The 55,653-nt window shown below is 59.0% G+C and carries 57 protein-coding genes, 1 tRNA gene and 1 pseudogene (1 of these 59 only partly in view); 19 read left to right on the plus strand and 40 right to left on the minus strand.

Translation table 11 applies throughout. The features are described from left to right. Window positions 1–418: the 3' portion of a glycerol-3-phosphate 1-O-acyltransferase PlsY gene (gene plsY, locus ACNQ62_RS11650; RefSeq protein WP_005849669.1), read on the plus strand. The gene continues 194 nt to the left of window position 1, outside the view; 418 of the gene's 612 nt are visible here — the last part of the coding sequence; its start codon lies off the left edge, out of view; its stop codon occupies window positions 416–418. A gap of 4 nt (window positions 419–422) precedes the next feature. After that, window positions 423–698 (plus strand): hypothetical protein, encoded by a 276-nt coding sequence (locus ACNQ62_RS11655; protein WP_037944810.1) that lies wholly within the window; start codon window positions 423–425, stop codon window positions 696–698. On the opposite strand, the gene ACNQ62_RS11660 is transcribed toward ACNQ62_RS11655, so the two are convergent. The 3 genes from ACNQ62_RS11660 to ACNQ62_RS11670 form a co-directional block, all read right to left on the minus strand. Next, window positions 692–2,062: a glutamate--cysteine ligase gene (locus ACNQ62_RS11660; RefSeq protein ID WP_418094926.1), complete on the minus strand. Its 1,371-nt coding sequence runs from the start codon at window positions 2,060–2,062 to the stop codon at window positions 692–694. The genes ACNQ62_RS11655 and ACNQ62_RS11660 overlap by 7 nt on opposite strands. A gap of 60 nt (window positions 2,063–2,122) precedes the next feature. Further along, entirely contained in the window at window positions 2,123–2,650 is a 528-nt protein-coding gene (locus tag ACNQ62_RS11665) for a hypothetical protein (RefSeq protein WP_005849675.1), read from the minus strand. A gap of 97 nt (window positions 2,651–2,747) precedes the next feature. After that, on the minus strand, window positions 2,748–3,470 hold the full coding sequence (locus tag ACNQ62_RS11670; protein ID WP_418094927.1) for a 16S rRNA (uracil(1498)-N(3))-methyltransferase: 723 nt from the start codon (window positions 3,468–3,470) through the stop codon (window positions 2,748–2,750). 12 nt (window positions 3,471–3,482) lie between these two features. Here ACNQ62_RS11670 and ubiA point away from each other — a divergent pair, with 12 nt between their 5' ends. From ubiA to ACNQ62_RS11685, 3 genes are all read left to right on the plus strand, one after another. After that, the gene (gene ubiA, locus ACNQ62_RS11675) at window positions 3,483–4,457 is read left to right on the plus strand and encodes a 4-hydroxybenzoate octaprenyltransferase (RefSeq protein WP_418094928.1); all 975 of its coding nucleotides are present in this window, start codon (window positions 3,483–3,485) and stop codon (window positions 4,455–4,457) included. Window positions 4,458–4,520: 63 nt separating this feature from the next. Continuing rightward, entirely contained in the window at window positions 4,521–6,419 is a 1,899-nt protein-coding gene (locus ACNQ62_RS11680) for an OmpA family protein (RefSeq protein ID WP_037944817.1), read from the plus strand. A gap of 1 nt (window position 6,420) precedes the next feature. Next, window positions 6,421–6,747: a hypothetical protein gene (locus tag ACNQ62_RS11685; protein WP_005849689.1), complete on the plus strand. Its 327-nt coding sequence runs from the start codon at window positions 6,421–6,423 to the stop codon at window positions 6,745–6,747. Window positions 6,748–6,763: 16 nt separating this feature from the next. Here ACNQ62_RS11685 and ACNQ62_RS11690 read toward each other — a convergent pair whose 3' ends face one another. From ACNQ62_RS11690 to ACNQ62_RS11765, 16 genes are all read right to left on the minus strand, one after another. Then, on the minus strand, window positions 6,764–7,207 hold the full coding sequence (locus ACNQ62_RS11690; RefSeq protein ID WP_009825254.1) for a molybdenum cofactor biosynthesis protein MoaE: 444 nt from the start codon (window positions 7,205–7,207) through the stop codon (window positions 6,764–6,766). A 1-nt stretch (window position 7,208) separates the two neighbouring features. Continuing rightward, window positions 7,209–7,454 (minus strand): molybdopterin converting factor subunit 1, encoded by a 246-nt coding sequence (moaD, locus tag ACNQ62_RS11695; protein WP_064215838.1) that lies wholly within the window; start codon window positions 7,452–7,454, stop codon window positions 7,209–7,211. Beyond that, window positions 7,454–8,119, minus strand: coding sequence for a CDP-diacylglycerol--glycerol-3-phosphate 3-phosphatidyltransferase (gene pgsA, locus ACNQ62_RS11700; protein WP_005849692.1), 666 nt, complete (start codon window positions 8,117–8,119; stop codon window positions 7,454–7,456). Before pgsA ends, moaD begins: the two co-directional genes overlap by 1 nt. Before the next feature lie 122 nt (window positions 8,120–8,241). Then, window positions 8,242–10,107, minus strand: a complete 1,866-nt coding sequence (gene uvrC, locus ACNQ62_RS11705; RefSeq protein WP_064215836.1) for an excinuclease ABC subunit UvrC — start codon at window positions 10,105–10,107, stop codon at window positions 8,242–8,244. 284 nt (window positions 10,108–10,391) lie between these two features. Next, window positions 10,392–11,171, minus strand: coding sequence for an SDR family oxidoreductase (locus ACNQ62_RS11710; RefSeq protein ID WP_064215835.1), 780 nt, complete (start codon window positions 11,169–11,171; stop codon window positions 10,392–10,394). A gap of 12 nt (window positions 11,172–11,183) precedes the next feature. Further along, the gene (locus ACNQ62_RS11715; protein WP_005849697.1) at window positions 11,184–12,137 is read right to left on the minus strand and encodes a calcium/sodium antiporter; all 954 of its coding nucleotides are present in this window, start codon (window positions 12,135–12,137) and stop codon (window positions 11,184–11,186) included. Between the two features lie 173 nt (window positions 12,138–12,310). Further along, window positions 12,311–13,108 (minus strand): S49 family peptidase, encoded by a 798-nt coding sequence (locus ACNQ62_RS11720; RefSeq protein WP_286759866.1) that lies wholly within the window; start codon window positions 13,106–13,108, stop codon window positions 12,311–12,313. 52 nt (window positions 13,109–13,160) lie between these two features. Beyond that, complete coding sequence (locus ACNQ62_RS11725; RefSeq protein ID WP_418094929.1) at window positions 13,161–13,922, minus strand: ABC transporter permease; 762 nt, start codon at window positions 13,920–13,922, stop codon at window positions 13,161–13,163. Further along, window positions 13,919–14,848: an ABC transporter ATP-binding protein gene (locus ACNQ62_RS11730; protein WP_418094930.1), complete on the minus strand. Its 930-nt coding sequence runs from the start codon at window positions 14,846–14,848 to the stop codon at window positions 13,919–13,921. The genes ACNQ62_RS11725 and ACNQ62_RS11730 overlap by 4 nt, the downstream gene beginning before the upstream one ends. 65 nt (window positions 14,849–14,913) lie before the next feature. Then, on the minus strand, window positions 14,914–15,438 hold the full coding sequence (locus ACNQ62_RS11735; protein WP_064215833.1) for a CoxG family protein: 525 nt from the start codon (window positions 15,436–15,438) through the stop codon (window positions 14,914–14,916). Between the two features lie 139 nt (window positions 15,439–15,577). After that, complete coding sequence (locus ACNQ62_RS11740; RefSeq protein WP_009825263.1) at window positions 15,578–16,540, minus strand: NADPH:quinone oxidoreductase family protein; 963 nt, start codon at window positions 16,538–16,540, stop codon at window positions 15,578–15,580. A 119-nt stretch (window positions 16,541–16,659) separates the two neighbouring features. Next, window positions 16,660–16,770 (minus strand): DUF2474 family protein, encoded by a 111-nt coding sequence (locus ACNQ62_RS11745; protein ID WP_005849709.1) that lies wholly within the window; start codon window positions 16,768–16,770, stop codon window positions 16,660–16,662. Next, entirely contained in the window at window positions 16,770–17,777 is a 1,008-nt protein-coding gene (gene cydB, locus ACNQ62_RS11750) for a cytochrome d ubiquinol oxidase subunit II (RefSeq protein ID WP_005849712.1), read from the minus strand. The genes ACNQ62_RS11745 and cydB overlap by 1 nt, the downstream gene beginning before the upstream one ends. A 10-nt stretch (window positions 17,778–17,787) precedes the next feature. Further along, on the minus strand, window positions 17,788–19,203 hold the full coding sequence (locus ACNQ62_RS11755; RefSeq protein WP_260003697.1) for a cytochrome ubiquinol oxidase subunit I: 1,416 nt from the start codon (window positions 19,201–19,203) through the stop codon (window positions 17,788–17,790). Window positions 19,204–19,314: 111 nt separating this feature from the next. Further along, on the minus strand, window positions 19,315–20,658 hold the full coding sequence (locus tag ACNQ62_RS11760; RefSeq protein WP_418094931.1) for a sensor histidine kinase: 1,344 nt from the start codon (window positions 20,656–20,658) through the stop codon (window positions 19,315–19,317). Next, entirely contained in the window at window positions 20,655–21,326 is a 672-nt protein-coding gene (locus ACNQ62_RS11765) for a response regulator transcription factor (RefSeq protein WP_005849717.1), read from the minus strand. Before ACNQ62_RS11765 ends, ACNQ62_RS11760 begins: the two co-directional genes overlap by 4 nt. 157 nt (window positions 21,327–21,483) lie before the next feature. Here ACNQ62_RS11765 and ACNQ62_RS11770 point away from each other — a divergent pair, with 157 nt between their 5' ends. Beyond that, window positions 21,484–22,602, plus strand: coding sequence for a Do family serine endopeptidase (locus ACNQ62_RS11770; RefSeq protein WP_005849719.1), 1,119 nt, complete (start codon window positions 21,484–21,486; stop codon window positions 22,600–22,602). A 152-nt stretch (window positions 22,603–22,754) separates the two neighbouring features. Here the strand turns inward: ACNQ62_RS11770 and ACNQ62_RS11775 are convergent, their stop codons facing one another. The 7 genes from ACNQ62_RS11775 to ACNQ62_RS11805 all read right to left on the minus strand — a co-directional run bounded on the left by ACNQ62_RS11775 (window position 22,755) and on the right by ACNQ62_RS11805 (window position 30,426). Then, window positions 22,755–23,900 carry an iron-containing alcohol dehydrogenase gene (locus ACNQ62_RS11775; protein ID WP_037944829.1) on the minus strand — a complete coding sequence of 382 codons (1,146 nt, stop codon included), beginning with the start codon at window positions 23,898–23,900 and terminating at the stop codon, window positions 22,755–22,757. Between the two features lie 5 nt (window positions 23,901–23,905). Then, window positions 23,906–25,282 carry an aldehyde dehydrogenase family protein gene (locus ACNQ62_RS11780; RefSeq protein ID WP_340244299.1) on the minus strand — a complete coding sequence of 459 codons (1,377 nt, stop codon included), beginning with the start codon at window positions 25,280–25,282 and terminating at the stop codon, window positions 23,906–23,908. Window positions 25,283–25,285: 3 nt separating this feature from the next. After that, window positions 25,286–26,647, minus strand: coding sequence for a glutamine synthetase family protein (locus ACNQ62_RS11785; protein WP_005849725.1), 1,362 nt, complete (start codon window positions 26,645–26,647; stop codon window positions 25,286–25,288). A gap of 73 nt (window positions 26,648–26,720) precedes the next feature. Continuing rightward, window positions 26,721–27,758 (minus strand): TRAP transporter substrate-binding protein, encoded by a 1,038-nt coding sequence (locus ACNQ62_RS11790; protein WP_418094932.1) that lies wholly within the window; start codon window positions 27,756–27,758, stop codon window positions 26,721–26,723. 67 nt (window positions 27,759–27,825) lie between these two features. After that, a complete protein-coding gene (locus ACNQ62_RS11795; protein ID WP_005849728.1) occupies window positions 27,826–29,151 on the minus strand; it encodes a TRAP transporter large permease in 1,326 nt (441 codons plus the stop codon). Continuing rightward, the gene (locus tag ACNQ62_RS11800) at window positions 29,141–29,662 is read right to left on the minus strand and encodes a TRAP transporter small permease subunit (protein WP_418094933.1); all 522 of its coding nucleotides are present in this window, start codon (window positions 29,660–29,662) and stop codon (window positions 29,141–29,143) included. The genes ACNQ62_RS11795 and ACNQ62_RS11800 overlap by 11 nt, the downstream gene beginning before the upstream one ends. Next, window positions 29,659–30,426 carry an N-formylglutamate amidohydrolase gene (locus ACNQ62_RS11805; protein WP_418094934.1) on the minus strand — a complete coding sequence of 256 codons (768 nt, stop codon included), beginning with the start codon at window positions 30,424–30,426 and terminating at the stop codon, window positions 29,659–29,661. Before ACNQ62_RS11805 ends, ACNQ62_RS11800 begins: the two co-directional genes overlap by 4 nt. 114 nt (window positions 30,427–30,540) lie before the next feature. Here ACNQ62_RS11805 and ACNQ62_RS11810 point away from each other — a divergent pair, with 114 nt between their 5' ends. The 3 genes from ACNQ62_RS11810 to ACNQ62_RS11820 all read left to right on the plus strand — a co-directional run bounded on the left by ACNQ62_RS11810 (window position 30,541) and on the right by ACNQ62_RS11820 (window position 33,902). Next, window positions 30,541–31,401: a MurR/RpiR family transcriptional regulator gene (locus tag ACNQ62_RS11810; RefSeq protein ID WP_005849734.1), complete on the plus strand. Its 861-nt coding sequence runs from the start codon at window positions 30,541–30,543 to the stop codon at window positions 31,399–31,401. 128 nt (window positions 31,402–31,529) lie between these two features. Continuing rightward, the gene (locus tag ACNQ62_RS11815; RefSeq protein WP_418094935.1) at window positions 31,530–32,624 is read left to right on the plus strand and encodes a carboxynorspermidine decarboxylase; all 1,095 of its coding nucleotides are present in this window, start codon (window positions 31,530–31,532) and stop codon (window positions 32,622–32,624) included. Window positions 32,625–32,654: 30 nt separating this feature from the next. Then, the gene (locus ACNQ62_RS11820) at window positions 32,655–33,902 is read left to right on the plus strand and encodes a saccharopine dehydrogenase family protein (RefSeq protein WP_289080395.1); all 1,248 of its coding nucleotides are present in this window, start codon (window positions 32,655–32,657) and stop codon (window positions 33,900–33,902) included. A 206-nt stretch (window positions 33,903–34,108) separates the two neighbouring features. Here ACNQ62_RS11820 and ACNQ62_RS11825 read toward each other — a convergent pair. The 4 genes from ACNQ62_RS11825 to ACNQ62_RS11840 all read right to left on the minus strand — a co-directional run bounded on the left by ACNQ62_RS11825 (window position 34,109) and on the right by ACNQ62_RS11840 (window position 37,809). Beyond that, a tRNA-Arg gene (locus tag ACNQ62_RS11825) sits at window positions 34,109–34,185 on the minus strand. 77 nt (window positions 34,186–34,262) lie between these two features. Continuing rightward, window positions 34,263–35,648: a sensor histidine kinase gene (locus ACNQ62_RS11830; RefSeq protein WP_418094936.1), complete on the minus strand. Its 1,386-nt coding sequence runs from the start codon at window positions 35,646–35,648 to the stop codon at window positions 34,263–34,265. A gap of 11 nt (window positions 35,649–35,659) precedes the next feature. Next, window positions 35,660–37,078 carry a dihydrolipoyl dehydrogenase family protein gene (locus ACNQ62_RS11835; protein ID WP_418094937.1) on the minus strand — a complete coding sequence of 473 codons (1,419 nt, stop codon included), beginning with the start codon at window positions 37,076–37,078 and terminating at the stop codon, window positions 35,660–35,662. After that, on the minus strand, window positions 37,075–37,809 hold the full coding sequence (locus ACNQ62_RS11840) for a TVP38/TMEM64 family protein (RefSeq protein WP_064215823.1): 735 nt from the start codon (window positions 37,807–37,809) through the stop codon (window positions 37,075–37,077). Before ACNQ62_RS11840 ends, ACNQ62_RS11835 begins: the two co-directional genes overlap by 4 nt. A gap of 298 nt (window positions 37,810–38,107) precedes the next feature. On the opposite strand from ACNQ62_RS11840, the gene rpmH reads away from it, so the two are divergent. The 10 genes and pseudogenes from rpmH to ACNQ62_RS11890 all read left to right on the plus strand — a co-directional run bounded on the left by rpmH (window position 38,108) and on the right by ACNQ62_RS11890 (window position 45,515). After that, entirely contained in the window at window positions 38,108–38,242 is a 135-nt protein-coding gene (gene rpmH / locus ACNQ62_RS11845; RefSeq protein WP_005849748.1) for a 50S ribosomal protein L34, read from the plus strand. Between the two features lie 46 nt (window positions 38,243–38,288). Next, entirely contained in the window at window positions 38,289–38,699 is a 411-nt protein-coding gene (gene rnpA, locus ACNQ62_RS11850) for a ribonuclease P protein component (protein ID WP_005849750.1), read from the plus strand. After that, window positions 38,696–38,917 carry a membrane protein insertion efficiency factor YidD gene (yidD, locus tag ACNQ62_RS11855; protein ID WP_386175622.1) on the plus strand — a complete coding sequence of 74 codons (222 nt, stop codon included), beginning with the start codon at window positions 38,696–38,698 and terminating at the stop codon, window positions 38,915–38,917. The genes rnpA and yidD overlap by 4 nt, the downstream gene beginning before the upstream one ends. 95 nt (window positions 38,918–39,012) lie before the next feature. After that, entirely contained in the window at window positions 39,013–39,840 is an 828-nt protein-coding gene (ttcA, locus tag ACNQ62_RS11860) for a tRNA 2-thiocytidine(32) synthetase TtcA (RefSeq protein WP_037965964.1), read from the plus strand. A 390-nt stretch (window positions 39,841–40,230) separates the two neighbouring features. Further along, window positions 40,231–41,001, plus strand: a complete 771-nt coding sequence (locus ACNQ62_RS11865) for an EAL domain-containing protein (RefSeq protein ID WP_418094938.1) — start codon at window positions 40,231–40,233, stop codon at window positions 40,999–41,001. Window positions 41,002–41,116: 115 nt separating this feature from the next. Continuing rightward, on the plus strand, window positions 41,117–42,931 hold the full coding sequence (gene yidC, locus ACNQ62_RS11870; RefSeq protein WP_064215822.1) for a membrane protein insertase YidC: 1,815 nt from the start codon (window positions 41,117–41,119) through the stop codon (window positions 42,929–42,931). Between the two features lie 216 nt (window positions 42,932–43,147). Next, window positions 43,148–43,375, plus strand: a pseudogene (locus ACNQ62_RS11875) (MOSC domain-containing protein); the annotation flags it as partial. Window positions 43,376–43,378: 3 nt separating this feature from the next. Further along, a complete protein-coding gene (gene yihA, locus ACNQ62_RS11880; protein WP_418094939.1) occupies window positions 43,379–44,029 on the plus strand; it encodes a ribosome biogenesis GTP-binding protein YihA/YsxC in 651 nt (216 codons plus the stop codon). A 30-nt stretch (window positions 44,030–44,059) separates the two neighbouring features. Continuing rightward, window positions 44,060–44,923 carry an acetylglutamate kinase gene (gene argB, locus ACNQ62_RS11885; RefSeq protein ID WP_174226614.1) on the plus strand — a complete coding sequence of 288 codons (864 nt, stop codon included), beginning with the start codon at window positions 44,060–44,062 and terminating at the stop codon, window positions 44,921–44,923. A gap of 94 nt (window positions 44,924–45,017) precedes the next feature. Further along, window positions 45,018–45,515, plus strand: coding sequence for a SixA phosphatase family protein (locus ACNQ62_RS11890; protein WP_168592995.1), 498 nt, complete (start codon window positions 45,018–45,020; stop codon window positions 45,513–45,515). Between the two features lie 31 nt (window positions 45,516–45,546). Here the strand turns inward: ACNQ62_RS11890 and ACNQ62_RS11895 are convergent, their stop codons facing one another. The 10 genes from ACNQ62_RS11895 to rplQ form a co-directional block, all read right to left on the minus strand. Further along, a complete protein-coding gene (locus ACNQ62_RS11895) occupies window positions 45,547–46,317 on the minus strand; it encodes an amino acid ABC transporter ATP-binding protein (RefSeq protein ID WP_005849767.1) in 771 nt (256 codons plus the stop codon). 15 nt (window positions 46,318–46,332) lie between these two features. Continuing rightward, window positions 46,333–47,628, minus strand: coding sequence for an amino acid ABC transporter permease (locus ACNQ62_RS11900; protein WP_348000926.1), 1,296 nt, complete (start codon window positions 47,626–47,628; stop codon window positions 46,333–46,335). A 1-nt stretch (window position 47,629) separates the two neighbouring features. Beyond that, the gene (locus ACNQ62_RS11905; RefSeq protein WP_037944857.1) at window positions 47,630–48,844 is read right to left on the minus strand and encodes an amino acid ABC transporter permease; all 1,215 of its coding nucleotides are present in this window, start codon (window positions 48,842–48,844) and stop codon (window positions 47,630–47,632) included. A gap of 124 nt (window positions 48,845–48,968) precedes the next feature. Further along, window positions 48,969–49,985: an amino acid ABC transporter substrate-binding protein gene (locus ACNQ62_RS11910; RefSeq protein ID WP_418094940.1), complete on the minus strand. Its 1,017-nt coding sequence runs from the start codon at window positions 49,983–49,985 to the stop codon at window positions 48,969–48,971. Window positions 49,986–50,170: 185 nt separating this feature from the next. After that, window positions 50,171–50,884 carry an ATP12 family chaperone protein gene (locus tag ACNQ62_RS11915; protein ID WP_418094941.1) on the minus strand — a complete coding sequence of 238 codons (714 nt, stop codon included), beginning with the start codon at window positions 50,882–50,884 and terminating at the stop codon, window positions 50,171–50,173. Beyond that, on the minus strand, window positions 50,881–51,930 hold the full coding sequence (locus ACNQ62_RS11920; protein ID WP_005849777.1) for an RluA family pseudouridine synthase: 1,050 nt from the start codon (window positions 51,928–51,930) through the stop codon (window positions 50,881–50,883). Before ACNQ62_RS11920 ends, ACNQ62_RS11915 begins: the two co-directional genes overlap by 4 nt. Then, on the minus strand, window positions 51,927–52,307 hold the full coding sequence (crcB, locus tag ACNQ62_RS11925; protein ID WP_418094942.1) for a fluoride efflux transporter CrcB: 381 nt from the start codon (window positions 52,305–52,307) through the stop codon (window positions 51,927–51,929). The genes ACNQ62_RS11920 and crcB overlap by 4 nt, the downstream gene beginning before the upstream one ends. 31 nt (window positions 52,308–52,338) lie before the next feature. Continuing rightward, window positions 52,339–53,646, minus strand: a complete 1,308-nt coding sequence (locus ACNQ62_RS11930) for a replication-associated recombination protein A (RefSeq protein ID WP_418094943.1) — start codon at window positions 53,644–53,646, stop codon at window positions 52,339–52,341. A 4-nt stretch (window positions 53,647–53,650) separates the two neighbouring features. Further along, on the minus strand, window positions 53,651–55,021 hold the full coding sequence (locus tag ACNQ62_RS11935; RefSeq protein WP_418094944.1) for a trypsin-like peptidase domain-containing protein: 1,371 nt from the start codon (window positions 55,019–55,021) through the stop codon (window positions 53,651–53,653). A 138-nt stretch (window positions 55,022–55,159) separates the two neighbouring features. Then, complete coding sequence (gene rplQ / locus ACNQ62_RS11940; protein ID WP_005849785.1) at window positions 55,160–55,579, minus strand: 50S ribosomal protein L17; 420 nt, start codon at window positions 55,577–55,579, stop codon at window positions 55,160–55,162. Between the last annotated feature and the right edge of the window lie 74 nt (window positions 55,580–55,653).

The raw sequence follows: 55,653 nt of genomic DNA on the forward strand, positions 1-55,653 counted from the left end.
GATCCTGGATGGGGGCAAAGGGGCCGTTGCAGTGCTGCTGGCACGGCTCTTCGCGGGCGAGGACGCGGCCCAAATTGCCGCATTGGCCGCGATGCTGGGTCATTGCTATCCGGTCTGGCTGGGGTTCAAGGGCGGCAAGGGTGTCGCGACATTCCTTGGTGTGTTGCTGGCCCTTGCATGGCCCGTCGGCCTGGCCTGCTGTCTGGCGTGGCTGATCGCCATGGCCGTCACCCGCACCTCGTCCATCGGGGGGCTGGCATCCGCCGCAGCATCAACTTTCTTTATGATCTTCCTGGGCTACGGCAGCGCCCTGTTTCTGGGCATTCTGCTGACCCTGCTGGTGTTCTGGCGCCACCGCGAGAACATCAAACGCATCCGCGCGGGCACCGAACCCAAGATCGGCGCCAAGAAAGACTGACCCTGTGACGGCTACCGTAGACGCGCGCTTTTTGGACGCGTTCCACGCGCTGCCTGACGGCACTCACACCGGCAGATATCAAACCCGCCGCTATGTTTGGTCAAAAAGCACCTTTAATTCAGGTAAAAGCTGGAAACTGGTTGCCGAGGAATTAGGCGGTCCGGACTATATCAGCCTGAACCTCTATGCGCTCGCCAGCGGAGCACGTCTTTATCCCTGCGAAATGCCCGCGGCCAAGGTCATCGCCTTTGTCCGCGGGCTGATCATCGAGGATCAGTAAGAATAATCGGCGTAGATCCGGCTGAGGTCGCCCTTCCACTTACCGTCATAATCCTCCAGCAGTTCGTCCGCGGGGACCTTGCCGGTCTCGATGCTCTCCTTCAGCGCGTTCAGGAAATGCGTCTCGTCTGGAACCATCCCCCCGGCACCGCTGCGCGCCCGTGCTTTCAGCCCTTGTTCGGACAGGGCCACGGCCTCGCGCGCGATGTCGTGCATGCGCACGCCGCCCACCTTGGCCTGCAACCCGTCGACAGAGGCCGCGACCCGCAGCGCCTCGCGCGTTTCGGCATCCCAGTCTTTAACCAGATCCCACGCACCATCCAGCGCCTGTTGGTCATAGGTCAACCCGACCCAAAACGCGGGCAAGGCACATAGACGACGCCACGGCCCGCCATCAGCACCGCGCATTTCGATGAATTTCTTGATCCGCGCCTCGGGGAAGGCGGTGGTCAGATGGTCCGCCCAATCGCTCAGCGTCGGCATTTCCCCGGGCAGCGCAGGCAGCTTGCCTTTCAGGAAGTCGCGGAAAGACTGCCCCAGGGCATCGATATATTTTCCATCGCGGTAGACAAAATACATCGGCACATCGAGCGCATATTCCACCCAACGTTCAAAGCCCATGCCGTCTTCAAACACCCAGGGCAACATGCCCGTACGCGCCGCATCCAGATCACGCCACACGCGGCTGCGCCATGATTTATGGCCATTGGGCTTGCCTTCGAAAAACGGCGAATTCGCAAACAGCGCCGTCGCGACAGGTTGCAAGGCCAGTGCCACGCGCAGCTTTTGCACCATGTCCGCTTCGGACCCGAAATCAAGGTTCACCTGCACCGTGCAGGTCCGGCGCATCATGACCCGACCCATCGTGCCGACCTTGGTCATATATTCGTTCATCAGCTTGTACCGGCCCTTGGGCATCAGATCCATCTGGTCGTGGGACCATTCCGGTGCCGCGCCCAAGCCAATGAACCCCGCGCCGATCCGGTCCGCCACATCGCGCACTTCGCGCAGATGGGTATTCACCTCGTCGCAGGTCTCGTGGATGGTTTCGACAGGCGCGCCCGACAGCTCCAACTGACCGCCCGGCTCGAGCGAGATATTGGCCCCGTCCTTGACCAACCCGATCAGCTTGCCGCCCTCTTCCACAGGATCCCAGCCGTGGCCGTCGCGCAGCCCTTCCAACACGGCGCGGATCGAACAATCGCCCTCGTAGGGCAAAGGCAGCAGCGTCTCTTTGTTGTAGCCGAATTTCTCGTGCTCGGTGCCAATGCGCCAATCTTCCTTGGGCTTGCACCCGTCCGCGAGATAGTTGACCAGCTGGTCGTAACTTTCGATCGGGCCGCCGCCGGATTGAGGGATAGACATGTGGGGTGGCTCCGAGTTCAATTTCTGTGGTCTAAGGGATGGTGCGATTTGGACGGGGTGTCAATGCAACAGGGTCGAGGCCGGCCGCATCGAACGCCGCTCCCAAATCACGACGGACAGGGTCTTGTCATCGGCCAATTCGGCCAACATTCTTTCGGTACGCAGCCCCGGAAGTGCGGCAAAAGCGTCAAAAAGCGCGTCCGCCCCCGCGGCATCCACGGGGATCATCACGGGATTTTGTCCAGGCTGTTCCAGTTTCCAATGCGCCGGATAGGCCCCGCGCTCAAGGCTCAGGCGCTCCATCTCCCGTAGGGCGATGACGCCGCCGGTCAGGGGACCGAAATAGGCGATCTGCCCCTCATCCACCTGCACCGCTCCGGCCCCGAGTCCGGTCTTGCGAAACCGCACCCGCTGTCCGCCGATCCAGACAAAGATCACCCCCGCAAGGATCAGCGCATAGCCCGGTATCGCCAAAAGCAACCCCGGCCCCGCCACCAGCCAAAGCCCGATCAAAGCGACCGCGATTCCGCCCAGAACCTCGCGCCAACGCCACAGTTCAGCTTTCGCCTCAGGTCGCAGAAAACTCATCGTGCTCTCCTACTGTAGGCTTCATTTTGCCAGATAAACTCCACGGGGGCGTGGGGGTGTGAAACCCCCACTCCGACGCACGTGCCGGAAACCGCACTCACGCCCAATCTCCCAATGTCTTTTGCCACAGGGTCATGGCCGCCACTGCTGCCGTATCCGCCCGCAAGATGCGCGGCCCCAAGGCGACGGGGCGCGACCAGTCCAACCCGCGCAAACGCACGCGTTCACTGTCGGAAAACCCGCCCTCTGGTCCAATCAGGATAGCCCAAGGACCAGGCCGCGCAGACGCGAGCCCCTCTTCCTCGCCCGCCAGCGCCTCGTCGCAGAACATCAAGGACCGCTCGGGCTCCCAACGATCGATCAGACGGTCCAGCCGGACCATATCGGCCACCTCCGGAACGAAAGTCCCGCCGCATTGCTCCGCTGCCTCGACCGCGTGGGCTTGCAGACGATCGCGCTGCACGCGGCCGGCGTTGGTAAATTCACTTTGCACCGGCACAATGCGCCGCGCCCCCATTTCGGCAGCTTTCTCGACAATGAAATCCGTGCGCGCCTTTTTGATCGGCGCAAAGATCAGCCACAGGTCGGGCGGCATCTGCAGCGGTTTCGTATGCTCGGCGCAGGCCAACACACCGCCGCGTTTGCCCGCCTCGGCGACCTCGGCGCGCCACTCGCCATCAATGCCATTAAACAAAAGAACCGACGCGCCCACCGATTGGCGCATCACGCCAAAGAGATAATGCGCCTGTGCCTTATCCAAAGGAACGGATTGCCCCTGCCCCAACGGATGATCTACATAAAGTCTGATTTTCGCGTTCATGGGCACAGATATATGTACGACACCTCGCCGACACCAGATGGGAATGATGCGACACGCGTGGTCGATGCTCCTGCGGACAATTGGGTGGACCGTTTTGCGCCGCGTTTCACCCGCCCCTACCTGCGGCTCAGCCGCGCCGACCGCCCTATTGGCACTTGGCTTTTGCTGCTGCCCTGCTGGTGGGGGCTGACGCTGGCGATGCTGTTTGACCAGCAACCGCGCTGGCTTGACCTGTGGATCTTGATCGGCTGCGGTGCCGGTGCCTGGCTGATGCGCGGCGCGGGGTGCACGTGGAACGACATCACCGACCGGCATATCGATGGCAAGGTCGCCCGCACGCGGTCACGCCCCATCCCCTCGGGTCAGGTCAGCGTCAAAGGTGCGCTTGCGTGGATGATCGCCCAGATGCTGATCGCGCTTGGCATTTTGCTGACCTTCAACGGGGCTGCCATCGCCCTTGGTGTACTGGCCCTGCTGCCTGTCGCCGTTTACCCTTTTGCCAAACGTTTCACGTGGTGGCCGCAGGTTTTTCTTGGCATCGCCTTTAACTGGGGCGCGCTGCTGGCCTGGACCGCCCATACCGGCAGCCTCGGCGCGCCTGCGGTGGTGCTCTATGCTGCTGGCATCGCGTGGACGCTTTTTTATGACACGATCTATGCCCATCAGGACAAGGAAGATGACGCCCTGATCGGGGTCAAATCCACAGCCCGCCTGTTCGGAGACAATACCGGCCATTGGCTGCGGCGCTTCCTGATCGCCGCCGTGGGCCTGATGGGGCTGGCGGTGATCTTTGCCCTGCGCGATTCCGCATCCTTTCTGGCGATGGTCATCGCCCTTGGCGGTCCTTGGGCAATGGGGTGGCATATGGCGTGGCAGCTGCGTGGTATCGACATCAACGACAACGACAAGCTTTTGCGCCTGTTTCGTGTGAACCGCGATACCGGCATGATCCCGCTGGTGTTTTTTGCCGCAGCCCTGCTGGCGTGATTGCACCCCTGTCCCCTCGGGCGTATCAAAGGCTCCAACGTTAACGGTTTCAGAAACGAGCTTATGCGCCTATCTGCACTCCTGATCATCGCGATGACCTTTACCGCTGCTGCGACCGTCTCATTGGTGGCTGCGAACTTTTCGGTAACCCTGATCGAGGAAAACTCCGAAATCGGCGTGCGTGATGCGCTTGATGCAAAAGAGATGACATGGGCCGAAGTGCAGGCAGACGGGTTGCAGGTCACCCTGTCGGGCACCGCGCCGGACGAAGTCGCGCGGTTCAATGCGCTAAGCACCGCAGGCACCATCGTCGATGCTGCCCGCGTGATTGACCAGATGGATGTGACCGCACAAGCCGCAATCGCCGCGCCGAAATTCTCGGTCGAGATTTTGCGCAATGATTCCGGCGTTTCGATTATCGGGCTGATTCCCACGACCACCGACCGCGACGCGGCCATCGACCGTTTCCAATCTATCGCCGGTCAAGATCATGTCGCCGACCTACTGGAATCGGCGAATTACCCTGCCCCCGACGGATGGGAAGACGCCTTCGGTTTCGCCATTTCCGCGATGGAGAAACTGCCCCGCGCCAAAGTCTCTGCCGAAGCGGGGCGTGTGGCAATCACGGCCATTTCCGACAGCGCAGAAGCCAAGGCACGGCTGGAAAACCAGCTAAAACGTGCGGCACCTCCCGGGCTGGTGGTGACACTGGAGATCGCCGCGCCGCGCCCGGTGATCACGCCCTTTACCCTGCGCTTCCAGATCGAGGAAGACAGCACCGGCTTTGACGCCTGCAGCGCGGATACCGAACAGGCCAGCGCCCGGATCCTCAAGGCGGCCGTTGCGGCTGGCGCACCGGGGTCGGCACGCTGCACGGTGGGTCTTGGCGTGCCAAGCCCGCGGTGGTCGGAAGCCGTGGAGAAAGCCATCGGCGCGCTGTCCAAGATCGGTGGCGGCTCCGTCAGCTTTGCCGATGCCGATATCAGCCTGATCGCCGCCGAAGGCACCGAACGCGCCGTCTTTGACCGCGTCGTCGGAGAGCTGGAAAACGCCCTGCCTGACGTCTTTGCTTTGAATGCCCGCCTGCCCCAAACCGTCGACCCCGACGCCGGCCCGCCCGAATTCGTCGCCACGCTCTCGCCCGAAGGTCAGGTACAACTGCGCGGCCGTCTGACAGACGACGCGCTGCGCGAATTGGCCGATAGCTACGCCAAGGCGAGCTTTGGCTCGGACAAGGTCTATACCGCCGCGCGGATTGTCGATGATCTGCCCGCCGATTGGCCGACGCGCGTGTTGTCGGCGCTCGACGCGCTGTCCAAGCTCGCCAACGGCACGGTCATCGTAACCCCCGATAGCGTCAGCGTCGCGGGCAACACCGGTAACCCCGATGCCAGCACGCAGATCGCAACCTTGTTGGCGGGCAAACTGGGCGAAGGCAAAGACTATGAGGTCAAAGTCGCCTATCAAGAAAAGCTCGACCCCGTTCTGGGCCTGCCCACCCCGCAGGAATGCGAAGCCGAGATCGGCAAGGTTGTGGCCAAGGGCAAGATCAACTTTGAACCCGGCAGCGCCACCATTGACGCCTCGGCGCTTGGTACGATGGATCAAATTGCCGAAATCCTGCAAGACTGCCGCGACATAGCACTTGAGGTACAGGGATATACCGACAGCCAGGGCCGCGAGGAAATGAACCTCGCGCTCAGCCAGTCGCGGGCCCAATCGGTGCTGAACGAACTGCGCGCCCGCCGCGTAATCACCGGCTCCTTCGTGGCCAAGGGCTATGGCGAAGAATCGCCCGTTGCCTCCAACGACACCGAAGAAGGCCGCGAGGCGAACCGCCGGATCGAATTTAAGCTGATCAATGAAGGCCCGTCGGAAGATTCTGACGAAACAGCGCTGGAAAATGGCGCGGATACAGGCGATACAGACACACCATCCGACCAGACCCAAGAAGGCAACTAACATGAGCAGAACCGAATTTGTCATCGCGACAGCGATTATCCTATTCGTCGCCTTCTGCCTTGGATGGTTTGCCAACTGGCTGCTGCACCGCTTTACCCGCGTGGCGGCCGACGATGTCGCCCAGCTTGACCGGATGAGCCAGGAATTGCACGAAGCGGAAGAAACCCGCGATCAGGCGATCACCTATCTGCAACAGCGCGAGGCAGAGCTGACGAACCAGCTCAACCAGACCGAGGCAGAGCTGCGCGCGGCGATGGACGGGTTGCGCGATGCGCGCCACGAAGCGGAAGAAATGCGCGCCTATATCGATCGTCAACAGGCCAGCTGAAAGACCGCGGTGGCGCTTACCACCGGGCCAGCGCGTCTTCGTCTTCTGCCTTTGATGCAACCCAATCCGCCCCTTTGGCAGTGATCTCGCGCTTCCAGAAGGGTGCGCGCGACTTCAGGTAATCCATCAGGAATTCAGCCGCTTCAAACGCATCCTTGCGGTGGCGCGCAGCGGTGGCGACCATCATGATCATCTCGCCCGGCAGCAGTCGGCCGAAGCGGTGAATGACCAGCGCATCCCCCAGCGAAAACCGCGCCATCGCGGTTTCGGCCATCTCGGTCAGGGCAGATTCGGTCATGCCGGGGTAGTGTTCAATCTCCATTGCCTGCAACGGATCATCGGGCAGATCGCGCACGATGCCGGTGAAGGTCACGATTGCGCCCATATCCCGATGGCCGGCAGCAAAATCCTGGCTTTCCTGCCCCAGATCAAAACCCGCTTCCTGAACCGAGATCTTCATCTCAACCCCCTGTCATCGGCGGGAAAAACGCCACTTCGCGCACCCCTTCCAAAGAGGCATCGAAATCGGCAAGTTCCTGATCCACGGCGACACGCAGGCCGGACAGATCGGAAAAGGCGACCGCATAGCGCTCTTCGCGCGCGCGCAGTTCCTCTACAAGGTCTAGGACAGTGCGGGCGGACGTATCGACCTTCTCACGAGGCAGCCCGATACGTTCGCGAACCCATGCAAAATACAAGATATTCATCAGCGTGGCTCCACCAGATGGGGCATGGATTTGCGCAGATAATCATAGCCGGTGATCGCCGTCAGCGCCGCCGCGATCCAAAGCAGCACCAACCCGATCCGGCCGGCCCAGATCATCCCGTGGAACTTCCAGGTGAGCCCTAGAACGTCCTCTTCCTCACCCGAGAGTATGGCACCGACCAAGGCGTTATCCATGCCGAAAATCGACATGCCAAAGTAGTGTTCAAACAGCCCCTGCCCGAACAGCACAGCAATCGCGACCATCTGCGCGGTTGTCTTCCACTTGGCCAGCGCCGTGACCTTCAAGGTGCCGGACACATCCCCCAGAAACTCCCGCAGGCCCGAAACGAAGACTTCGCGAAACAGGATCACGGTGGCAGGGAGCACCAGCCACGGCGACCAGCTTGAAAACGCGACGATCACCATCAGCGCAATCACCACCATCGCCTTGTCGGCAATCGGGTCCAGCATGGTCCCCAGCTTGGTTTCCTGCCCCCATGCGCGCGCAAGATAGCCGTCAAACCAATCGGTGACCGCTGCGGCGATAAACAGGAACATCGCCAAAGCGTCCGCATAGGGACGCGTAAAATACAAGAACATCACAGCCACACCCGGGGCCGCGACAAGACGCAAGAGCGTCAGGATATTGGGGATATTCCACTTCATAGCGTCACCCTACAGTGGCAAGACGACAGGGGAAAGTGCCAAGACATCGCCTTCATTTTGCAAAATAAACTCCCCGCGGAGCGTCCTGCCCCCACCACGTGGCCGAAGGCTGAAACTTTGGGCTATCCGCGTTCATGGAAAAACGCATAAATCCGTTCGGCCAAAGCAACCGACACCCCGTCGACCGCCTTCAAGTCGCTCAAGTTCGCGCGACCAACGGCCTTGGCTGACCCGAAATGGGCCAACAGCGCGCGCTTGCGGGCGGCACCGACGCCGGGCACGTCATCAAGGGGCGTCGCCCCCACGGCCTTGGCACGTTTGGCGCGGTGGGTGCCGATGGCGAAACGGTGGGCTTCGTCGCGCAAACGCTGGATGAAATACAAAACCGGATCATTATGCCGCAAGGCCATCGGGCGCTTGCCAACGCGGTAAAACTCCTCTTTGCCCGCATCACGATCCACACCTTTGGCCACGCCGACCATCGGAATATCCTCGACCCCGTATTCGCGCATGATGGATGCCACAGCACTCACCTGCCCTGCACCACCGTCGATCAACAGCAGGTCAGGCCACATGCCTAGTTTGCGGTCCGGGTCTTCCTTGAGCAACCGTTTGAAACGGCGGGTCAGCACCTCTTTCATCATGCCAAAGTCATCCCCCGGCGTCAGGTCATCGCCGCGAATGTTGAACTTGCGGTACTGGTTTTTCATCATCCCGTCGGGGCCGGCGACAATCATACCGCCAACCGCGTTCGTCCCCTGGATGTGGGAGTTATCGTAGACCTCGATCCGTTGCGGCGGCGCAGGCAGATCAAAGGCGTCAGCGATACCTTTAAGAAGGTTCGTCTGGGTTGCTGTCTCTGCCAGTTTCCGCGCCAGAGATTCGCGCGCATTGCGCAGCGCCCCATCGACCAGCTCTGCTTTTTCGCCACGTTTGGGGACCACGATATCAACTTTACGCCCCAGCTTCCCCGACAGCGCCTCGACCATCAGATCGGGGCTTTCGATGTCGTTCGACAGGATCAACTGACGCGGTGGTTCGCGGGTGTCATAGAACTGACCGATAAAGGCCTCCAGCACCTCGGCGGCATCCACATCGGGGCCCACACGGGGGTAGTAGTCGCGGTTCCCCCAGTTCTGGTTGGCGCGGATAAAGAAGACCTGCACGCAAGCCTGCCCCTGATCCATGTGCAGCGCGATAATATCCGCTTCCGCAACGCCTTGCGGGTTGATCCCCTGTGCCGTTTGCACCTGCGTCAGCGCCTTGATCCGGTCGCGCAGGGCGGCGGCGCGTTCAAACTCCATCGCCTCCGACGCCTCGGCCATCTCGGTCGCCAGCCTGCCCTGAATATCGGTGGACTTACCGTTGAGGAATTTCTCCGCGTCCTGCACCGTCTTGCGGTATTCCTCGGGCGAAATCTTACCCACACAGGGGGCAGAGCAGCGCTTGATCTGATGCTGCAAACAGGGGCGCGAGCGGCTTTCGAACATCGCGTCAGAGCAATCGCGTAGCAGGAACACCCGTTGCAGCTGGTTCAGCGTACGGTTCACCGCACCGGCGCTGGCGAAGGGCCCGTAGTAATTGCCCTTTTCCTTTTTGGCCCCACGGTGCTTTTTGATCTGCGGATAATCATGCGTGGCCGTGACCAGAATATTGGGAAAGCTCTTGTCATCGCGCAGCAGCACATTGAATTTCGGCTTGAGCTGTTTGATCAGGTTCTGTTCAAGCAGCAACGCCTCGGTCTCTGTCTTCGTGGTCAGAAACATCATCGACGCGGTGTTTGATATCATCCGCGCGATCCGGCCCGAATGACCTGACGGCCGCGCGTAGTTGCTTACCCGCGCCCGCAGATTCCGCGCCTTGCCCACGTAAAGGACACGGCTTTCCGAATCGAGCATCCGGTACACACCAGGAGAGCCATCAATCGTTTTCAGGTACGATTGAATCACCTCATGGCCGGTTTTCGGTTTTTCGTTAGCGTCTGACATTGATTCGAGCGTTCGGACCTTTTGGCTGCAACAGTGTTAGCGGTAGGACAAGATTAAACATACCCACGACTCTTGTGGATAACCTTGCAGATAACTTTCAAACAGCGCGGATTTTCCCATGTATTAATGGGGCTTCCGGTGTTTGCCTAATTTTTAGGCATTTATGTAAGTCATTGATTCTGTATGTTATTTTTATCAACACTTTCCAACCCACTGAAAACACGCCCCTTTTTGTAACGGTTTTGTTACCGACGTGACCGCGGTGCACAACTTGCGTGGAAAGCCTATTCTAGGCCTTGCGCGTCGGGGGTTTTCCAGCCTAGGTGCTGCCCCCCGTCAGTGCAGATCAACTGCCCCGTGACCGACGGCGCATCAAGGAAATAGCCCAATGCAGCGGTAATATCGCGGGGATTCGCCCCCCGTTCGAGAATCACCTTGGACCGCTGCCGCGCAAAGTGTTCGTCGGTCTGCTTGGCCCCCTTCAGGGTCGGCCCAGGACCGATTGCATTGACCCGTATCGCCGGTGCCAGTGCTTGGGAAGATGTCTGGGTCAGCGCCCACAACCCCATTTTTCCGATGGTATATGTCATGAACTCCGGCGTGAGCTTGCGCACACGCTGGTCCAGCATATTGATGATCAGCCCCACGGCGACGGGCTCGTCCTGCGCGTCAGTCTCCGGAGCCAAGCCTTGCGCGGCCATGGCCTGCGTCAGAATGAAAGGTGCCCGCAGGTTGCTGCCGATATGGCGGTTCCAGCTTTCCTCTGTCGCGGTAGAAATATTGTCGTATTCAAAAATCGACGCATTGTTCACAAGGCAGGTGATCGGCCCGCCAAGCGCCCCTGCCGCGCGTGGCAGCAGATCATGCGTTGCGGTCTCGTCCAGCAGATCGGCTTGCAGGGCGACAGCCTGCCGCCCCTTTGCCTTCAACTCGGATACAACCTCGTCGGCACCGTCGGACGAGCTGTTGTAATGCACCGCAACGTCATACCCGCGATCCCCGAGATATAGCGCCATCGCACGCCCCAAGCGGGCTCCGGCTCCGGTTACCAACGCGTGTTTCATACCGCACCTCTTTTAGATCAGAACAGCCGCCATATAGCCCGCATAGACGGCACATAGAACGATGCCCCAGATGCGGTTGATGTCACGCCCCAGATACACAAAGGGGATCAGCAGCAGCGACGCCCCCAGCATGACCCACAGATCGAACCGCAGGAATTCGGGATCAACATGGATCGGCCCTACAAGGCTCGCGATACCGATAATGCCCAGCAGGTTGAACAGGTTGGACCCGATCACGTTACCCAAGGCGACATCAGCCTGACGGCGCAGCGCAGCCATGACAGTCGTGGCGAGTTCGGGCATCGAGGTTCCGATCGCCACCAGCGTCAGCCCGATGACCGTATCGCTCACACCGTAGGCGCGCGCGATCATGGACGCATTATCCACCAGCAGCCCCGCCCCGAGGGGCAAACCCACCAACCCGAGCACAAGGAATACCGCAATGCGCCAGCCCGGCATATCGGGATCGGCCCCTTCGGGCTCTTCCAGGTCCGCGGCGGCAGCGTTTTTACATTCGCGGCGATGCTCTTTGCCGTCGCGGTACATGTCGTACAGCACATAGGCCAAGGCCCCCAGCAACACGAAACCCGCCCAGAAATCGAAAACGCCACGATACGCCAGCCCGATGAACAACACCGAAGCGGCGATCATCATGTTGAACGTCTTGCGCGTGCTACACTCTGACGTGTGCATCGTCGCCAGCAAGGCGGGCACCCCGAGCACCAGCAGGATGTTGGCGGTGTTCGACCCCACGACATTGCCCAATGCGATCCCCGGTGAATCGTCCAGCACCGCCTTGATCGACACCAGCAATTCGGGCGCAGACGTCCCGAACGCCACAATCGTCAGGCTGACGATCAAAGCGGGCACGCCGAGGCGCAAGGACAGGTTGACCGCCCCCTTAACCAACGCATCCCCGGCCAGCAACAAAATCACCAGCCCCAAAACACTTAGAACCCAAGGCATAATCATCCGCGTTTACCCCCGCATCCGCAGGGAGATTTCCCAATGCGATAGCGTCCACAATTATTACATTTCTTCTGGCTCAGGCGCTTACCGCCCAGCCAGTGCATCTTTCCAAACCATGCGAGCGTGCCCATGGCGACCAGAAACAATAAGACAATCTTAAAGACCATGCGTCAGAGCCCGAACCGCGCATAGGCCGCGCGCTCTTCAATACTGTCGACCGCGTCGCCGATGATCTGCGCACCAAAACGGGACAGCAGCCCCTTTTTGGTGCCGTAGCGGTTGAACTTCACCTTGTCGCCAAAACGTTGCTTGATCATCGGGCGCAGGTGGCCGATGCCGTCGATCAGCCCCAGCTCGGTGGCGCGTTTCGCCAGCCAGACCTCTCCGGTGAACAGGTCAGTTTCAGAGGAAAGCTTGCTCCCGCGGCGTGATGTGACGTGATCGATGAAGTTCCCGTGGATATCCTCCAGCAGTTGCTTCAACCGCGCGACATCTTCGGGCTTTTCAGGGCGGAACGGGTCGAGCATGGATTTGGACTGGCCCGCAGTATAAACCCGCCGCTCTACCCCGTGGCGTTGGATAAATTCATCCGCACCAAAAGACGCCGAAATCACACCGATGGACCCCAGAACGGAACTGGGATCGGCATAGATTTCATCCGCAGCCGCGGCCAGCCAATAGCCGCCAGAGGCCGCGACATCTTCGACAAAGGCGATGACGGGGATGTTCTTTTCCTCAGCCAGACGCCGGATGCGCGCGCCGATCAACGACGATTGCACCGGGCTACCGCCGGGACTGCTGATTTCCAGAACCACAGCCGCGGGTTTGCCGCGGTTGAATGCTTTGTCGATGGCGGGGCCAATGCCGCTGTCGTTCAGGCCACCACGGGTGCGGCCCCCGATCACGCCGGACAGTCGCACCACGGAAACCGTCGGACGGGAGGCCAAAAAGGGAAGGTATTTTCTCATACCTTCCCATGTAGAGTGCACCATACCTGCAAACAAGGAGGGCACCCGATACTTACTGCCTAATCCGCCAGCCGGTACGGAAAATCCAACCGATCACCGCAAGACACAGCACCGTAAAGCCCGCGATGGCCAAAAGGCTCGTCACAATCGGCACATCCGCCGATCCGAAGAAGGCCCAGCGGAAGCCCGAGATCAGATACACCACCGGGTTAAAGTGAGAGATCACCTGCCACACCGGCGGCAGCATAGAGATCGAATAGAACGATCCCCCAAGGAAGACCAAGGGCGTCACAATCAACAGCGGCACAAGCTGCAACTGTTCAAAGTTGCCCGCCCAGATCCCGATGATGAAGCCCATCAGCGAAAAGCTGATGCAGGTCAGCACCAGAAAAGCCACCATCCAGATCGGATGCTGAATGGTGATGTCCACAAAGAAGAACGCCGTGAGCAGGATGATCACCCCGATAAACAGTGCCTTGGTCGCCGCAGCCCCGACATAGCCACAGACAATTTCGATAAAGTTAACTGGCGCGGATAAAAGTTCGAACACGGTGCCGATGAACTTGGGGAAATAGATGCCAAAGGACGCGTTCGAGATCGATTGCGTGATCACGCTCAGCATGATCAGCCCCGGTACGATGAACGCGCCATAGCTGATGCCTTCGACCTCTTGGATGCGGCTGCCGATCGCCGCGCCGAACACCACGAAATACAGCGATGTCGACAACACCGGAGAGATCAGACTCTGCGTGATGGTGCGAAAGAAGCGCGCCATTTCAAACGTGTAGATGGATTTGACTGCGATCCAGTTCATGCCGCGTCCTCCTTGACCAGATCGACAAAAATATCCTCAAGACTGCTTTGCGACGTCTCAAGATCAGACAGCACAAGCCCCGCGGCCGCGACATCGGACAAGAGCTTGGTGATGCCCGTCCGCTCTGCCCGCGTGTCATAGGAATAGATCAACGCGTGCCCGTCGTCGGACAGGGTCAGCGCATCAGAGACAAGACTGTCGGGGATCGCGTCAATCGGTTGGGTCAGCTGCACCACCAACTGCTTTTTCCCCATGCGTGACATCAACGTGTCTTTATCCTCGACCAGCAGCAGCTCGCCATGGGCGATCACACCGATCCGATCGGCAATCGCCTCGGCTTCCTCGATATAGTGGGTGGTGAGGATGATGGTCACGCCGCTGGTTTTCAGATCCGCGACGATGTTCCACATATCGCGGCGCAGTTCTACGTCGACGCCGGCGGTGGGTTCGTCCAAGAACAGGACGCGGGGCTCGTGCGCCAATGCCTTGGCAATCAAGACACGACGTTTCATCCCGCCCGACAAGGCGCGGATCTGGCTGTCTTTCTTGTCCCAAAGCGATAGCTGCCGCAGGATCTTTTCAACTGCTGCATCATCCTTGGGTTTCCCAAACAACCCACGCGAGAAACGCACAGTGCTGATGACTTTTTCAAAGGGTTCAAGGTTGATCTCTTGCGGTACCAGCCCGATCATCGACCGCGCACCACGGTAGTCGTTTACCGTGTCGAAACCGCCCACAGTGACGCTACCGCCTGTGCCGGTCGTGATCCCGCAAATGGTTGAAATAAGTGTTGTTTTCCCTGCGCCATTAGGGCCAAGCAGGGCAAGGATTTCGCCCTCTCGGATGTTCAGCGACACGCTTTTCAGCGCCTCGAACCCATCTGCATAGGCCTTGCGCAGGTCGGTGATCTTTACGATGTCAGGCATGGGCGTCTCCGGTGTTGTTGGCCGGAAACTAGACTGATTATCCCAAAGTGAACAGGCCCTACCCGTCAGCTTTTGCTGCGGCCGAACCAGCCCTTTTTCTCGGCTGGTGCATCCGCTGCCTCTGCCGCTTCCGCCGGCGCATCCTCGGCTGGGCCCTCAAGCGTTTCTTGCAGGTTGTTAAAGAACTGGTCCGCCATCTTTTTGGCAAACCCGTCGATGATCCGGCTGCCAAGCTGCGCAAGCTTGCCGCCGACCTTGGCCTCGACGTCATAGGAAAGCTCGGTCCCGCCATCGACAGCAGCCAGCGTCACGTCCGCCTCGCCCTTGGCAAAGCCCGCAGCACCGCCTTTGCCTTCGCCGCTGATCTTGATCGACTGGTCAGGCACCATATCGGTCATAGTGACCTGCCCCTTGAACGTGGCTTTGACGGGGCCGACCTTCTGCACCACGGTCGCCTCGAACCCTTCTTCCGGCGAACCGGTCACCTCGGTCGCGCCGGGGACGCATTTGATCAGCATGTCAGGGTCCAGCAGCGCGGCATATACCTCTGCCGGGCTGGCTGCGATCTGGCGGGTCTCTGACATTTTCATGGGGGCTCTCCGTTGATGGCTTTGCGACAACCTAGCGCACATCAATTGGCAACGCCAAGGTCAAACGCGCGGGTCCGGCTTTTGCGATAGGGCCGCTAAAGACCTCAACAGTCGCCACATCGCCAATAAATCGCAGACCCTAGCTGACCCGTACGATAACCTTGCCCGTCGCCTTGCGCGTGCGCAGCAGATCCAGCGCTTCGTTCGCTTGATCCAGCGGCAGCACGTGGCTCACATGGGGTTTCAGCTTGCCCGCGCTATACCAGTCAATCAGCACCTTGAAGCTGTCTGTCAGCACCTGCGGTTTGAAGTTCTTGTACCCGCCCCAGAAAAAACCCAGCACGTCGATGTTCTTGACCAGCAGGATATTGGCAGGGATCTGCGGCACCTCGCCCGAGGCAAACCCAAGCGGCAGGATTCGGGCCTCGGGGTTGCAGGCCCGCAGCGCCGCCTTGAACTGGTCGCCGCCGATCGGGTCATAGACCACATCTGCCCCGCCCAAGGATTTCACCACCTCGCGGATGTCATCGGTTTCTGAATCGATCAGATGGTCGGCCCCGGCAGCGCGGCAAATCTCCAGCTTGGCCGCACCACGGGCGCAGGCGATGACCTCTGCCCCCATGAGCTTGCCCAGCTCCACCGCGGTCAGCCCGACCCCGCCCGAGGCCCCCAGCACCAGCAGACGTTCCCCCGGTTGCAGCCGCGCCTTATAGTCCAGCGCCACATGGCTGGTGCCATAGGCCACAAGAAAGGCCGCGGCATCCTCGGCCGGCATATCGTCGGGGATCGGCACGCAGACATTGGCGGGAATGGCGGCATATTCGGCCAGCCCCAGCAGACCGCTATAGGCTGCGATCCTTTGACCAACGGCCAGATCGGTCACGCCCTCCCCCACGGCGGCGACGCTGCCCGAAAGCTCCATCCCCAGCGTGAAGGGCAGATCCGGCTTTTGCTGATAGGTGCCCTTGATCATCAGCAGGTCACCAAAGTTCAACCCGCAGGCATCGACCTTGATCAACACTTCGCCAGCGGCGGGGACGGGCATTTCCAGCTCTTGTTCGGACAGGGGCTGGTCATAGGCGGTGACTTGCATGGCGCGCATCGGGGGATCCTTTTGCTATTTCACGCAAAAGGGCCAGAGCATTGGCGGCTTTGCAACCCCCTTGCCCCGGCCCTTGTGAAATTACCCAACGGCAGATGCCTGGCCCCGCCATGCCCCCCTCAGGGCATGATCATCAGCCGGATCCCATAGGCCACCAACCCAAGCGCTGCGACGCTCAGCACCCAGATCAGGACAAACCACCCGGTGCGTGTCATCCAGTTGCGTCGCATCAGTGGTAGCCCTCTTCGGGGTCGATCTTCCCGCGGAACACCCAGTAGGTATAGATCGTGTAAGACAGGATCATCGGCAGCAGGACCAAGGTGCCGACCAAGGCAAACTTGAGGCTGCTGTCAGGTGCCGCGGCCTCGACGATGGTCAGCGAGGAAGGCACGATATAGGGGTAGAAGCTGATCCCGATCCCGATAAAGCCCAGCACGAACAGCGCCAGCGCGCAGAGGAACGGCGTCACGTCCCAGTGGCGTTGCAGCCCGTGGAACAGCCCATAGACGGCCGCGGCCACCAAGGCAGGCACCAGAAAGCTGAAGATCGCGGTCGGAAAGGCGAACCAGCGGCCAAAGAAGGCGTCATTCAGGAAGGGCGTCCAAAGGCTGACGAGCCCCATGAACACCAGTGTTGCAATGGCGAAAGGCCAAGCCAGCCGCCGCATATGCGCCTGAATACGGCCCTCGAGCTTCATGTTCAGCCAAGTCGCGCCCAGCATCGCATAGCCGACGGTCACCGCGAAACCGGTCAGGACAGAGAAGGGCGTCAGCCAGTCCCACCAGCCGCCGGCATAGGCGCGGTTCTCGATCTCGATCCCCTGCACCAGCGCGCCAAGCGCGATCCCCTGACACATGGAGGCCACCAGCGAGCCCCCGAAAAACGAGATGTCCCACAGATGTTTGCCGCGCACCGTGCGCCAGCGGTATTCAAAAGCGACGCCACGAAAGACCAGCCCCAGCAGCATCAGGATGATCGGCATATAAAGCGCGGGCATCACCGTGGCATAGGCCAGCGGGAAGACGGCGAACAAACCGCCGCCGCCCAGAACCAGCCACGTTTCATTGCCGTCCCAGATCGGCGCGACAGAGTTCATCATCACATCGCGTTCGCCCTCGTCCTTGGACAGCGGGAACAGCAGCCCGACCCCAAGGTCGAACCCGTCGAGGATGACATAGATCAGCACCGCAAGCGCGATGATGCCGGCCCAGATAAACGAAAGCTCTAATCCAAACATCTGCTGTCTCCTACTCTGACGCTGCTATGTCTTGGGTCTTGTCCTGCGCCACCGGAGTCGTCCCCGCCGCCCGCACCGGCCCGTCGGTGAGCTCTTCCTGCGCGCCCACATGGGGGCGTTTGCGCATCAGTCCGAGGATATAGAAAACCCCCGCCCCGAAGACGAAGAAATAGACCACGATGAAAGAGATCAACGATGCACCAACCGCAGGCGCGCTGACTGGCGCAAGGCTGTCACTGGTGCGCAGCAGCCCGTAGACGGTAAAGGGCTGACGCCCGACCTCGGTCGTGATCCAACCGGCCAGCACCGCGACAAAGCCCATCGGCCCCATGACGATCGCCGCCCGATGCAACCAGCGCGAGCTGTGCAGCGTCCCGCGCCAGCGCGCGATCCCGCCCCAAAGGCCAAAGCCCAGCATGGCAAAACCAAGCCCCACCATCACACGGAACGAGAAAAAGACGATGGCAACCGGCGGCTCGTCCTCGTCAGGGATCGTGTCCAATCCGGCCAGCGGCGCGTTCAGGTCATGTTTGAGGATCAGCGACGACAGTTTCGGCACCTCGATGGCGTAATCGACCCGTTTTTCTGCCTGATTGGGGATGCCGAACAGGATCAGCGGCGCGCCGTCGGGGTGGCTGTCGAAATGCCCCTCCATCGCCATGACCTTGGCGGGCTGATGCTCTAGCGTGTTGATACCGTGGAAATCCCCTGCCGCGATCTGCAAGGGGGTGACCAGCAGCAGCATCCACATCGCCATAGAGAACATGCGGCGCGATGCAGGCCCCTGATTGTCCTTCAGCAAATGCCACGCACCCACAGCGCCCACAACCAGCGCCGTCGTCAGATAAGCCGCCAGCACCATATGCAGCAAACGATAGGGGAACGACGGGTTGAAGACGATCTTCCACCAATCCAGCGGAATGAACTGCCCCACGTCGTTAATGCCATAGCCCGCAGGGGTCTGCATCCAGCTGTTCACCGACAGGATCCAAGTGGCCGAAAGCAACGTGCCAAAGGCAACCATCGCTGTGGCAAACATATGCAGCCCCGGCCCGACCCGTTTCAGACCAAACAGCATGATGCCCAGAAAGCCGGCCTCTAGGAAGAAGGCCGACAGCACCTCATAGGCCATCAGCGGCCCGACCACCGGCCCCGCCTTGTCAGAGAAGACCGACCAGTTGGTGCCGAATTGATAGGACATCACAATGCCCGACACGACGCCCATGCCAAAGGCCACGGCAAATATCTTTTTCCAGTAGTCGAAAAGCACCCTGTAGGTTTCGTCCTTGGTCCAAAGCCAAAGCGCATTCACCACCGCCAGAAAGCTAGCCAACCCGATCGAGAACGCCGGAAAGATAATGTGAAACGAAACGGTAAAGGCGAATTGGACCCGTGCCAGAACCTCGGCGGAAAACCCATCAAGCATGTCGTACCTCGTAGTGAATGGCCAAAAACAACGGGTTTCGGCCCTTACATCCTAGATAGCGCTGCGCCCCCCATAAGTCACATGCTCAAATCGCCGCAGAAGACGGGCGTGCTATAGGGTGATGCGCACAAGAAGCCCCGGCGCGTTGTCCAGCAGCGCGATCTGCCCGCCGTGCAGTTTTACCACCCCCTCCACAAGGCTGAGCCCCAGCCCGTTGCCCGGCGTGTGGCGACTGGCATCCAATCGGTACAAGCGGCGCAGCACTTTGTCGCGCGCGTCTTCGGGGATGCCGGGGCCATTGTCAGCCACCTCGATCACAGGCCGCCCCTGCGTACGGGAAAGCGTCATGGTGATCTCGCTGCCCTCGGGCGTGTGGCGCATGGCATTTTCCAGCAGGTTCGACATCATCTGCCCCAACAGGTTCTTATCGCCCGAGACGGTGATTTGCGCGTCGGGCACGACGCTGTGCAACTGCTGGTGATTGGCCGCGGCGGCGGGCTCGTACACTTCGGTGAGGGTCTCGCAAAGCTGGTTCAGATCGACAGACGCGAAATGCGTCTTGGGTGACCCCGCCTCGACCGAAGCGATTTGTAGCAGCGATTGAAAGACCGAAGCGATGCCCGCGACCTCCTCCTGCGCCTTGGCCAGCAAGATGCCTTCGTCGGTGTCTTCGGGCAGGCTGCGCGCCAGATCGTCCAGATGCACCGCAACGCGCTGGATCGGTGTCTTGAGGTCATGCGCAATGTCCGACGATACCTGCCGCAGCATCTGGGTTTGCGCCTCTTGTGCGCCTGCCATCTGGTTCACTTTGCTGCCGATACGTTGCAGATCATCGGCCCACCCCGGCGACACGGTCACCCGCGCGGCTAGATCGCCGGTCGTAAGGTCATCCAGCGTGCGCCCGATAACATCCACATGCCGCTTGCTGCGCCGCGCCAGATAAAGCCCGCCCGACAAGGCGACCAGCACCGTGGGCAGCAGGCTGATCAGCAGGATATTCAGGAACACCGTGCGCAACCCTTCGATCTGCGCGCGGCTGCGGGCGACGGTCAGCTGCCCGCCATAAAGCGGCGTTGTCAGCGACAGGTAGACCCCGTCATATTCGGCCCGTCCTTCGGCCAGCGACACGATATGATAGCCTTCGTCATCCCGCGCGATGGCCCCGTTGCCATAGATACGCCCCGACGGGGTGATATAGCTGAGCACAACGCGGCTGGGATCGGCGTCGCGCGATTCAGCGTCCACCAACAGGGCCACGGCGCGGGCATTGGGGGCCGCGCGAAAGCCCGCGATATCCTGTTCAAGATCCGCACGGATCGCGGTTTCAAATGAATTCTGCGTCACCGCATAGCTGGCCGCCAACCCCATCAGACTGACGGTCGAGAACAGCAAGACCAGCAGCAGCGCCAACCGCACCGGCATGGACCGCCATAGCTGCGCCAGCCGCGCAATCATCCGTCGATCCGGTAGCCGGCACCGCGCACGGTCTGGATCAGCTCGCGGTCAAAGGGTTTGTCCACCTTGGCCCGCAAACGGCTGATGTGGGTTTCGACAACGTTGGTCATCGGGTCAAAGCTGATGTCCCAGACCGCCTCAAGCAACATGGTCCGGGTCTGCACCCTGCCCTTGCGACGCAGCAGATGTTCAAGCAGAGCAAATTCACGAGGCAGCAGGTCGATCTCCTGTCCGGCGCGGGTCACCTTGCGTGTGATCAGTTGCATTTCAAGATCGCCTGCACGCAGCACGGTTTCCTGCTCCATCGCTTGGGGGCGCCGTGCGAGAGCGGTGACACGCGCCGAAAGCTCGCCAAAGGCGAAGGGTTTGACAAGATAGTCGTCGCCGCCTGCGTTCAATCCGCTGATACGATCATCGACGCTGCCCATGGCAGTCAGAAACAGCACCGGCGTCAGGTTACCCGCGCCACGCAAGGTCTTGACCAGCGTCAGCCCGTCGATCTCTGGCAGCATCCGGTCGACGATCAGCACGTCGTAAGCGCCCGAGGTCGCCTGTATCAGCCCCTCGCGCCCTTCGGCGACAAGATCAACGGTATGCCCTTCTTCGCGCAACCCCCGCGCGATATAGGTTCCGGTGGTGGCATCATCTTCGACGACAAGCAGTTTCATATACAATGGTCCATTGAGGCTTTGATCCTTCGATACCTGATATAGGGCGTGCTGCCACCTGCGAGAGACAAGTTTACACATTTGTATAGCCCGCAAAAACCCGCTGTTAGAATGGGCTGCCATTTGGGTGTCATCCCTGAAGACGAAGGAACCATGCATGACATCTCTTTTCTCCTCCCCCCGCCGCGCAGCACCCTTTGTGCTCGCAGCGGCCCTCGCCTCTACCTCGGCCATGACGCTTGCCCCGTCGGCGGCTCTGGCGGTGCCCGCCGGCGGCTATGCCGATCTGGTCGAACAAATCTCACCCGCTGTTGTATTTATCGAGGTCACCGGCACGGCAGAGCAGGCCAGCGCGCAGGTTCAACTGCCCGAAGGCATGCCAGAGGAACTGCGCAAACGTTTTGAACAACTGATGCCACAAGGACCGGCTGGCGCACAGCCGATGCACGGGCTTGGGTCGGGCTTTATCGTGTCCAAGGACGGAATGATCGTCACGAACAACCACGTTGTCACCGGTGCCGACACGGTCAAGGTCAAGCTGGCCGATGGCCGCAGCTTTGACGCCAAGGTGGTCGGCAGCGATGTGCTGACAGATATTGCCGTGCTCAAGGTCGAAGCGGATGTGGACCTTCCAGCGGTGAAATTCGGGTCTTCCGATGACATGCGCGTCGGCGACGAGGTGGTCGCTATGGGCAACCCCTTTGGTCTGGGTGGCACGGTCACCACCGGCATCATCTCGGCCAAGTCGCGCAATATCAACGCAGGCCCCTATGATGACTTTATCCAGACCGATGCGGCGATCAACCGTGGCAACTCCGGCGGGCCGCTGTTCAATAACGCGGGCGAAGTGATTGGCGTGAACACGGCGATCCTGTCGCCTGATGGCGGCTCTGTCGGGATCGGCTTTTCCGTACCATCCGACCTGGTGCAGGACATCGTAGCCGACCTGTCCGACGACGGGGAAATCACCCGCGGCTGGCTTGGCGTTCAAATCCGTCCGATGACGGCAGAGGTCGCGCAAGTGCTGGGGCTGGACGCGCCGAAAGGGGCGGTGATCGAAGCTATCGGCGATGACAGCCCGGCCAAGAAAGCGGGTCTTGAGAAAGGTGATATCATCCTGTCGTTCAACGACACAGAGATCAAGGAACTGCGCGACCTGACCCGCGCTGTGGCCGAAACCGATCCGGAAGCCAAAGCCGAGGTCATGGTCCTGCACAAGGGCAAAGAGGTCACGCGGACGGTCACCATCGGCACATTGGCCGATCAAAAAGCGTAAGCGTCTTCCAGCGGGCTTACCTCGTTCCCTGCTGGATTTGCCCGACCGCGTTCCCCAACGCGGCGGGCCCCACCGCCCGTCCCCCCGGTGCGGCAGACCACCTCCGACGCAGACCGTCGGGGGTGGTTTTCTTTTGGGCCCTCTACGGAAGTTTAGATTGTCGCCTCGAACAGCTTGCGCAGGTTTTCCGTGGTCAATGTCACAGGGTTGCCACCGCAAGACGGATCTTCAAGCGCCATCGCGACCAGATCGTCGATCCGGTCTGCGCTCACGCCCATTTCCGACAGTTTGCGCGGGATACCGAAGCTGTCGTTGAACTCCTGCACGAAGGCACGGAAGCCGTCATAGCCGCCGTCGATCCCCAGATACCCTGCCGCGCGGTCAAAGCGTTCGCGGATTTCAGGCTCGTTCAGGTCCAGCACCGCGGGCATGCAGACCGCATTGGTGGTGCCGTGGTGCGTGTTGAACACCGCGCCGATCGGATGGCTCATGGCGTGGATCGCGCCCAGACCCTTCTGGAACGCCGTCGCCCCCATCGCCGCCGCCGACATAAGCTGCGCGCGCGCTTCGATGTCGTTTCCATCCGCATAGGCGCGCGGCAGATAGTCGATAACCAACCGCATGCCCTCCAGCGCGATACCCTGCGACATGGGGTGGTAATGCGGGCTGCTAAACGCCTCGACGCAATGGGCAAAGGCATCAAGGCCGGTGCCTGCGGTGATATGTTTGGGCATCCCCACCGTCAGCTCAGGATCGCAGATCACGATGCTGGGCAGCACCTTGGGGTGGAAAATGATCTTTTTCACATGGGTTTCAGAGTTGGTCAGCACCGACGCGCGCCCCACTTCGGACCCGGTACCGGCGGTTGTGGGCACGGCGATGATCGGCGCGATGGCATCGGCATCGGCGCGGGTCCACCAATCGCCCACATCTTCGTAATCCCACACAGGCCGCGACTGTCCCGCCATGAAGGCGACCATCTTGCCCAGATCAAGACCAGAGCCACCGCCAAAGGCGATCACACCATCATGCCCGCCCTCGCGGTAGACCTTCAGCCCCGCCTCGAGGTTCAGCTCGGTCGGGTTCGCGTCCACTTCCGAGAACATCGCGCGGCCAAAGCCTGCGCCGTCCAGCAGGTCCAGCGTGCGGGTCGTGATCTCCATCGAGGCAAGGCCCTTGTCCGTCACCAGCAAGGGGTTTTTCATCCCCGTGGCCACGCAGGCCTCTCCGATTTCAGAAATACGGCCCGCGCCAAAGCGGATGGCGGTGGGGTAGGACCAGTTGTTTTGCAGTGCCATAAGGATCAAGCCTTTTTCAGGTGGTAAGATTTGGGGCGCGTCAGCGCCTGATAGCCAAGCTCGGACAGGCCCGCGCCCTGCCCTGTGTCCTTGCAGCCGGTCCAGCACAGGGCCGGATCAAGGTAATCGCAGCGGTTCATGAACACGGTGCCGGTTTCCAGCTGCGCGCCGATGGCATCGGCAGCATCGGCATCCTTGGTAAAGATCGCGGCGGTCAGGCCGAACTGGCAGTCGTTCATCAGCGCAATCGCTTCGGCGTCGTCTTTGACAGGCATGATGCCCACGACAGGGCCAAAGCTTTCGTCGCGCATCACGCGCATGTCGTGGGTGACGTTGGTCAGGATCTGCGGTGTGAGATACGCACCGCCGTCATCCGCCTCAAAGGTATCGATCAGCGCGGTCGCACCGGCGGCGACGGCCTCGGAAATCTGGGCGCGGACCTCGGCGGCGAAACGGACGTTCGCCATGGGGCCGATATCGGTATCCGTCTCAAGCGGGTTGCCAAGCTTGAGCGCATTGACCCAAGCCACAGCTTTTTCGACAAAGGCATCATACAGGCTTTCGTGCACATAAATCCGTTCGATCCCGCAGCAGCACTGCCCCGCGTTGAACATCGCCCCATCCATCAGCCCGTCAACAGCGGCGTCGACATCCGCGTCGGCGCGCACATAGCCGGGGTCTTTGCCCCCCAGTTCGGTCGCGACAGGGGTGAAGGTGCCTGCGGCCGCAATCTCCATCGCCTTGCCGCCCCCGACCGAGCCGGTGAAGTTCACGAAGCCGAACTGCCGTTCAGCGATCAGCGCCGAGGTGGTGTCGTGATCAAGAAAGACGTTCTGGAAGACATCGTCGGGGATGCCGGCGGCGTGGAAAGCTTCGGCCAGACGTTCACCCACTTGCAGGGTTTGGGTGGCGTGTTTCAGCACCACGGTATTGCCCGCGATCAGCGCTGGCGCGACCGTGTTGATCGCCGTCATATAGGGGTAGTTCCACGGGGCCACGACCAGTACAACGCCGCGCGCCTCGCGGGTGATCTTGCGGGTGGCCTTGTCGCTGTCTTCGACAATCGTCGGGGCCAGCGCCTTTTCGGCGATATCTGCCATATAGTTGCCGCGCTCGGCAAAGCCGCCGAACTCGCCGCCATAGCGCACGGGACGGCCCATCTGATGCGCCAGTTCCTGCGCCATACGATCGGTGGTTTTGCCCACCTCGGCAATGGCATCGCGCACCAGTTGGACACGTTCGGCCAAGGGGCGCGCGGCCCATGCGCCTTGTGCTGCCTTGGCACGGGCGCAGACATCGCGCGCCGCCTCCAGCGACAGGACCGGGCGTTCAAGGTAAACCGATCCGTCAATCGGTGAGATACATTTCAAAGTGTTTGTCATGGTTTATGCTCGCTCAAATCCGCGGTTGATTTCCCAGTCGGTCACGACCTTGTCGTATTCCTCCTGCTCCCATTCGGCTGCGCGGGTGTAGTGGTCAACCACGTCGTCGCCAAGGGCCTCGCGCAGCATGGCAGAGTTGCGCAGCGTTTGGGTCGCGGCACGCAGGGTGCGGGGGATTTCGGTGACGTTGGCGTCTTCGTAGACATCGCCCATCGTCGGCTCTTGCAAAGGCAGCTTTTCCTCGATCCCCTTCAGCCCTGCCGCGAGCAGCACAGCCTGCGCCAGATAGGGGTTCAGGTCAGACCCGCCAATGCGACATTCAACGCGAATACCCTTGGTGCCATCGCCACACAGCCGGAAGCCCGCGGTGCGGTTATCGACAGACCAGACGGTTTTCGTAGGCGCAAAGGTGCCTTTGGCAAAGCGTTTGTAGCTGTTGATATAGGGCGCGAAGAAATAGGTGATATCAGGGGCATAGGCGATCAGGCCGGCCATGAAATGCTGCATCATCTGCGACATCCCCAGCTTGGCGTCCTTGTCATAGAACGCGGGCGTGCCGTCTTTCCACAGCGACATATGCACGTGGCTGGACGACCCCACCTTATCCGCCGACCACTTGGGCAGGAAAGAGGCCGAGAACCCCTGCTGATAGGCGATCTCTTTCACCGCTTGTTTCGAAATCGTGTGATGATCGGCACAGGCCAGCGCATCGGCATAGCGGATGTTAAGCTCTTGCTGGCCGACCTCGGCCTCGCCCTTGGTGCATTCGACCGGAATCCCCGCCCCCACCAGATGGTTGCGCAGCGGCTGGAGGAAGCTTTCCTCTTTCGTGGTCTGGAACAGGCAGTAGTCTTCGTTGTGGCCGTTCAGGGGCACGAGGTTGGCGTATTTTTCTTTCTGCAAGGTGCGGTAGTCGCCCTCGAACAGAAAGAACTCAAGCTCGGTTGCCATCATCGCGTCAAAACCAAGCGCATCCAGTCGGGCGATCTGCTTTTTCAGCATGGCGCGCGGCGAATGGGAGACAGGTTCGTGGGTGTGGTGATCCAGCACATCGCCAAGCACCAGCACGGTTTTATCCAGCCAAGGCACATGGCGCATGGTCGAGAGATCAGGCCGCAGCACATAGTCGCCATAGCCGGTTTCCCAGCTGGTCGAGGCAAAGCCCTCGGGCGTGGACATTACCAGATCGGTTGCCAGCAGATAGTTGCAGCAATGCGTCTCCGCATGGGAATGATCGATGAAATTCGTGACGTGAAAACGCTTGCCCATCAGGCGGCCCTGCATGTCCACCAGTGCCACCAGCACCGTGTCCACCTCGCCTTTGGCGGCCAGGTCCTTGAGCGTGTCGAAAGTAAGGTTGCCCATCTGCAAACGTCCCTTTTGATGTGAGGGGGCGGCACAGATGCGCCGCCCCGATGGTCATGATGTCAAAGCCGGATCAGCCGAAAGTATAGGGCGGGCCCGCTTTCGAGATGACGTTGTTATAGTCGCGGAAAATCTGCACGATCTTGGCGGCGGTTTCGCCTTCTTCCGCCATCTCGTCCCAGAATTCCACTGCCGCTTCCTCGACCACTTTCCATTCATCCTGCGGTACGGATGTCAGCTCCAGCTTCTCGCCCGATGCACGCAGGCGCGCCTCGCCGCCCCAGTACCATTGGTTGCGATAGGTGTGGCTTGCCTCGATTGCGGAGTTCACGATCTGCTTGAGGTGGTCCGGCAGCTCTGCCCATTTCTCTGCGTTGACGAAGAACGACCCGATCCACGCCCCCGAGATGTTGTTGGTGCAGAAGTAGTTGGTCACATCGGCCCAGCCAACGGTGTAGTCTTCGGTGATGCCCGACCACGCCATACCGTCCAGCTCGCCCGTCTGCACCGCGACTTCGGCGTCCTCGTAGGGGATGTTGACCGGCACGACGCCGAATTGTGACAGGAAGCGACCCGCCGTCGGGAAGGTATACAGCTTCAGCCCGTCCATATCGGCCAGCGATTTGATCGGCTTGACGGTGTTGAAGTTACACGGGTCTTGCCCCGCCGCAGACAGCCAGTGCACGCCAACCTTGGCGTATTCCTCGCGCCAGATGTCGGCCAGACCGTATTGGTTGAACAGCACCGGCACGTCGAGCGCGTGTTTCGTCGCCAGCGGGAAATACCCGCCGAAGGACCGCACAGGCGTGGGCGACGCCATGGAGTCATCATCCGAGTGCACGCCGTCGATGGTGCCGCGTTGCAGCGCTTGGAAAAGCTCGCCCGTGGGGACGATCTGGTCGGCATAGAAAAGCTCGATTTCCAGCTCACCTTGGGCAGCGGCGTTGATTGCGTCGATAGCGGGTTTCGTCACCTCTTCGCCAAGTGCAGACCCCGCATAGGTCTGGAAACGCCAGCGGATCGGCTCTTGGGCGTGCAGGATCGATGGTGCGGCAAGGGTTGCCGGACCGGCAACGGCGGCACCTTTCAGGAACTTACGTCTTGTTGTCATGTCTCATACTCCTTGTTGGGGTTGGGATGAAAAGGGCCAGTTGCTCTGACCGCTTGGTTGTTAATGCTTATTTTCCATAGACATAGTCCGGCAGCCAAAGCGCGATCTGCGGGAAGATCATGACCACCGCGAGCGCCAGCACCATGACCCCGACAAAGGGGATGATCGACCGGTAGATATCGCGGATCGTGATCTCTGGCGGGGCCATGGCGCGCATCAGGAACAGGTTATAACCAAAGGGCGGCGTCATATAGGCGATCTGGCAGGTGATCGTATAAAGCACACCATACCACACAAGATCGAACCCGAGCGCACCCACCAGCGGCACATAGAGCGGGGCCACGATGACCAGCATCGCCGTGTCGTCAAGAAACGTCCCCATGACCAGAAACGACAGCTGCATCAGGATCAGGATCACCCAAGGATTCAGACCCCATTGTTCGGTAAACAGGTTTTCAATCGCCTTGACCGCCCCAAGCCCGTCGAACACCGCACCAAAGGCCAGCGCGGCGAGGATGATCCACATGAACATGCACGTGATCGCAAGGGTCTGGCGCACCGAAGTCTCGAACACCGCCCGCGTCATCCGCCCCTTGAGCACCGCAGCCAGAAAGGCCGCAATCGCACCAATGGCAGAGCTTTCGACAAGCGAGGTCCAGCCGTTCACAAAGGGCACCATCATCACGGCAAAGATCACAACCGGCAGCAGGCCCGCGCGCAGCAAGCGCAGCTTTTCGGGCCAGCCCACATCGCGTTCCTCGGCGGAAAGGGCGGGGCCCAGATCGGGGTTCAGGCGGCAGCGGATGGCGATATAGATGATGAACATCGTGGCCATCATCAGCCCCGGGATCGCGCCAGCCAGCCACAGCTGCCCCACTGGTTGCCGCGCAATCATCGCATAGAGCACCAGCACGACCGACGGCGGCACAAGGATACCAAGGCTGGACCCCGCCTGAATGACCCCTGTCACCATCAGCTTGTCATAGTTGCGTTTCAAAAGCTCGGGCAGCGCAATCGTGGCCCCAATCGCCATGCCCGCCACCGACAGGCCGTTCATAGCAGAGATCAGCACCATCAGCCCGATCGTCCCGATGGCCAGCCCGCCGCGCAGACCGCCCATCCACACGTGAAACATTTTATATAGGTCGTCGGCAATTTTACTTTCCGACAGCACGTAGCCCATGAAGATGAACATCGGCAGGGTCAGCAGCGGATACCAACGCATCAGCTTGATCGCGGCAGAGAACCCGATGTCATAGCCGCCGCGATCCCCCCAAAGAAACAGCGCCGCAATCACCGCGACAAAGCCGATGGCCCCGAACACCCGCTGTCCGGTCAGCAGCATCAGCATCATGGTCGAAAACATCAGGATGGCGATCAACTCATAGGGCATCGCGGGTCTCCTCTGCCGATTTGAGGAAAAGGATGTCCTTGAACAGTTCAGATACAGCTTGAAGCAGCATCAGGGTGATGCCAATGCACATGGTCACTTTGACCGGCCACATATAGGGGCGCCACGCGGTCGGGCTGCGCTCCCCCCCGTATTTGAACGAATACATCGTGGATTCGATACCGCCCCATAGCAGGATCACCAGATAGATCAGCAGGAAAAAGACGGTGATACAGTCCGTCCAGGCCTTCTTGCGCGGGGTCAATTCGGCATAGAACAGGTCCATCCGCACGTTCGCGCCCATCTGCAAAGCATAAGGCCCGCCAAGGATGTAGTAGCCCACCATCACGAACTGCGCCATTTCCAGCGTCCAGATCTGCGGCGAGGCGAATGCCTTGTTATAGGACGACCACAGCAGGATCCCCATGAGCACGAAAATCCCGTACATCATGATCCGGCCAAGGCCATAGTTAAAGCCGTCGACCACCCGGATATATCTGCGCATCGCGTTCATTCTGCGGCCTCGCTGTCGGGGATGGGAAAGGCTTGGGTCAGGCTTTCGGCCAGATGCCGCGCCATGGCCTGCGCTTTTTCGGGTGTATCGATCAGATCATTGCGAATCTCGATCATCACGGCGGGCAGCGCCTGCGCCTCGCCATGTTTTTCAAGCGTATAGGTCACGCCGTCAGTCGCGGCATAGGGTTCGTTCTGCGCCGAAGCATAGCGCCCCCGCGCCTGTTCAACCGCCAGCAATGCCTGCGCGGCGGCGGGCTGCGCGTGGTAGAGAAAGCCAAGTTCAACCGCGCGGGTCGCCCCGTTATAGACAGGCGTAAAGCTGTGGATCGTGACCAGCACCGGTGCGGCTTTGGTGGGCTGCCAGCTTTCGCGAACACGGGCGACCGCATCGTGAAATGGCGTATGCACCTGATCAAAACGCTGCTGCCGTCCGGCACCGTCCAAAGCGGCATTTCCGGGGATGTCATAAATCTCGCTGCGCGCCGGAATACAGTCCGGGGCCGCAAGCGGGCGGTTGCAATCATAGACCAGACGGGAGATGTCACCGGCCACCAAAGGCGCGTCCAGAGCATCTGACAGCGCGTGCGCCACATCCAGCGCGCCGATGTCCCACGCGGCGTGCGAACAGCTTGCCGCAGGGGACAACCCCAACCCGTCCAGCGCATCGGGTATCCGGCGCGAGGCGTGTTCACACACCAACAGCCAGCCCCCCTGCCCCTGCGGGTTCACGATGTTTACGGCATTCCAGTCGGTATTGGTCACGGTGCCCCTATCGTCTTGTTGCCTCACAATCACTACAGAATTTTCTAGCCTGTCAAGATTTTTTCTGTAATCTTTGCTTCACACTGATCTGCGCTGTACCGAAAGGAACATGAGTTGCACAAAAAAGCACTGGTCCGCGATCTGCTGAAAGAAAAGCAGACCGAGCTAACGGCGGCAGAGCGTAAACTGTCGGCTGTTCTGCTGGACGACCAGTTGCTCACGGGGCTGCAATCCATCACACGGCTGGCCGAGCTGGCCGAGGTGTCATCGCCCACCATCATCCGGCTGGCGCGCAAGCTGGGGTTCGATGGATTCTCGGATATGCAGGACGCCATCCGCGATGAAATCGGCGCACGGATGAAAAAGCCGCTGGCCAAGCTCGACACCCCCGGTGACAGCAGCGATCACATGGTATCGCGCTTTATTCAGGCGGTATCGGGCAATGTGAACCGCACGCTTGAACGGCTTGATCTGGCTGAATTCGACGAGGTTGCGGCGCTGCTTTCCGATCCGTCGCACAGGCTCTATCTGCTGGGCGGGCGGATCACGCGGTCCAACGCGCATTACTTTTTCAACCACCTGCAGATCATCCGGCCGCAGGTCACCCTGCTCGATTCCTCCCCCAGTGCATGGCCGCAATCCTTGCTGGATATGGACGCGGGTTCAGTGTTGATCGTCTTTGACATCCGCCGCTACGAAAAAGAGCTGGAAAAGCTCGCCGATCTTGCGGTCAAGCAAGGCGCGACCATCGTGCTGTTCACCGATGCTTGGGGGTCGCCTATCGAAAAACACGCCCGCCACTGTTTCCGCGCCATGGTCGAGGTGCCGTCGAGCTGGGACTCAACGCTGGCGATCAACTTTCTGATCGAAGCGCTGGTCGCCGACGTGCAATCGCGCAGCTCCGACCAGAGTGCCGAAAGGATCGCGGCGCTGGAACAGATGATAGGCGAGTCGCGTATTTTTCGCAGCAACTAAGCCCCAGCCGCATCCCCGCACGCCGCCGCTGCGTCCTCCGTTCGTGGCACATCAGAGTTTGCGTTGAACGGCAACATCCCCTAATCGGAACGCGCACCGCGTCTGCGTCGTTTTGTAAAGGATCTGCCATGAAGACCCCGTATTATCTGATCGACAAATCTCGCCTTCAGGCCAACATGGAAAAGATCGCCTGGCTGCGCGAGGCATCCGGCGCGAAATCCTTGCTGGCGTTGAAATGCTTTGCCACATGGTCGGTCTTTGACTTCATGGCGCAGTATATGGATGGGTCCACGTCCTCCTCGCTCTATGAGGTCAAACTGGGGTACGAGAAATTCGGCGGCGAAACCCACGCCTATTCAGTCGCCTACGACGATGACGAGATCGCCGAGGTGCTGGCCAATAGCGACAAGATCATCTTCAATTCCATCGGCCAGCTGGACCGTTTCGATGTGGCATCGGCAGGGCATACGCGCGGGCTGCGGGTGAACCCCGGTGTGTCGACATCGGAATTCGATCTGGCCGACCCCGCCCGCCCCTTCAGCCGTTTGGGCGAACATGATCCGGCGCAGATCGCCGCCGTGGCCGACCGCATCACCGGGCTCATGTTCCACAACAACTGCGAAAATGACGATTTTGACCGTTTCGCTGACATGCTGACGCTGATCGAGGACCGCTTTGGCGACACGATCCACCGGATGGACTGGATCAGCCTTGGTGGTGGCATCCATTTCACCGGCGAAGGCTACCCGCTGGACCGTCTGGCCGCGCGGTTGAAAACCCTGTCGGATACCTATGGCGTGCAGGTCTACCTCGAACCGGGCGAAGCCGCGATTACCGGTGCCGCCACGCTAGAGACGACCGTGCTCGACACGCTGCACAACGGCAAGAACCTTGCCATCGTCGACAGCTCCATCGAGGCGCATATGCTGGATCTGCTGATCTACCGCGAGCCCGCCAAAGTGGCCCCGAACACCGGCGACCACGACTGGATGATCTGCGGCAAATCCTGCCTTGCAGGCGATATCTTTGGCGAGTTCAAGTTCGGCGCCCCGCTTAAACCCGGCGACCGCATTTCGTTTCAGGACGCTGCGGGCTATACTATGGTCAAGAAGAACTGGTTCAACGGCGTCAAGATGCCCGGCATCGCCATTCGTGAACTTGATGGAACGATCACATCGGTCCGGTCATTCGACTACGAGGATTTCAAATCCGCCCTCTCCTAACCCTTCCCTTACAAGAGGTGTACTGAATACATGAAACGTAACGTTCTTATCATCGGCGCCGGTGGCGTGGCTCAGGTCGTGGCGCATAAATGCGCGCAAAACAATGACGTGTTGGGCGATCTGCATATCGCCAGCCGCACCGTGTCAAAATGCGAAGCGATCATTGAAAGCGTGCATGCCAAAGGCGCGATGAAACAGGACGGCGTATTCAAGGCCCATGCGGTCGACGGGATGGACAGCGACGCGGTAGAGGCGCTGATCAACGACCTCGGCGTGCAGATCCTGATCAATGTCGGCTCGCCCTTCGTGAACATGACCGTGCTCGAAGCCTGCATCCGCACCGGCGTCGCCTATATCGACACGGCCATTCACGAAGACCCGACCAAAATCTGCGAAACACCCCCGTGGTACGGCAACTACGAATGGAAACGCCGCGAGGATTGCGCCAAGGCCAACACCACCGCCATTCTGGGGGCAGGCTTCGATCCCGGTATGGTTAACGCCTTCGCCCGTTTCGCCGTGGACGAATTCATGGACGACGTGAAATCCATCGACATCGTCGACATCAACGCGGGCAATCACGGCAAGTATTTCTCGACCAACTTCGACCCCGAGATCAACTTCCGCGAATTCACCGGCACGGTCTACAGCTGGCAGGAAGGCGCGTGGCAAGAGAACAAGATGTTCGAGGTCGGCCGCGAATGGGATCTGCCCGTCGTTGGCAAGCAGAAGGCCTATATGTCCGGCCATGACGAGGTGCATTCGCTCGCCGCGAACTATCCGGAGGCCGACGTGCGCTTCTGGATGGGCTTTGGTGATCACTACATCAATGTCTTCACCGTGCTGCAGAACCTTGGCCTGCTGTCTGAACAGCCCGTTGTGACCGCCGAAGGGCTCGAGGTCGTGCCGCTGAAGGTGGTCAAAGCCGTACTACCCGACCCGTCGACCCTTGCGCCGAACTATACTGGTAAGACCTGCATTGGCGATCTGGTGAAAGGCACCAAAGACGGCAAGGATGTAGAGGTGTTTGTCTACAACGTCGCCGACCACAAGGACGCCTATAACGAGGTCGGCAGCCAGGGCATTTCCTATACCGCTGGCGTGCCCCCCGTGGCGATGGCGATGCTGATTGCCGATGGCACCTACGACACCGGCACGATGGTGAACGTCGAAGAGCTGGACCCAAAGCCGCTGTTCGCCCTGCTCGACACCATCGGTCTGCCGACCCGTGTCAAACTGGCGGATCAGGACACCGGCTGGGACGAGGCCATCGCCTAAGCCTGCCGCATGAGGCACCCACACCAACAACCCGCGCGCCCTTGCACCCGCGCGGGTTACCTCACCCCGAAGGGCCGTACCCCCATAAAATCAAACGATAAACACAAACAGCCCAGCGCGCGATCATGCGTGCAGGGTGATCAATTTTATTATGAAAATTGCGGACGGTTGTGCCGCCAAGTTCAAAATCTAACGATGTTTGAAAGTGGCGGACCGAGGAGGATTCGAACCCCCGACCCCCTGATTCGTAGTCAGGTACTCTATCCAGCTGAGCTATCGGTCCGTTAGGGCGGGGTTTAGTTGTGGGCGCGGGGGTTTGCAACCCCTTCTTTTGCCTAACGTGAATTTTCTTCAAACAAATTAGAAAGACCCGTCGCCCTTGGGCAATGTCACAATGAAAACCGTGCCCGACGCGCTTGTCTCTGACAGTTTGAGCGTCCCACCGTGACCGCGCACCAGCTCTGCCGCGATGGCAAGGCCCAGACCGGAGCCCCCCTTGCGCGCACCGCCCTTGAACGCAGTGAACAGATGCTCCTGCGCCTTTGGGGGAAGGCCGGGGCCGTTGTCGCTGACTCGGATCACCCAGTCGCCGGCCTGTTCACTGGCAGCAACGATGATTTCGCCAGATTTACCCGTGGCGATGATCGTCTGTCGGGCGTTGCGCACAAGATTCGCCAAGACCCTGAACAAATGCTCCGGATCGGCGCGCACGTGCAAATCTTGCGGCACGTCGCAGGTGAACGTCAGGTCCGCCCCGTTGATCGCCAGCCGCTCGCTATCAACGACGTCATCCACGATGCGCAACAGTGGCGTGACCGTCAGCGTCGGGCTTGGCTCTTCCGCGCGGCCAAAGGCAAGCGTGGATTCGCACAGGTGCACGGCGCGGGTGATTGAGCTGACCAGCTTGGGCGCCATGCGTTTGACCGTCGGATCCTCGGACATTTCGATCCGGTCGGTAAACAACTGTGCCGATGTCAGTATGTTACGCAGATCGTGGCTGATCTTGCTCACCGCCTGCCCCAGCTGCGCCAGACGCTCTTTCTGGCGCAGGGCTTGGGTCAGTTCGGTTTCAAGCTTCATCAAAGCTTCCTCGGCCTCTCGCACCTCTGTCACACCAGCAGAAGGCGAAATGATTCGTCGCGCATCCTCGGGGGCAAGCGCGTAGTTCTGCATATGCCCGACCACACCCTTGATCGGTTTCAGCAAAAACGCCCGCATGGTCAGAAACAGCAAAAACGCCGTGATCATCGAGATGGCGGCAGAAAGCACCAGAATGCGAATACCATAGTCAATCATGGCCGTCCGTAAGGAGCCCGCCTCCATCGTGATTTCGATCAGCAGACCCGCATCCTGCACCGGGGCACCGATCACGCGGATCACCCCCGGCTCTGTTTCGGCCAGCTGATGAAACGCATCGCGAATCAACACCCATGCGGAGGCATCGCGCAGATCGTATGTCTCTTTGATCGTCTGCGACATCGGGGACGACAGTGCCAATTGCCGTATGCGGTCCCGCCGCAGCACCACATTAAACACCTGCGCGGTGCGCAACAGCTCTGCCTCAAGCTCGGGGTCGATCATATCGCTTGCGAGCAGGGTCAGCGACGCGATCTGCGCCCTCTCTAGCCGGTTCATCATGTATTCTTCGCGAAAGCGGGCGATAGAGGGCACAAAGATCAACACTTCTGCCAGCATCACAAAGATGGTGGTCAGAATAAGAAGCCTGCCGGAGAGGGATTTGAGCATAGGCGCGCGCTTTATGGGATGAACCGCTGCACCAGTCGAACGACAGTCTTGACCAAATCGCTTTCGAACAGACGCGGACTGAAATACGCCCCCGCCGCACGTTTGTTGATTTCGCCGATGGTGGGATAAGGTGCAACCATAGACGCAATCTGGCTCATTTTCATGTTATTTGCCAGCGCCAAAGCCCACAGGTTGATCAACTCTCCTGCTTGGTAACCGACGATGCTTGCGCCCACGGGGCGCCCCTTGACCACCATGACCTTGATCAAACCTTTGGTTTTACGCTCCGCGATGGCGCGATCATTGTGGTTATAGTGAAAGCGCACGACCTCCAGCTTGTCACCGTGTTTCTCTTTGGCTTGCGCCTCGGTCAGGCCGACTTGCGACAGTTCTGGGTCGGTGTAGGTGGCCCAAGGGATATGCGCCGTCTTCGCCTTGGCGGGCAGCGCGAACATCAGCGACCGGATCACGACGCCGCCGTGATAGCCCGCAACATGGGTAAATTGCATTCCGCCTGCGACGTCGCCAATGGCATAGACCTTGCGGTTGGTGGTGCGCAGGGAATCGTCAACCTTGATCCCGTTCTTGATCGGTTCGATCCCCGCCTTTTCCAGATCCAGACGATCCGTGTTTGCCTTGCGGCCGACGGCTACCAGAAGATGCGAGCCTTTGAAAACGCGCCCGTCTTTTGCTTCCACCTCTATCGCGCCGACATCCCCACGGATTTCAGCGGCTTGCGCACCCTCTGCAATCTCGATGCCTTCGTCCTTGAGCGTTTGCAAAACGATGGCGGCAAGTTCGGGGTCGTCCTTTGAAAGCGCTTTATCCCCCTCGATCACGGTAACCTTGCACCCCATGCGTATGTGGGCCTGCGCCATTTCCATCCCGATCGGCCCGCCACCGATGATCAGCAGATGCTCGGGCTTTTCGCGCAGATTGAACAAGGTCTCGTTCGTCTCGTACGGCGTTTTATCCAGACCTGTAATCGGGGGTACCAGCGGCGATGATCCCGTCGCGATGACGATGCGCCGCGCCTTGATCACCGTATCTCCGGCCTGCACTTCGTCTTCGGAGATGAAGCGCCCGTACTCCCGGATCACGTTGACCCCGAAGCCTTCGAAGCGTTCCTGACTATCGACCGGCGCGATCTGAGCAATCACGTCCACCACATGATCTTTTGCTGCGGCGTAATCCACCTCGCCCGCCGCATTGGCCACGCCATATTCCGCGCTGTGCCGCTGCCCATAGGCCGCCTTGCCCGTAGCAATCAGCGCCTTCGACGGCACGCAGCCAAAGTTTAGGCAGTCGCCGCCCATCTTGTGCCCTTCAAGCAGCACAACATCCGCCCCCATTTGCGACGCCCCCGCCGCGACGGACAACCCGCCGGAGCCTGCGCCAATGATCAACAGGTCGGTTTTAATGCGGTTCATTTCAAAAGTTCCTTTTTGCCGGTGACAGCTTTCAACACGACGGGCAGCACCGACAAAGCGCAAAGCCCCAGAATGGGAAGCAGGATGTGAGGTTCGAATATAATGCCGAAGTCTGGCGTTTCACCCCGTGCAAAAACGGAACCCAGCCCGGCACCGATTGAGGTGAACACAAGTGACCCGGGAATGATCCCTAGAAAGGTAGAGATCACAAAGCGATACAGAGGCACGCCCAGAAAGGCAGGAATAAGGTTCGCCACAAAGAAGGGCACCACGGGCACCAATCGTATGAAGAAAAGCATCGACCACTGGTTTTCGTCAATGCCCGCTTTGACCTTCCGCACAAGCCCCTCCGACGCGTCCATGCGCGCCTTCAATGTCTCTCCGAGACCCATACGCGCGGCAAGAAAGATCACGACCGCCCCCAGTGTCGCGCCGGTGACATTTGCCAGAACGCCGAACACTGTCCCGAATAGAAAGCCGCCAGTGATTGTTGCCACGCTCGCCCCTGGAAGGGAGAACCCCACAATCATGATATAAATACCCAGAAAAACGAGGATCGTCAGCGCATAGTGCTGGTCACGAAAAGCGATCAGCGCCTCGCGGTTGTCGCGCAGCGTCTCGAAGGTAAGGTAATCGCGCAGGGCGAAATAGCCGATCACCGCGACCGCCAAGATGACCACAAAGGGCAAATAGCGAAACCACGAAGGCTTTTCAGAGGCTTGTGCGGACATATTGTCGGGTCACTTTCAAAAAGGTATAAGTTGCTCCTTATTAGATGGGTCAAATATCGCCAGTCAGATAGGGTGCTCACGTGTGGTTGATGTGAAGGCGGCTTTTATGACGATGTCACGGCAATTCCCAAGAAAACTGTAACATTGCGCAGATAAGCTGGCTTAATTTGTTGCAAAGGCCGAAATAACGGCACCAAGGGTTTGACTTGCCCGTGCTGCAGCTTTAGGAGCAGGGCTTGAAATGACAGTGACGCGCCGAATCTGGTCGCGTGCTAAAGTATAAAGTGGAGTCGGAGCGATGAAACGCACCTATCAACCTTCAAACCTTGTGCGCAAACGGCGCCACGGTTTCCGCGCACGCATGGCAACCAAAGCGGGTCGCAAGATCATCAACGCGCGCCGTGCACAAGGCCGGAAGGAACTGAGCGCGTAATACGCGACCTCGGTTTCAAAAAGATATGACACCGTCGGAGGCACCTATGGATGGCAGCATCGCCACACCAGAGGAAACGCTTCCGGCGGTTTCTTTACGTGTGCAAACGCTCAAAAATCGTCCCGACTTTCAACGGGCATCCCGTGCCCCTCGGGTCGCTATGCCCGGCTTCATCCTGCAGATGCGTAAACGCGCAGCGGGCGAAGCCGATGGCATACGGGTTGGATTCACCTGCTCTAAAAAAGTGGGCAACGCCGTCGCGCGCAATCGGGCCAAACGACGTCTACGCGAAGTCGCACGCCTGACGCTCCCTCACGAGGGACGCGACGGTATGGACTATGTCCTCGTAGGTCGCAGCGATGCCACGGCATCCCTCCCTTTTGACAAATTGCAGTCGGATTTCACCAAAGCCTTGGGGATCCTGCACGGCAAGCAACGCTCTGGTTCAAAAAAGTGACCCCTTTGGCGCGCGTATTGGCACTGCCTGTGAAAGGGTATCGCCTCGTCTTCAGCCCCTGGGTTGGCCACAACTGCCGGTACCACCCGACATGCAGCGCATATGCGCTGGAAGCACTTGCTAAACATGGCGGCCTCAAGGGCGGCTGGCTCACCCTGCGGCGCATCGCTCGCTGCCACCCTTGGGGCGATAGCGGCATCGACAACGTACCGGACTAGCCCTTCCTCTTCTCTCCTTACTCTACATCACCAATCGCCGCCATACACATGCACTGGCGCTTGATCGGCAAACCCAGTTGCACTAAGCCAAGCCCATGCTTGATCAACCCGAAGATATTCACCCGCTCTTCAACGGTGCCCCCCAAAGCACCGAGTTTCGCAAACTGCGCAAACGTCTTGTGCGACAAACGCGCGAGGCGATTGAGCAATACGGGATGATCGAACCCGGCGGCAAATGGCTGGTTTGCATGTCCGGGGGCAAAGATAGCTACACCCTGCTGGCCATCTTGCACGAGCTCCAATGGCGCGGTCTTCTGCCCGTCGAACTGGTCGCTTGCAACCTCGATCAAGGTCAGCCCAATTTCCCCGCCACGGTCTTGCCCGCGTTTCTTGAAAAGATGGGTGTCAAACACCGCATCGAATACCAAGACACCTATTCCATCGTCATGGATAAAATACCCGCGGGCCGCACATTCTGTGCGCTGTGCAGTAGGCTTCGTCGGGGGCACCTCTATCGCATCGCACGCGAAGAAGGATGTACCGCTGTTGTCCTAGGCCACCACCGTGACGATATCCTAGAGACGTTTTTCATGAACCTGTTTCATGGCGGGCGCTTGGCAACCATGCCGCCAAAACTCGTGAACGAAGAAGGCGATCTGTTTCTATACCGCCCCCTCGCCCATGTTGCGGAGGTCGATTGCGAAAAATTCTCTACTGCCATGAATTATCCAATCATTCCGTGTGATTTGTGCGGCTCGCAAGACGGTCTGCAACGCCAGCAGGTAAAATCGATTCTAGACGGCTGGGAGGCGAATAGCCCCGGACGCCGTCAGGTGATGTTCCGCGCGCTGATGAACGCACGCCCTTCGCATCTGTTGGACCCGAACCTGTTTGATTTTGCAGGCCTCACTCGGGACAAGTAAACCCTCGAAAAGCTGAGAGTTTTATTCAAATTCTGTAGACCAAAGGCAGAACATTAATCTTTTGGTCAGAGGCAAGGGCTATAGGTATGGCGGTAACACTGTCAGCCGAGGCTTCATTTGCAACAGGATCTTCAATCTAATCGTTCCGAGCGTAGCACAACCCGTCGTCATTTACCCGCTGGCCTCGTGCTTTTGCTGGGGTTTGCGTTGTCCGTGCTTTGGTTCGGCTGGCAGGGGTTAATTTTCATCGGCTTTATCGCCCCCCCTTTGCTGTATTTGGCTTCAGATAGGTGGCGTAGTACACCATCAGAACCAATGCGAACGCGCCCCCTGGATAGGACGGCCACTGCCCGACCAAGCGGCGGCACCGATCCTACACCTCGGGAACCGATGCAGCACGCTCGAACTCTATTTCAGCCTCAGATATCCACCCATTCCGGTATGATCACCGGGTTTTCTGCAGTTCCGGCCTGCCACACCAGCATGAACACCGATATGGCCGCGCCGCTCAACGCATCGGAAATTGCAGAGGATGAAACTCCTTTCAGTCACTTCAGCAGTCTGACCCACGCGCTGCACAGGGCCAAAACCCTGCAACGAACGTCTCACTTTCCTTTTATCATCACATGCAGCCTGTCTACCGAGCAAGTGGATGACGTGCAGCTGCCGGCAAAACTGGAATGGGAACTTGATCGTCTTGACGTCAAACCCGGTACTTTGCGACTAGCCCTACCGCAACACCTTTGCCAGCATACGCCTTCTCACCCACTGATTTCCACATGCCGCGACCTTCGTACGCTAGGATGCGGTATCGCGCTTAACGGTTTTGGCAGCGGTCCGCACTGCGTTGAGATTATTCAAAAATGCGGCATTGACCTCGCGATTATCGAACCGTCTCTCACCAATGACGTTGATAAACACCCCAACCGTCGCCGCATCCTGTCAGCGGTAGTTGCGATGGCTCATGATTTAGGCGTCGAAACCCTGGCCGGTGATATACGAACCGCCGGAGAGCATAGCTTATTGTCTCAACTGGGCTGCGACCATGTTCAAGGCGACGGCATCGCGCCGCCCATGCAGATACACGAAGCGACCACTTGGATGCATACACATAGCCAAAAACTGACACGCCTGCCCAGTGTGGTAGGTGGCATTCGTTGATGTTCAGCTTCGACAGATCAGTATGCACCAAAGGGGAAAAGGCGAATCTACTTGACCTTTGGTGCCTTACTCTGTTGAACCCACGCTGATATTACAGGCATCAGGTGACGGTCACATGGACGATCAAAACAAGAATCTCATTTTCGCGACGGTTCTAAGTTTCATAGTCATCCTAGGATGGTTCGTGTTGTTTCCGCCTCCGGAAACCGAAACCATCACTGACCCGGCTGCCACACAGCAAGTGACGGACGCAACCTCGACAGAGGCTGTTGTCCCTTCAAGTGCAGGCGCAGCGGACAATGTTACCGACGCGTCGGACGAGGCAACGGCAGCTCTCGAAGAAGCACCGCGTATTCCCGTTGAAACGGCTCGCATTTCCGGCTCAATCTCACTGCTAGGGGGGCGGGTCGATGACCTTCATTTGAAGGATTACAACACAACTATCGAAGAAGATGCTCCCATCGTAAGCTTGCTATCACCTGCAGGCACACCCGACGCATACTATGCACTATACGGCTGGGCTCCAGGTGCGGGGATTGCCCCTGAACAAGTTCCAGGACCAAACACCCTTTGGACGCTTAGCCAAGGTGAGACGCTGTCAGTCGAAACCCCGGTCACGCTCACTTGGGACAACGACGCCGGTCAGCTTTTCTCACGCACCATCTCAATCGACGAAAACTATATGTTCAAGATCGAACAGAAGGTTGAGAACACTTCCGAAAACTCGGTTTCACTTGCACCTTACGGGCTAATTGCACGCCACGGTATTCCAAGCGACGCGCAGAATTTCTTCATTCTGCACGAGGGCCTTGTCGCCATGAACAATGGTGAACTGCTTGAGACCGCTTGGGATGATATTCCCGAGCTGGATGTCGTGAACGGCGTGCCATCCAAACGTATTGACGGTGTCACCAACGGCTGGATCGGCTTCACCGGGCACTATTTCATGACCAACCTGATCCCGGATCCGGCACAGCCAACGCGCTTATCAGTCAAGTACCTGCCACGCACCGAGATTTTTCAAACCGAATCCGTGATGCCGACGCAAACTGTCGCAAGCGGTCAGACAGCAACGGTCACCACACAGTTGTTCGCCGGCGCAAAAGAATGGGAAATTTTGCGCGACTATGAGGCGCAAGGCGTGTACAAATTTATCGACTCCATCGATTGGGGCTGGTTCTTTTTCCTGACCAAACCGATCTTTTGGGTACTTCACCATCTAAACCTGCTGATCGGCAACATGGGTGTCGCGATCATCGGCCTGACGTTGCTGATCAAAGCTCTGCTCTTCCCACTTGCGTATAAATCCTACGTTTCGATGGCGAAGATGAAAGAGCTTCAGCCACAGATGGAGAAGCTGAAAAAGGATGCAGGCGACGACCGTCAAAAGCTTCAACAGGGCATGATGGAGCTATATAAACGCGAGAAAGTGAATCCAGCCGCCGGCTGTCTGCCGATTTTGATGCAAATCCCGATTTTCTTTTCCCTCTACAAAGTGATCTTCGTTACGTTGGAGCTGCGCCACGCACCCTTCTTCGGCCCGTTTCAGGATTTGAGCGCCCCAGACCCGACATCTATCTTCAACTTCTATGGACTGCTGCCATGGGCTGCGCCCGAAGCAGGGACCGTTCTGGCCTTGGTCTTTATCGGGATCCTACCGCTGCTGCTGGGTATTTCGATGTTCCTGCAACAGAAACTGAACCCGGCTCCTACCGATCCCACACAGCAGATGATCTTTGCTTGGATGCCCTGGGTCTTTATGTTCATGCTTGGCGGTTTCGCATCTGGCCTCGTTGTCTACTGGATCGCAAACAACACGATTACCTTTACGCAGCAGTACCTGATCATGCGCAGCCAGGGCTATAAGCCTGATATCCTAGGAAACATTAAAGGCAGCATGAAATTCGGACGGAAGGGTGATCCGAAATAATGACAACGGTGACCCAGCTCTATCGCCACCCGCTCAAAAGCAATGGTCGCGAAGAGCTGGATCATATAGCGCCCTCCACGGGGCAGTCGATGCCCTGGAACCAGACCTGGGCGGTGGCGCATGGCACGGTGCCTCTAGATGAGACCGAATGGTCGCATTGTGCAAATTTGAGCACCGGGTCAAAAGTACCATTGGTTTGATGCCGCAACACCATGGAGCGAGCTTGATTGGGTCGGGAACGACGTGTCAGTTGGCAAAACTGTCCTACTCGTATGGGAACGCACCAAGCCGTGCCAAGCTATCACCGCGAATCCACACAACGGCGAACGCGACATCGACATATTGCGCGTATTGAGCACTTGGGATCACCAAGATTTCCGCGTATACGCCAAGGTCATTCACACGGGCTCCGTCGCAATTAGCGACCAGGTAAAGGTAATCTAACTCATGCAAGTCCAATTTAGCATCGCCGAAGAGCCTGATGCCTATGCAGCCGAAAAAGGCCGCATGCTATTTGCAGGCGAAACGCTGTTTGTGAAAGGCGTTGTCGCGATGGACGGCCTGCCACCCGCCGACCGGATGGAGGTGTGTTTTGCAGGGCGATCAAACGTTGGTAAATCGAGTTTGATCAATGCCCTGACGGGCACAAAAGCGCTGGCGAGAGCGTCCAACACGCCGGGGCGCACGCAAGAGATCAACTATTTTACCGCGGCCGACGATCACTACCTCGTCGATTTGCCCGGGTATGGCTATGCAAACGCCCCTCTACCCGTCGTCGAAAAATGGCAACGGTTGCTGAAACAGTACCTTTCAGGTCGGCAAACGCTCCGCCGGGCGTTTGTGCTGATCGACGCGCGGCATGGTGTGAAGAAGGTCGATGACGAAATCATGTCGTTGCTAGATAGCTCAGCCGTGACTTTTCAATGTGTCCTCACGAAAGCCGACAAGGTTAAAGAAGCTGAGCGTCAGAAGGTTCTGGATCAGGTCCGCGGTGCGCTTGCCAAGCACCCAGCCGCCTACCCCGAAATCGTGGTTACGTCTTCTGAAAAGGGCTGGGGCATCCCTACGCTCCGTGCCATTATCGCGACGTTGGAGTGACGAGCACTTCGGCGTTTACCGAGGCAGAGAATGAGAAAACAAGACATGAATCGCGACTGGATCGCCACCGCACGCACCCTGAGTCAAGCGCTCCCCTACTTGCAGCGTTACGCTGACGCGACCGTTGTTATAAAGCTGGGCGGTCACGCCATGGGCAGCGACGATGCGATGGAAGAGTTCGCGCGCGACGTAGCACTTATGCGCCAGGTCGGCGTGAACCCCGTCATCATTCACGGCGGCGGCCCGATGATCAATGACATGCTCGGTCGGCTGAACATCAAGTCCGAATTCGTAAACGGCAAACGGGTGACCGACGCTGCCACGATGGAAATCGTTGAAATGGTTCTGTCGGGCCTTGTGAACGCCCGCATTGTGCAAGCGATCACGGCACAGGGTGGGCGTTGCGTCGGTGTGTCTGGCAAGGATAGCGGCCTAATTATCTGTGATCAAGAGGACCCAGAGCTGGGGTTGGTTGGCGCACCGACCGAAGTAAACCCCCGTTTGCTCCGCGATCTAGCCGACAAAGGGATTATCCCGGTGATTGCGCCCCTTGGCATGGGCCGCAACGGTGAAACATTTAACATCAACGGCGATACTGCGGCGGGCGCGATTGCAGCTGCGCTGAAGGCAGACCGCTTGCTGCTGCTTACCGACGTTGCGGGCGTGAAGAATGCCGAAGGCGACGTACTGACGGAGCTAACAGCGAGCCAGATACGCGAGATGGTGGCAGACGGAACGATTGCCGGTGGTATGATACCCAAAACACAAACTGCGCTTGATGCGATCGACGGTGGCGTGCGCGCAGCGGTGATTTTGGACGGGAGAGCCCCTAACGCCTGCTTGTTGGAGCTTTTCACCGAACATGGCGCAGGGAGCATTATCCGCGGCCAGTAACAACGACTATATACATTACTGCATATTGCACCCTCCCCTGTTTCCGGCTGTTTGAGCTTCTTGCTTATGCGGCCGATACATTAAGGAAACGTTGATGAGACGCCTTATTCTGATGCGCCATGCAAAAGCAGGTTGGCCGGCGGGGATCGCGACGGACTTTGACCGGCCTTTGGATGACAAAGGTCGGCAAGACGCACATGCAATCGGGCGATGGCTCGACGCCGAAGACTACAGACCTGACCTTGCACTATGTTCTGCATCTCGGCGAACGTCGGAAACGCTCGAACTTTTGGAAATTCCCTCCGCTGTTAAACGAATCTTCACAGACCGCCTTTATCTAGCAGATACAGAACGGCTGATGGCGGCCATACAGGGCGCTGAAGGGTCCACAGTATTACTTCTGGCGCACAACCCCGGCGTGGCAGAGATGGCGCACCTCCTGCCCCGTGTAGGTGCCACAGCTCATCTTGCAGCGGGAAGCCCACCGGGTGCGACAATGGTGATGTCATTCGAAGTGGACGATTGGAGGGGTGTGCACTGGCACAGCGGCGACGTACAGGCGTACATGACGCCACGGATGCTTGCCCAATAAAAAAGGGCGGGGAAATCCCCGCCCTTGAAACTTAGTGGCCCAAAATCTGACTGAGGAAGAGCTTGGTCCTCGGGCTTTGGGGGTTGTTAAAGAACTCTTCAGGTTCGTTCTGTTCGACGATCTGGCCTTCATCCATAAAGATGACGCGGTTGGCCACCTGACGGGCAAAGCCCATCTCGTGCGTCACGCAGAGCATCGTCATGCCTTCCTCGGCCAGTTCGACCATCGTGTCCAGGACCTCTTTGATCATCTCCGGGTCCAGGGCTGAGGTTGGTTCGTCAAACAACATGATACGCGGACGCATACACAGGCTGCGCGCGATCGCTACGCGTTGCTGCTGACCACCAGAAAGCTGACCTGGATACTTGTCCGCCTGATCCGGGATCTTAACCTTCTCAAGGAAATGCATCGCGATTTCTTCGGCTTCTTTCTTAGGTGTTTTTCGCACCCAGATCGGAGCAAGCGTGCAGTTTTCGAGGATCGTCAAGTGTGGGAAAAGGTTGAAGTGCTGGAAACACATCCCGACTTCGGAGCGGATTTTGTCGATGTTCTTAACGTCCGAAGACAGCACCGTACCGTCGACTTCGATCCGGCCTTTCTGGTGCTCTTCCAAGGCATTGATACAGCGGATCAGAGTTGACTTCCCCGAGCCCGACGGTCCGGCAATAACAATACGTTCACCACGGTAAACGGTCAGGTCAATATCCCGCAGTACGTGAAAAGTACCGTACCACTTGTTCATGTTCTCGATGCTGATCGCGACCTCGTTCGAGACTTTCAGCGCTTGTGCTTGTTCAGCCATAATTACAGCCTTTCCTTAATGGTGGTCGGTCTGGAGTTGACGTTCCAGCCATTGTGAATATTGCGAGATGCCGTAGCAGACGACGAAGAAGAGCAAGGCGGCAAAGCCCCAAAGTTCCCAGTAAACGCCGTTCCAGTCAGTCGACGCTAGGATCGGCCCGCGGATCATCCCAACCAGGTCGAACATCGAAATAATCGACACCAGCGTAGTATCCTTGAACAACCCGACGGCCACGTTAACGATCCCTGGGATCGAGATTTTTAAGGCTTGGGGCAAAATAATCAGGCGCATGGCCTGCGCATAATCAAGGCCCAAGCTGTCTGCAGCCTCGTATTGACCACGTGGCAAGGCTGCCAACCCGCCCCGGATCACCTCGGCAATATAGGCCGACGCGAACATGGTGATCATGATGATAACACGCAGGATCAGGTCAAAGTTTGTGCCCGGTGGCAGGAAATAAGCCAGGACCACGTTGGCAACAAAAAGCAACGTAATCAGAGGCACCCCTCGGATAAACTCAATGAAAACAACGCAAATCAGTTTGATGATCGGCAAGCTCGATTGACGACCCAGCGCAAGCAGAATGCCCATCGGCAAGGACAAAGACACGCAGATCACGCCCAAGATCATGTTGAGCATAAAGCCCCCCATGTTCCGCGAGGCGACCGGTTCCAGCGCGAGCACGCCGGATAGGCTTGGCGTAATGAAGCCGCAGATAAACCACGTCACGACGCCTGCGATGAGACCCGCAAAAAGGCCGCCTGCAAAGCTTGTCTTAACGATTCTGCTGTAGACCACATAGGCAACCACAAAGGCCAGCAACGCCGACAACGGCACCAAAAGGGAACCGCCCCAGATCAACCAAAAGGCGATGAAAGGATAGATGACGGTAAACAGGATGAGCCCACGTGGCAGATTGCTAAACAGCACCGGTGACACAGCGACGAATAAGAGCACGAATGCCAATGTCGGACGCCAGTAGCCGTCCTGCGGATAGGCGATACCAAACAACAGTTGGTTCCAGCGTTCTGTCAGCACCGAGAAACAACCGGCTTGGACGCCGTCCAATACTTCGCGACACTCGCGAATGTTGGATGTCGTCCAAACCCCGCCCAGCAACCAAGGAAGGAAGCCGGAAAGGATCAGATAGATAACGTAAAGCGCTGCGAGCGTGAGAATGGTGTAAGGGATCGACGAAAACAGGCTTTCGCGGACCCATTTTACGGGCCCCTGCGCGGTTGGCGGGGGCGCGTGCTGTGGCAACATGGTGTCCCGCACATAAGGGACGGAGGCGGCGTGTGTATCTGACATCTTACCGCTCCTTCAAGCTGACAGAGTTGTTGTAAACGTTCATGATCGCAGAGATCGACAGCGAGATCGTGAGATAGAACAGCATCAGCAAAAGCACGCATTCGATCGCGCGGCCGGTCTGGTTCAAGGTGATCCCCCCCAGTGTCGCAGTGATATCGGCATACCCGACGGCAATCGCGAGCGACGAGTTCTTGGTGATGTTGAGGTATTGCGAAATCAGCGGCGGGATGATCACGCGCAACGCCTGCGGCAGAACCACAAGGTTCATGACCCGCTTCGGGCGCAAGCCCAGCGACGATGCAGCTTCGGTCTGCCCTTTTGAGATCGCCTGAATACCTGCACGCACGTTTTCGGCGATGAAGGCACCGGTGTATACGGACAAAGCCAACCACAATGCGATCAGCGGCGCGCCGATCTGCAGACCACCACGGAAGTTAAAGCCCTTAAGCTCGGGGTAATCCAATGCGATGGGGCTGCCCATGATGAAGAACATCACAATCGTCGGCACCAGCAAGATCGCGACAGTGGGCCATCCCATAGGCAGCAGCTTGCCCGTACGGAACAGAAGGCTAACCGCATACCGGCGATAGATAATCGCGGCGATGATCGACAGCACAAAGGTCGCAACCACGATCATAGACCCCGGGCCCCAAACCGGTGCGGGAATGTAGATGCCCCGGTTGGTGAAGGCGAAGGCGTCGAAAAGCATGCTCGACGTGGCGTTGTCACCGCGGAACTTGTTGGGCGCGGGCAAAACGGCCGTCATCAAGGTGTAGATCATCAGGATCCAGATCAGCACCGGAATATTCCGGAAAATCTCGACGTAGACCGACATCAGTTTGGACACGAGCCAGTTCTTGGACAGGCGTGCCACACCGGCGATCACACCCAGAATTGTCGCAGTGACACAGGCCAGAAACGCAACAAGAAGCGTGTTGATGATACCGACCATTGCGGCACGCAGGTTCGATGACTGGCTGTTATAATCGATTAAGGATTGGTTGATATCGTAGCCGGCTGGCACGTTCAAAAACCCGTAGGAGATGTTCAATCCGGCCTCTGCCAGATTTCGTACCAGGTTAATGCCCAGAAACGACATCAATGCGATAAGCAGTATCAGCGCGATAAACTGGAAAGTGTAGGATCTATAGCGGGTGTCGTTAAGCAACATCGACAGCCGGAACGAGCCCTGTTGAGGGTCGGACATTGTCGTCATCAGATTTTCCCTGTGTGCCGGACCTGTTTTTCACGCACCATTCGGTGTCGCGGGCCGGGTTTTATTTTTGCGTCGTATAGGCGCAAAGGGCGCGGAATTGCTCCGCGCCCCTCGACGGATGTGTTTAGCGGAAAGGAGGCGCGTACATCAGGCCGCCGTCTGTCCACTGAGCGTTCAGGCCACGGGCCAGACCGATTGGTGTTTCTTCGCCGATGTTCTTGGCAAAGATTTCGCCGTAGTTACCTTGCGACGCGATGGCTTTCTTTGCCCAGTCAGCTTCCAGACCCAGCATTTCACCCAAAGTACCTTCAGTGCCAAGCAGACGGGCAACTTCTGGGTTTGTGGTGTTTGTTGTCATCTCTTCGACGTTTGCCGATGTGACACCCAGCTCTTCAGCTGCGATCAGAGCGTAGAGAACCCAGCGCGTTACATCGCCCCAGTCGTTGTCGCCATGGCGAACAAGCGGGCCCAGAGGCTCTTTAGAGATGATTTCGGGCAGGATGATGTGCTCACCTGGGTTTTCAAAGGTCGCACGTGTCGCGGCCAGACCGGATGCGTCGGTAGTATAGGTGTCGCACGCACCGGCCAGATACTGCTGTTGGCCTTCGGCGTTTGTTTCAACAGGGACGGGCTCGTAGCTGATGTTGTTGTTGCGGAAGAAGTCCGCGAGGTTCAGCTCGGTCGTGGTACCGGTTTGGATGCAAACAGTCGCGCCATCCAGATCCTTGGCAGAGGAAACGCCAAGCTCTTTCGGAACCATAAAGCCCTGACCGTCATAGTAGTTCACGCCGATGAAGTCGAACTTGAGGTCGACATCGCGGCTGAAGGTCCATGTGGTGTTACGTGCAAGGAAATCGATCTCGCCCGAAGCCAGCGCGGTGAAGCGTGTTTTGCCGGTTGTGGGGATGAATTCGACAGCTGCGGGGTCGCCCAGTACAGCAGCGGCAACGGCGCGGCATACCGCCACGTCAAAGCCTTCCCATTCACCATTGGCGTTGGGGGCCGCAAAGCCTGCCAGACCGGTGGTAACGCCGCAGTTCAGCTTGCCGCGCGCTTTGACATCGTCAAGCGTGGACGCAGCAGCTGCACCAGCCGCAAGGCCGGTTACTGTTAGCGCACCAAAAAATACGGATTTGTTCATTTTAACCTCTTCCTGATTTTCCGCCACGTTTTAGGGCGGTTCACCCGGCACCTTTTCGGACCGGAGATGTTTTGGCGGGGTTATCCCCGTCAGTGGAAGGGAGTTTGGGCGAATTTACGCCGGAACGTCAAGTCAGTGTGCTTAAAAAATGCCCTCAATCCTATGTATTGGGGTCACCGTGAAACCTATTCGGGCACGCTCAGGTCAAACATCAACTTAGCGTGTAAGAAACTAGTCTTTTTCACTGCGGCTAAGGCGTTTGCCTCGTCATCATTGCCCCACTGTTCGGCCTGCCAAATCTCGTCCAGACGCGAAATTTCCCAAATCGATTCCGCTTCCTTTGCGTCAAGCGCCGCCGCAAAGCCCAAGATTAGTGAGCCAGACAGGCTCACAAGGTCGTGGAAGGCAGCGAGTTGAAAGTTGCTTAACGCATGGGTGCGCGCCGACAGGCGTGCGACATCCGCAGGTGACTGGGGTTCGTGCATGATCCCCACTCGGGTCTGCAAGCTCACGCCCAAGGCCTCGCGGGCCCACTCCAGCATGGGGTCCCATTGTTCGGCTTGCCGCGCGACCAGCTCAGCCGGGCTATCCGCGCGATAGCACAGCAGATCACAGTCGCCGTAGGCCGCCAACATATCCGCAACCTCGGCATGTTGCAGCGCAACCTTGTCGATCGCGGCATTGGCGGTTTTGGTGGCGGGCATGGTGTCGGGGTTGATCACCCCGTCCTGTGCTTGCCACTCGGCGGCGATTTTCTGCGCCATAGCGCGGGTTGGCACCACCAGTGCACGTTTGGCCGGCGTCTTGATCCCGCGCCCGTCAAGCTCGACAGTATAGCCACCCTCCGCCTCGACAACGGCCGCCTCTTTCCAGAAACGTTTCGCTTTCCAATCTCTCACCCCCAATCCTCCTCGAACGGGTCAGCAGGCACGTCAGAGGGTGCCCACTGGAACGTGTCCCAGGTGCGCGCCATATGGTCCGGCAGCGGGGCCGTGAGGTTCAGTCGCGCCTTGGTTACAGGGTGCTCCAGCGTCAGGGATCGCGCATGCAGGTGCAGCTTCTTAGAGATATCACCCCCCAGTTGCGCACCCCATCCGTCGCCCATGTTCTCCTGACCTGAACCGCCATATTTGCCATCTCCGACAATGGGATGCCCGATTTCAGCCATATGCGCACGCAGCTGGTGCGTCCGGCCGGTCACAGGGATCAGCGCCATCCAGCAGGTTCGCTTACCGGCTTGTGCGAGGGTCGCATAATCGGTGGTCGCGCGCTTGGCGCCTTCGGTTGTTTCCATGTCTTTCGGGTGGACGCAGTACATCTTTTCGCCCTCACCGCGGGCCCCGTGACCGAAGGCTTTGACCAGCCCGAATTTGATCGTCCCGTTGCGCGGATGCGGGACGCCCGCGACCGCAGCCCAGTAAATCTTGCGGGTTTCGCGATGGCGGAACGACGCTGTCAGCGCGGCGGCAATTGACCGTGTCCGCGCCATGATCAGCACGCCAGAGGTGTCTTTATCCAAGCGGTGCACAAGGCGCGGCTTTTCATCAAGCTCGAACATCAAAGCATCGGCAAGCGCGTCGACATGGCGGTCCGATTGACCAGACCCGCCCTGCACCGGCAGCCCCGGCGGTTTGTTTAGCGCGATGATGTGATCGTCGCGATAGATCACACAAGACCGGATAAACTTGGTATCCGCCTCTGATATCCGCGTGCGCTTGGGCGGCGGCGGAGCCTTTTCATCAGGCAGCGGCGGGATACGCACGGTCTGCCCGACCTCAAGCCGAGTAGAGGCTTTGACCCGCCCCCCATCAACACGGATGTCACCTTTACGGCACATCTTTTCGATCAGCCCTTGGCCAATCAGCGGAAAGGTCCGTTTGAACCAACGGTCCAACCGTTGATCCCCGTCGCCTTCTTCTACGACCAGATGTTGAACCCGGCTCATGCAAATACCCCTCTGGCCACGAAAAGGCCCAGCATTAATCCTAGCACCGATAGCCCGACGGACAGTGCCACATATATCCCTGCCGCCCCGATCTGGCCGCGCTCAATCAACGTGACCGTCTCGAGCGAGAAGGACGAGAACGTTGTAAAGCCGCCAAGCACACCGGTCATCACAAACGGGCTGATCTGCGTCAGCCCTTTTTGTGCGGCACACACCACAAAGAGGCCCATCAAGAACGACCCGATGATGTTGACCGTCAGGACCGCGATCGGAAAATCCGACAGCCCGACCAGCCGCGTCACGGCGACACCAAACAGATACCGCAAGGAGGCACCGATCGCGCCGCCCATAGCGACAAGGGACAGGGTTGAAATCATCTGCGGTCTCTCACGGTTCACGCCCCGAATGTCAAGTTTTCCGCGTTGCCCGCAGCTTTTCGAAATAATCGACGCGTTTTTTCAGGTCACGTTCAAAGCCTCGTTCGACAGGTTGATAGAATTGCGGTCGCTCCATCCCGTCGGGAAAGTAGTTCTGGCCGGAAAACCCGTCTTCGGCATCATGGTCATAGGCATACCCCGCGCCGTAGCCCTGTTCCTTCATCATCTTGGTGGGCGCGTTCATGATGTGCTTGGGCGGCAAAGAGGACCCGGTTTGCTTGGCCGCACGCCGCGCTGCCTTATAGGCCACGTAGGCCGCGTTCGACTTCGGGGCCAGCGCGAGATACGTCAACGCCTGCGCAATCGCCAGCTCCCCTTCGGGCGAGCCGAGCCGCTCGTAGGTCTCCCACGATTGCAGGCAAACAGACTGCGCCTGCAGATCGGCAAGCCCGATATCCTCGACCGCCATGCGCGTGATCCGGCGCATCAGATACCGCGGGTCTTCGCCCCCCTCCAGCATCCGCGCCAACCAGTACAGCGCCGCGTCAGGGTCAGAGCCGCGCACGGATTTATGCAGCGCTGAGATGAGGTTATAATGCGCGTCCCCCCCTTTATCGTATTGCGCCGCGCGCCGCATCAACCGCGCCGACAGGGCTTTGCCGTCCAGCTTGCCCTCGACCTTCCAGGCGGCGACTTGCTCTATCAGGTTGAGCAACGCACGCCCGTCGCCATCGGCCATCTCAAGCAGGTTTTCACGCGCAGGCCCGTCCAGTGGCAAGCCACGACCCAGTTCCTTTTCGGCCCTTTGGGCCAGCCGTTCCAGATCAGACAGCGGCAAGCGCTCCAACACCAGAACCTGCGACCGGCTCAGCACAGCGGCGTTCAGCTCGAACGATGGATTCTCGGTCGTGGCCCCGACCAGCAGGATCGTTCCATCCTCCATATGAGGCAGGAAGCCGTCCTGCTGCGCCTTGTTAAAGCGGTGGATCTCGTCGACGAACAGCAGTGTCCCCTGCCCGTTCTGTCGCCGGATTTTCGCCGCATCAAAGACCTTGCGCAGCTCAGGCACACCGCTGAAAATCGCGCTGATCTGCACGAAATGCAGGTCCGTCTCATCTGCCAGCAGTCGCGCGATCGTCGTTTTGCCAACGCCGGGCGGGCCCCAGAAAATCAGCGACCCCAGCGACCCCGACTGCAGCATGACCGTCAGCGGCGCGTCCGGCCCCAACACTTGTGACTGGCCGATGACCTCGCCCAAGCTTCGCGGGCGCAGCCGGTCTGCCAATGGGCGGTGCCCGCTTTCCACAGCCGGCGCGTCCGATCCAAATAGGTCCGCCATCGCGCTAGACCCGGAATTGCAGCGACAGACGCTGCACGCCACGCTGCACCACCATCGACACCTGACGGCTGCCCGCCATCTGGTCGCTGACATCCGACGGTGTTTGCACCTCGGCCCCGTTCACGGCCAAGATCACATCCCCCTGCCGCAACCCCACGCGCGCACCATAGGGCCCGGTATCCATCACCGCCACGCCCGCTACCTCAAGCGGGAGGTTCAATTCAGCCATCACAGCAGGATTGATCCGCGCCAACGCCAACCCCGGTAGCAAGCTGCTGTCATCCAGCGTCAGAGCGGCACGCGATGGCTCTTCCGGTGCGGCGATCAAGGCGACCTCAACATCTTCCACCGCGCCATCGCGCAGCCGCGTGATCCGCGCTTGCGCCCCCATCCCGGCCACACTCATGCGGTAGATCATCTCGGCGGGTGTATGTACCTCTTGCCCATCGACTGCCGTGATCACATCGCCGACTGCAACACCGGCCTTCAGAAACGGGCTGGCAGGGTGCATCCCAGACACGATGATGCCACCAGGCCGGTCCAGCCCCAGCGGGCCCGCCATATCCGCGTCCACCGGCTGCCCGCTCATCCCCGTCCAAGGTCGGGTAAATTCAACGGCCCCATCGCGCGCCTGCGCCATGAACGCCGCGATCAAATTGGCAGGTATCGCAAAGCCGATCCCGTTTGAACCGCCAGAGCGTGTCAAGATCGAGGTGTTGATCCCGATCAACCGGCCCTCTACGTCGATCAACGCACCGCCAGAGTTGCCCGGGTTGATCGGCGCATCCGTCTGGATGAAGTACCCCTGCCCGCCACCGTTCATCCCGCCAGACCGCGCAAGCCCTGACACGATCCCGCTGCTCACCGTTTGCCCGACCCCAAAGGGGTTGCCGATGGCTAGCGTCAACTCGCCGACCTCGACGGTATCGCTATCGCGCAACGACAAAGGGGTAAGGCCGTCTACGTCATCGATTTTCAGGATAGCCAGATCGCTCTCTGCATCGCTCAGCAGCACACGGGCGGAAAACTCGCGACGGTCCGACAGGACGATCCGAATGTCCGTCGACATCCCGACCACATGATAATTCGACACCACGATCCCGTCCTCCGACAGAATCACGCCGGACCCAAGCGAGTTCTGAACCCGCGGGCGGCCGGCATCTGGCCGTCGGAAGAAACGTTCGAAGAATGGATCAGCCTGCAGCGGCGTGCGGCTTTGTTCGACGATGGTGCGGGCGTAGATGTTCACCACGGCGGGCGCGGCCTCGCGGACCAGCGGCGCAAAGCTCAACTGGATCTGCGCGGCAGAGCTTGGCACAGTTTGCGCAGCGGCAGGGAAAGACAGAACGGTCAGCAGGATCAGAAGTATTCTCATGCCCCCAGATATGCGCAGCCATAGGCCCTTGCGCAACACCCGAGTTCCAAATGGATTTAAATCCTCGCCGAAGGCATAAAAGCAAAAAGCCCCTGCGTTGGCAGGGGCTTTCAGAATTCTTAACAAAAGCAGGTCGCTTTAGTCTTCGGCAACCTCATAGGCCGCTACGCGCGCCTTGTCGTTTGCACCCTTCGCGTCGCGGTCGCGATCTACGAATTCGATAATGGCCATAGGTGCCATGTCGCCATAACGGAAGCCCGCTTTCAGAACGCGGACATAGCCACCCTGACGGTCTTTGTAACGTGGGCCCAGGATGTCGAACAGTTTCGCGACATACTGGTCTTGCTTCAGCTTGCTTGCAGCCTGACGACGCGCGTGCAGGTCGCCGCGCTTTGCCAATGTGATCATCTTTTCGATGATTGGCTTCAATTCTTTGGCTTTTGGCAATGTTGTTTTGATTTGCTCATGTTCGATGAGCGAGCCTGCCATGTTCGAGAACAACGCCTTGCGGTGCTCATGTGTACGGTTCAGGCGGCGGTAACCACGTGCGTGACGCATTTTCTAGTCTCCAATTTAATGCCCTCTACGGGCGGTTTTACTTTGTCTGGTTGGCGTGCGTAGCGCCAACTCTC

The sequence above is a fragment of the Sulfitobacter sp. SBS6 genome, assembly GCF_048285585.1.
Classification (GTDB): domain Bacteria; phylum Pseudomonadota; class Alphaproteobacteria; order Rhodobacterales; family Rhodobacteraceae; genus Sulfitobacter; species Sulfitobacter pontiacus.

What these genes read in the sequence shown, in the direction of transcription:
- ACNQ62_RS11830 (WP_418094936.1), bottom strand. Translation starts at nt 35,648, where the DNA reads ATGCTCAAATCCCTCTCCGGCAGGCTTCTTATTCTGACCACCATCTTT.
- ACNQ62_RS11690 (WP_009825254.1), bottom strand. Translation starts at nt 7,207, where the DNA reads ATGAAGATCTCGGTTCAGGAAGCGGGTTTTGATCTGGGGCAGGAAAGC.
- yihA (WP_418094939.1), top strand. Translation starts at nt 43,379, where the DNA reads ATGCAAGTCCAATTTAGCATCGCCGAAGAGCCTGATGCCTATGCAGCC.
- ACNQ62_RS11665 (WP_005849675.1), bottom strand. Translation starts at nt 2,650, where the DNA reads ATGAGTTTTCTGCGACCTGAGGCGAAAGCTGAACTGTGGCGTTGGCGC.
- rplQ (WP_005849785.1), bottom strand. Translation starts at nt 55,579, where the DNA reads ATGCGTCACGCACGTGGTTACCGCCGCCTGAACCGTACACATGAGCAC.
- ACNQ62_RS11905 (WP_037944857.1), bottom strand. Translation starts at nt 48,844, where the DNA reads ATGACGACAATGTCCGACCCTCAACAGGGCTCGTTCCGGCTGTCGATG.
- ACNQ62_RS11755 (WP_260003697.1), bottom strand. Translation starts at nt 19,203, where the DNA reads ATGCTTGATGGGTTTTCCGCCGAGGTTCTGGCACGGGTCCAATTCGCC.
- ACNQ62_RS11930 (WP_418094943.1), bottom strand. Translation starts at nt 53,646, where the DNA reads ATGGCGGACCTATTTGGATCGGACGCGCCGGCTGTGGAAAGCGGGCAC.
- crcB (WP_418094942.1), bottom strand. Translation starts at nt 52,307, where the DNA reads ATGATTTCAACCCTGTCCCTTGTCGCTATGGGCGGCGCGATCGGTGCC.
- ACNQ62_RS11895 (WP_005849767.1), bottom strand. Translation starts at nt 46,317, where the DNA reads ATGGCTGAACAAGCACAAGCGCTGAAAGTCTCGAACGAGGTCGCGATC.
- ACNQ62_RS11780 (WP_340244299.1), bottom strand. Translation starts at nt 25,282, where the DNA reads ATGACAAACACTTTGAAATGTATCTCACCGATTGACGGATCGGTTTAC.
- ACNQ62_RS11765 (WP_005849717.1), bottom strand. Translation starts at nt 21,326, where the DNA reads ATGAAACTGCTTGTCGTCGAAGATGATGCCACCACCGGAACCTATATC.
- ACNQ62_RS11735 (WP_064215833.1), bottom strand. Translation starts at nt 15,438, where the DNA reads ATGAAAATGTCAGAGACCCGCCAGATCGCAGCCAGCCCGGCAGAGGTA.
- ACNQ62_RS11820 (WP_289080395.1), top strand. Translation starts at nt 32,655, where the DNA reads ATGAAACGTAACGTTCTTATCATCGGCGCCGGTGGCGTGGCTCAGGTC.
- ttcA (WP_037965964.1), top strand. Translation starts at nt 39,013, where the DNA reads ATGCTTGATCAACCCGAAGATATTCACCCGCTCTTCAACGGTGCCCCC.
- ACNQ62_RS11685 (WP_005849689.1), top strand. Translation starts at nt 6,421, where the DNA reads ATGAGCAGAACCGAATTTGTCATCGCGACAGCGATTATCCTATTCGTC.
- ACNQ62_RS11815 (WP_418094935.1), top strand. Translation starts at nt 31,530, where the DNA reads ATGAAGACCCCGTATTATCTGATCGACAAATCTCGCCTTCAGGCCAAC.
- ACNQ62_RS11795 (WP_005849728.1), bottom strand. Translation starts at nt 29,151, where the DNA reads ATGCCCTATGAGTTGATCGCCATCCTGATGTTTTCGACCATGATGCTG.
- ACNQ62_RS11900 (WP_348000926.1), bottom strand. Translation starts at nt 47,628, where the DNA reads ATGTCAGATACACACGCCGCCTCCGTCCCTTATGTGCGGGACACCATG.
- ACNQ62_RS11865 (WP_418094938.1), top strand. Translation starts at nt 40,231, where the DNA reads ATGCAGCACGCTCGAACTCTATTTCAGCCTCAGATATCCACCCATTCC.
- ACNQ62_RS11760 (WP_418094931.1), bottom strand. Translation starts at nt 20,658, where the DNA reads ATGATTGCGCGGCTGGCGCAGCTATGGCGGTCCATGCCGGTGCGGTTG.
- ACNQ62_RS11715 (WP_005849697.1), bottom strand. Translation starts at nt 12,137, where the DNA reads ATGCCTTGGGTTCTAAGTGTTTTGGGGCTGGTGATTTTGTTGCTGGCC.
- pgsA (WP_005849692.1), bottom strand. Translation starts at nt 8,119, where the DNA reads ATGAAGTGGAATATCCCCAATATCCTGACGCTCTTGCGTCTTGTCGCG.
- ACNQ62_RS11775 (WP_037944829.1), bottom strand. Translation starts at nt 23,900, where the DNA reads ATGGCACTGCAAAACAACTGGTCCTACCCCACCGCCATCCGCTTTGGC.
- yidC (WP_064215822.1), top strand. Translation starts at nt 41,117, where the DNA reads ATGGACGATCAAAACAAGAATCTCATTTTCGCGACGGTTCTAAGTTTC.
- ACNQ62_RS11920 (WP_005849777.1), bottom strand. Translation starts at nt 51,930, where the DNA reads ATGAGCCGGGTTCAACATCTGGTCGTAGAAGAAGGCGACGGGGATCAA.
- ACNQ62_RS11785 (WP_005849725.1), bottom strand. Translation starts at nt 26,647, where the DNA reads ATGGGCAACCTTACTTTCGACACGCTCAAGGACCTGGCCGCCAAAGGC.
- rpmH (WP_005849748.1), top strand. Translation starts at nt 38,108, where the DNA reads ATGAAACGCACCTATCAACCTTCAAACCTTGTGCGCAAACGGCGCCAC.
- ACNQ62_RS11890 (WP_168592995.1), top strand. Translation starts at nt 45,018, where the DNA reads ATGAGACGCCTTATTCTGATGCGCCATGCAAAAGCAGGTTGGCCGGCG.
- ACNQ62_RS11745 (WP_005849709.1), bottom strand. Translation starts at nt 16,770, where the DNA reads ATGCGACGCAACTGGATGACACGCACCGGGTGGTTTGTCCTGATCTGG.
- ACNQ62_RS11670 (WP_418094927.1), bottom strand. Translation starts at nt 3,470, where the DNA reads ATGAACGCGAAAATCAGACTTTATGTAGATCATCCGTTGGGGCAGGGG.
- ACNQ62_RS11835 (WP_418094937.1), bottom strand. Translation starts at nt 37,078, where the DNA reads ATGAACCGCATTAAAACCGACCTGTTGATCATTGGCGCAGGCTCCGGC.
- ACNQ62_RS11680 (WP_037944817.1), top strand. Translation starts at nt 4,521, where the DNA reads ATGCGCCTATCTGCACTCCTGATCATCGCGATGACCTTTACCGCTGCT.
- ACNQ62_RS11770 (WP_005849719.1), top strand. Translation starts at nt 21,484, where the DNA reads ATGACATCTCTTTTCTCCTCCCCCCGCCGCGCAGCACCCTTTGTGCTC.
- ACNQ62_RS11740 (WP_009825263.1), bottom strand. Translation starts at nt 16,540, where the DNA reads ATGCGCGCCATGCAAGTCACCGCCTATGACCAGCCCCTGTCCGAACAA.
- ACNQ62_RS11935 (WP_418094944.1), bottom strand. Translation starts at nt 55,021, where the DNA reads ATGAGAATACTTCTGATCCTGCTGACCGTTCTGTCTTTCCCTGCCGCT.
- ACNQ62_RS11790 (WP_418094932.1), bottom strand. Translation starts at nt 27,758, where the DNA reads ATGACAACAAGACGTAAGTTCCTGAAAGGTGCCGCCGTTGCCGGTCCG.
- ACNQ62_RS11840 (WP_064215823.1), bottom strand. Translation starts at nt 37,809, where the DNA reads ATGTCCGCACAAGCCTCTGAAAAGCCTTCGTGGTTTCGCTATTTGCCC.
- ACNQ62_RS11725 (WP_418094929.1), bottom strand. Translation starts at nt 13,922, where the DNA reads ATGAACTGGATCGCAGTCAAATCCATCTACACGTTTGAAATGGCGCGC.
- ACNQ62_RS11800 (WP_418094933.1), bottom strand. Translation starts at nt 29,662, where the DNA reads ATGAACGCGATGCGCAGATATATCCGGGTGGTCGACGGCTTTAACTAT.
- ACNQ62_RS11730 (WP_418094930.1), bottom strand. Translation starts at nt 14,848, where the DNA reads ATGCCTGACATCGTAAAGATCACCGACCTGCGCAAGGCCTATGCAGAT.
- rnpA (WP_005849750.1), top strand. Translation starts at nt 38,289, where the DNA reads ATGGATGGCAGCATCGCCACACCAGAGGAAACGCTTCCGGCGGTTTCT.
- ACNQ62_RS11720 (WP_286759866.1), bottom strand. Translation starts at nt 13,108, where the DNA reads ATGAGAAAATACCTTCCCTTTTTGGCCTCCCGTCCGACGGTTTCCGTG.
- ubiA (WP_418094928.1), top strand. Translation starts at nt 3,483, where the DNA reads ATGTACGACACCTCGCCGACACCAGATGGGAATGATGCGACACGCGTG.
- ACNQ62_RS11660 (WP_418094926.1), bottom strand. Translation starts at nt 2,062, where the DNA reads ATGTCTATCCCTCAATCCGGCGGCGGCCCGATCGAAAGTTACGACCAG.
- ACNQ62_RS11910 (WP_418094940.1), bottom strand. Translation starts at nt 49,985, where the DNA reads ATGAACAAATCCGTATTTTTTGGTGCGCTAACAGTAACCGGCCTTGCG.
- ACNQ62_RS11710 (WP_064215835.1), bottom strand. Translation starts at nt 11,171, where the DNA reads ATGAAACACGCGTTGGTAACCGGAGCCGGAGCCCGCTTGGGGCGTGCG.
- moaD (WP_064215838.1), bottom strand. Translation starts at nt 7,454, where the DNA reads ATGAATATCTTGTATTTTGCATGGGTTCGCGAACGTATCGGGCTGCCT.
- uvrC (WP_064215836.1), bottom strand. Translation starts at nt 10,107, where the DNA reads ATGTCAGACGCTAACGAAAAACCGAAAACCGGCCATGAGGTGATTCAA.
- argB (WP_174226614.1), top strand. Translation starts at nt 44,060, where the DNA reads ATGAGAAAACAAGACATGAATCGCGACTGGATCGCCACCGCACGCACC.
- cydB (WP_005849712.1), bottom strand. Translation starts at nt 17,777, where the DNA reads ATGTTTGGATTAGAGCTTTCGTTTATCTGGGCCGGCATCATCGCGCTT.